The sequence below is a fragment of the Stutzerimonas stutzeri genome, from assembly GCF_024448695.1.
Classification (GTDB): Bacteria; Pseudomonadota; Gammaproteobacteria; order Pseudomonadales; family Pseudomonadaceae; genus Stutzerimonas; species Stutzerimonas stutzeri_T.
The window spans coordinates 1-43,698 of record NZ_JAMOHY010000026.1 but is presented as its reverse complement, the minus strand read 5'-3'; the positions used below and the strand labels follow the sequence as shown (position 1 = coordinate 43,698).

General features: G+C 59.1%; 33 protein-coding genes and 1 pseudogene. 6 read left to right on the top strand and 28 right to left on the bottom strand.

The annotated features are described in order from the left end of the window. Positions 1-184: 184 nt before the first annotated feature. From NAV32_RS15185 to tssA, 28 genes and pseudogenes are all read right to left on the bottom strand, one after another. The gene (locus NAV32_RS15185) at positions 185-730 is read right to left on the bottom strand and encodes a hypothetical protein (protein ID WP_256053632.1); all 546 of its coding nucleotides are present in this window, start codon (positions 728-730) and stop codon (positions 185-187) included. 132 nt (positions 731-862) lie between these two features. Next, positions 863-1,417 carry an XAC2610-related protein gene (locus NAV32_RS15180; protein ID WP_256053631.1) on the bottom strand — a complete coding sequence of 185 codons (555 nt, stop codon included), beginning with the start codon at positions 1,415-1,417 and terminating at the stop codon, positions 863-865. Further along, on the bottom strand, positions 1,414-3,807 hold the full coding sequence (locus NAV32_RS15175; RefSeq protein WP_256053630.1) for a M23 family metallopeptidase: 2,394 nt from the start codon (positions 3,805-3,807) through the stop codon (positions 1,414-1,416). The genes NAV32_RS15180 and NAV32_RS15175 overlap by 4 nt, the downstream gene beginning before the upstream one ends. 37 nt (positions 3,808-3,844) lie before the next feature. Next, a complete protein-coding gene (tssI, locus tag NAV32_RS15170) occupies positions 3,845-5,893 on the bottom strand; it encodes a type VI secretion system tip protein TssI/VgrG (RefSeq protein ID WP_256053629.1) in 2,049 nt (682 codons plus the stop codon). Between the two features lie 57 nt (positions 5,894-5,950). After that, the gene (locus tag NAV32_RS15165; protein WP_256053628.1) at positions 5,951-6,946 is read right to left on the bottom strand and encodes a serine/threonine-protein kinase; all 996 of its coding nucleotides are present in this window, start codon (positions 6,944-6,946) and stop codon (positions 5,951-5,953) included. Positions 6,947-6,956: 10 nt separating this feature from the next. Further along, positions 6,957-7,685 (bottom strand): PP2C family protein-serine/threonine phosphatase, encoded by a 729-nt coding sequence (locus NAV32_RS15160; RefSeq protein ID WP_256053627.1) that lies wholly within the window; start codon positions 7,683-7,685, stop codon positions 6,957-6,959. Beyond that, complete coding sequence (gene tssM / locus NAV32_RS15155; protein ID WP_256053626.1) at positions 7,685-11,224, bottom strand: type VI secretion system membrane subunit TssM; 3,540 nt, start codon at positions 11,222-11,224, stop codon at positions 7,685-7,687. Before tssM ends, NAV32_RS15160 begins: the two co-directional genes overlap by 1 nt. Continuing rightward, positions 11,221-12,102: a type IVB secretion system protein IcmH/DotU gene (gene icmH, locus NAV32_RS15150; protein WP_256053625.1), complete on the bottom strand. Its 882-nt coding sequence runs from the start codon at positions 12,100-12,102 to the stop codon at positions 11,221-11,223. Before icmH ends, tssM begins: the two co-directional genes overlap by 4 nt. 2 nt (positions 12,103-12,104) lie before the next feature. Beyond that, positions 12,105-13,436 (bottom strand): type VI secretion system baseplate subunit TssK, encoded by a 1,332-nt coding sequence (tssK, locus tag NAV32_RS15145; protein WP_160086100.1) that lies wholly within the window; start codon positions 13,434-13,436, stop codon positions 12,105-12,107. 3 nt (positions 13,437-13,439) lie between these two features. Next, entirely contained in the window at positions 13,440-13,922 is a 483-nt protein-coding gene (tssJ, locus tag NAV32_RS15140; RefSeq protein ID WP_256053624.1) for a type VI secretion system lipoprotein TssJ, read from the bottom strand. A 5-nt stretch (positions 13,923-13,927) separates the two neighbouring features. Then, complete coding sequence (tagH, locus tag NAV32_RS15135) at positions 13,928-15,124, bottom strand: type VI secretion system-associated FHA domain protein TagH (protein WP_256053623.1); 1,197 nt, start codon at positions 15,122-15,124, stop codon at positions 13,928-13,930. Positions 15,125-15,143: 19 nt separating this feature from the next. Beyond that, positions 15,144-15,278, bottom strand: a complete 135-nt coding sequence (locus NAV32_RS15130) for a type VI secretion protein (protein ID WP_167144038.1) — start codon at positions 15,276-15,278, stop codon at positions 15,144-15,146. 77 nt (positions 15,279-15,355) lie between these two features. After that, positions 15,356-17,521 (bottom strand): lipase family protein, encoded by a 2,166-nt coding sequence (locus tag NAV32_RS15125; RefSeq protein ID WP_256053622.1) that lies wholly within the window; start codon positions 17,519-17,521, stop codon positions 15,356-15,358. Positions 17,522-17,527: 6 nt separating this feature from the next. Beyond that, a complete protein-coding gene (locus NAV32_RS15120) occupies positions 17,528-18,265 on the bottom strand; it encodes a hypothetical protein (protein ID WP_256053621.1) in 738 nt (245 codons plus the stop codon). A 316-nt stretch (positions 18,266-18,581) separates the two neighbouring features. After that, positions 18,582-19,511, bottom strand: coding sequence for a DUF4123 domain-containing protein (locus tag NAV32_RS15115; RefSeq protein ID WP_256053620.1), 930 nt, complete (start codon positions 19,509-19,511; stop codon positions 18,582-18,584). Further along, positions 19,508-19,927 carry a hypothetical protein gene (locus NAV32_RS15110; RefSeq protein ID WP_256053619.1) on the bottom strand — a complete coding sequence of 140 codons (420 nt, stop codon included), beginning with the start codon at positions 19,925-19,927 and terminating at the stop codon, positions 19,508-19,510. Before NAV32_RS15110 ends, NAV32_RS15115 begins: the two co-directional genes overlap by 4 nt. A gap of 563 nt (positions 19,928-20,490) precedes the next feature. Continuing rightward, positions 20,491-22,437, bottom strand: a pseudogene (locus tag NAV32_RS15105) (type VI secretion system tip protein VgrG); the annotation flags it as partial. A 17-nt stretch (positions 22,438-22,454) separates the two neighbouring features. Next, the gene (locus NAV32_RS15100; RefSeq protein WP_256053633.1) at positions 22,455-23,966 is read right to left on the bottom strand and encodes a sigma-54 interaction domain-containing protein; all 1,512 of its coding nucleotides are present in this window, start codon (positions 23,964-23,966) and stop codon (positions 22,455-22,457) included. Between the two features lie 10 nt (positions 23,967-23,976). Continuing rightward, positions 23,977-26,586, bottom strand: coding sequence for a type VI secretion system ATPase TssH (gene tssH, locus NAV32_RS15095; RefSeq protein ID WP_272890302.1), 2,610 nt, complete (start codon positions 26,584-26,586; stop codon positions 23,977-23,979). A 12-nt stretch (positions 26,587-26,598) separates the two neighbouring features. After that, a complete protein-coding gene (tssG, locus tag NAV32_RS15090; protein WP_256053617.1) occupies positions 26,599-27,606 on the bottom strand; it encodes a type VI secretion system baseplate subunit TssG in 1,008 nt (335 codons plus the stop codon). Then, entirely contained in the window at positions 27,570-29,360 is a 1,791-nt protein-coding gene (gene tssF / locus NAV32_RS15085; RefSeq protein WP_256053616.1) for a type VI secretion system baseplate subunit TssF, read from the bottom strand. The genes tssG and tssF overlap by 37 nt, the downstream gene beginning before the upstream one ends. A 3-nt stretch (positions 29,361-29,363) precedes the next feature. Then, the gene (locus NAV32_RS15080; RefSeq protein ID WP_256053615.1) at positions 29,364-29,750 is read right to left on the bottom strand and encodes a hypothetical protein; all 387 of its coding nucleotides are present in this window, start codon (positions 29,748-29,750) and stop codon (positions 29,364-29,366) included. Next, positions 29,747-30,430, bottom strand: a complete 684-nt coding sequence (locus NAV32_RS15075; RefSeq protein ID WP_256053614.1) for a hypothetical protein — start codon at positions 30,428-30,430, stop codon at positions 29,747-29,749. Before NAV32_RS15075 ends, NAV32_RS15080 begins: the two co-directional genes overlap by 4 nt. 1 nt (position 30,431) lies before the next feature. Then, positions 30,432-30,956: a PAAR domain-containing protein gene (locus tag NAV32_RS15070; protein WP_256053613.1), complete on the bottom strand. Its 525-nt coding sequence runs from the start codon at positions 30,954-30,956 to the stop codon at positions 30,432-30,434. 9 nt (positions 30,957-30,965) lie between these two features. Next, complete coding sequence (gene tssE, locus NAV32_RS15065) at positions 30,966-31,373, bottom strand: type VI secretion system baseplate subunit TssE (RefSeq protein ID WP_256053612.1); 408 nt, start codon at positions 31,371-31,373, stop codon at positions 30,966-30,968. 8 nt (positions 31,374-31,381) lie between these two features. Then, the gene (tssC, locus tag NAV32_RS15060; protein ID WP_256053610.1) at positions 31,382-32,857 is read right to left on the bottom strand and encodes a type VI secretion system contractile sheath large subunit; all 1,476 of its coding nucleotides are present in this window, start codon (positions 32,855-32,857) and stop codon (positions 31,382-31,384) included. 24 nt (positions 32,858-32,881) lie between these two features. After that, on the bottom strand, positions 32,882-33,388 hold the full coding sequence (gene tssB / locus NAV32_RS15055) for a type VI secretion system contractile sheath small subunit (RefSeq protein WP_090335926.1): 507 nt from the start codon (positions 33,386-33,388) through the stop codon (positions 32,882-32,884). Positions 33,389-33,471: 83 nt separating this feature from the next. Continuing rightward, positions 33,472-35,034 carry a type VI secretion system protein TssA gene (tssA, locus tag NAV32_RS15050; protein ID WP_256053609.1) on the bottom strand — a complete coding sequence of 521 codons (1,563 nt, stop codon included), beginning with the start codon at positions 35,032-35,034 and terminating at the stop codon, positions 33,472-33,474. An 801-nt stretch (positions 35,035-35,835) separates the two neighbouring features. Between tssA and NAV32_RS15045 the strand changes: the two genes are divergently transcribed. From NAV32_RS15045 to NAV32_RS15020, 6 genes are all read left to right on the top strand, one after another. Further along, the gene (locus tag NAV32_RS15045) at positions 35,836-36,354 is read left to right on the top strand and encodes an Hcp family type VI secretion system effector (protein WP_256053608.1); all 519 of its coding nucleotides are present in this window, start codon (positions 35,836-35,838) and stop codon (positions 36,352-36,354) included. Positions 36,355-36,600: 246 nt separating this feature from the next. Further along, positions 36,601-38,652, top strand: coding sequence for a type VI secretion system tip protein TssI/VgrG (tssI, locus tag NAV32_RS15040; RefSeq protein WP_256053607.1), 2,052 nt, complete (start codon positions 36,601-36,603; stop codon positions 38,650-38,652). Continuing rightward, positions 38,649-39,224 (top strand): DUF4123 domain-containing protein, encoded by a 576-nt coding sequence (locus tag NAV32_RS15035; protein WP_256053606.1) that lies wholly within the window; start codon positions 38,649-38,651, stop codon positions 39,222-39,224. The genes tssI (NAV32_RS15040) and NAV32_RS15035 overlap by 4 nt, the downstream gene beginning before the upstream one ends. After that, positions 39,221-41,902, top strand: coding sequence for a toxin VasX (locus NAV32_RS15030; protein WP_256053605.1), 2,682 nt, complete (start codon positions 39,221-39,223; stop codon positions 41,900-41,902). The genes NAV32_RS15035 and NAV32_RS15030 overlap by 4 nt, the downstream gene beginning before the upstream one ends. Next, a complete protein-coding gene (locus NAV32_RS15025; protein ID WP_256053604.1) occupies positions 41,893-42,852 on the top strand; it encodes a hypothetical protein in 960 nt (319 codons plus the stop codon). The genes NAV32_RS15030 and NAV32_RS15025 overlap by 10 nt, the downstream gene beginning before the upstream one ends. A 31-nt stretch (positions 42,853-42,883) precedes the next feature. Next, the gene (locus NAV32_RS15020; protein ID WP_256053603.1) at positions 42,884-43,111 is read left to right on the top strand and encodes a hypothetical protein; all 228 of its coding nucleotides are present in this window, start codon (positions 42,884-42,886) and stop codon (positions 43,109-43,111) included. The last annotated feature ends 587 nt before the right edge of the window (positions 43,112-43,698 follow it).

Here is a 43,698-nt window from a genome sequence, read left to right as displayed (position 1 = left end):
GGCGGCGTGTCGTAGGGCAGCAGGATCATGCCCGTTACGCGGCGCTCGATGCCGTCATTCCAGAGGGAAATCAGTAAATAAATCAGCCCTCATTTTTGTCCATTCAAAATTTTCACTTTTATTCGTTGCGGAAAAATTCAGAACAATTAGATAGATCCTTCAAGATCTTTTTCCCATTGTAAATTTAGACGCACAAAGGGTCATCAAACGTTCCTGTAAGGTGTTGGCATACACTGCCATTCTGCTCTTTGTAAACACAGACGGTGTCCGAAATAATAAATTCTCTGCTGGGGCTTTTGATTTTTATAGATGGTTCATGTAATACATACACAGTCTCATATATGGACCCGCCTAGCTGAGTAATGCTTTGGTATGTGCCCGTACTGATGGCAGTTGCATCAACAGGGATCGATCCAATATATATTGCTTCCGATTTTTTTGATGGTGCGATAAATAAATCGCGCTGAGCATTAAGCCCTAGCTCCTCATCTGTCGGCCATGAAGTAATCATCCACTTTTCATTAGGAAGAGCAACCAGATCATACGTGAAATTTGAATCACACACCCGCCTAGGATTCTTGATCTTAAACTCCAAGTCGTTCGTGGAAAGGGACACTTCTCTTCCATCAATATTGGCCGCTTCTTGGCATGCCAGGTTGGCTTCCTGGCTGCTAGCTAAAGAGTTAATGCTAAAAAAATATAAGAAGTATATTAAATATCTGTTAGGCATCTGTTTGATCCCCTATGTATTTGGGGAAAGGGGAAAAGGGGACAGATTTATTTGTCCAGTATGCAGCCTTAAAAAATAAATCCGTCCCTTTTTTGCGTCCATTTTTTGTTTTTTTGGTCCCCTAGTAGTGTGCTATTTACCTTCAGTTAACGGCTCTACGATCTTTTGTACTATCTTACCCTTATCATAAGACTCGAAGTAACTATAAGCATCTCCTGTAGCGGGGTCACAATATGTGCCTTTTGTAGAGATAAGTTCCAACGAGTTGTCGCTGATTTTGTACTGTTCACTCCATCGGTCACAGGCGCTAGAGGAAAAACACTCGCCCGAAATTAATTTTTTATCAGCATCTATTTTGATGCATGGAATATCGCTTAGGGGTTGATTTTTTTTGTAAATCCCATCTGACTTGTCAAATATAAAGACTGACGACATTTTAACTTGTCCTGTTGGTCGGTGCTCAACTAAAATATCAAGCTCTCCGTCAAAGTTAACATCCACGCAACTGACCTTGTCTTCTTCGGTAGAGCCTTCATCCGGCACTTCTTCTGTTCGATCTCTTGAGATGCACAATATGTCATTATTGCACTTGTGCACCTCAACCTGCTGGCCGCCAGAGATACATTGCGTTGCGAGAGCGCTCTGAGCTGAAAATAATAGTACTGTAAAAATGAAATAATTTTTCACGGTAGTTGTCTATCCACAATAGAGGGAAATAAAGACATGCCACCATTTTCAGGAAAGTGGTGTTCAGATAAAGTCAGCAAGCAGCTAGAGAATACTACACGTCGTGGTGTTAGTCCGTTGACTACCCCCGTGCCGGTGGGGTTCCCAGTGTTAACTCCGCGGGTAACAGGTTCCAACTGCGGGCAAACATAGTAATTAATATCACTCAATGCTGCCAGGCACTGTCTTTGTGGGTAGCTGTAGTTAGTGCAGATATTTTCCAGTTCTTGGACTTGTAGAGTGGGAAATGTGTCTGCGTATCTGCTAAGGCAAAGTGAGTTATTTACCGGGCGAGCGGTGCTTACCCAATAGAATCCAGCGCTCTCGGCGGCATGAGTTAAGTCAGTTTCAAGTACTTCACGAAATGTTGGTATTTCTGAGCCGGTCCTAAATTTTGTATATCGCTTATAATTTTCTTCCCAAGTTAACTGCATCATGCCTCTGCCATACCAAGGGGCATATGATAGTGTGGATCCGCCGCCTTCAGCAGTCCTAGATAAATAAGTTGTTTCCTGAATTGAGTTTGCAAGGAAATAACTCATTCGATCTTTGCTAGATGATACAAGGAATTTCCTCAACATCTTATTCAGGTGGATACTAAATCTATTTGCCCTAGTAAGAGCCGTGTTCCAAGTAATAGTGGATTGCGGGTAAACGGTCTGCCCCTGACTGCGCGTTTGCTCAATTACCTTTCTTGGAATGCATTGGGCCAGCTCACGTGCGCTTAACCACCCACATTTTCTAAACAAACTAATTATCTCTCTGGGGGGGAAATGCCAATGCTTTGCTGCAATACCCTCCAGTGCCGCATCTTCCCAAAATGCCAATTCTTCGTGATGCTTACGGAGTCGGTTGTAGCTTTCCTCAGATAACGCCCCACCGGGCGCCACCTTTTTCAGCCAGCCATAGCGAGTATCGAAATCGCTCTTGGTCCATTCACTCGGGAACTTACAGATAAAACGCTTGAGTTGATTTTGCGCGACAGGGTCTCGTAAGGCCGCTTCGTTTTGCGCGCGCTCTTGTTCGTAGCGCTCCGAGAGTTTGAGCTTCTCTTCTTCCGATAGGCTGGCATAGGCAGGTGACAGTGCAATGCTCACTGCATCCACCTGATCGGACACCACCTTGCCGTCATCCAAGCGCAACAGGCTGCGAATGAAGGGCGACTGGTAATGGCTATCGGAGTCGGTGTCGTCGTCGATCAATTGCCAGCCTTGCCAATGGGGGAAGTCCGCGTCACTAAACTTGGCGACCGTTGCGGCATTGAGGTTTACCCACCCTGTTCTGGGGGAGGCGCCTGCCTGGGCGGGGAGTGCTATTTGCCGCCAGTGGGCTGCATCTGCTGGTTGCAGGGTGTCTGGCCCTAGAACCCTGCCGAAGCGAAGCAGTTCATAACCGGCGCTGGGGCGCTGAGGGTAGAGGTTGGTTGCAGTTCGATACAGGTTGTATTCGTAATCGGCTACCTCTTGATGCGCGCCAATCTCTTCGCCACCGATCATAAATGAGGTCAAGGTGCATTGGCCGCGCTCATAGCGCATACGCACGAAGATGCCTTCCTGCAGTTGATTGGCAACTGCCCACTCGTAGCCTTGAACTGGAGGCGTGGGCTCTGTTGCTACTCCATTTTCGGAGGAACCACCTTCCTGCACAGGTGGTAATCCAGTGGGGAAGGCCGGACAGCGATAGACGACCGGTGCATTATTTTCAGCTTGTCGCAGGTTAGCGGGTGGGGCTTCATAGACCAGTACTTCCGGAGGAACAAAGAAGTACATGTCACCCCAACAGCTATCAGTCCTACCATTGCCGGCTTGATGGTTGAGTGTTCTCTCGCTACGGCCAATCAGATGTGAGATTTGGCTCTGATCAGCAACAATTTCGAAGTGAATACGGTCGTTCTGACCATAGATTCGCCCAGCTTCTCCTATCGCGTCCTTGCGGTAGACCGCCATACCCTTGGTTGGGTTTGTCAGGGTGATCTTCGATAGGTGCATATAGACGGAGTAGAAGACCACCGTGGAGAGGGGGCCCTCACCAATCTCCGTCTCATGTTTGAGGACGATGCAGCCATTGTCAGTCCATTGATCGCGGTAACGCAGGCCATGATCCGCCGGGGTGCTGGCTTCTTCTGTGGGCTGGCGGAAATAGGCCAAGGTGGCATCCGCAATTGCCCTTACAGGGAGAGAGGAAGTTCCTTCGCGGGGAGCGGTAAGGTGCATGCCGCCATGCCAATTCAAGTCAAAGCTAAGAGGAAATGCGCCGTCTCCTGGGATGCCGCCGAGCATGGCGCGGTTGATAAACGCATCGTCATTTTCCCCGGCTATTGTGCGGGGAATGAAAGGTGGGCTGATCAGCATTGCGAGTACCTAATCCTTAGTGTTTATCGTCCTGACGTTAAAGAGAGAACGGATAGTCCTTGGAAATAACGGGGTTGGGTTTAGTTGATGTATTCAGCAACGCCTCATCCAACAAACTCCCCGCTTTGTCGCGATCCGCCGCCCCTGGCAGTACCGGTGGTTTGACCTTGATCCCTGAGCCCTTGCCTGGTGCGCCGCCGGCGTTGATTTTGGCCAGTGGGCCGCTGAGGGTGATGCCGCCGGGGTCGAGTTTGATAAAGCTGTCGCCGGCTTTGAGGGTCAGTTCGGTGCCGGCTTCGATGACCATTTTTTGCCCGGCTTTGAGGTGGATTTCGCGGCCGGCTTTGGTCAGTTGGGCGGTGCCGAGTTTGATGTGCTGGTTCTGCCCGACGGTGAGGTGGTCGTCGGGCCTGACCTCGACCTTGCGCTCGGTTTTTACCGTCAGGTTTTCTTCGGCTTTTAGCTCGGTGTAGCTATTGGCTTCAACGGTGTCGTGGCGTTCGTGGCCGACGCGGATCTTCTGGTCGTGCTCGATGTTTTCGTCCCAGTCGCGCTGGGCGTGCAGGTAGATCTGCTCGGCGCCTTTTTTGTCTTCGATGCGCAGCTCGTTGTAACCGCCACCGCCCGGTGTGCTGAGGGTTTTGAATACGGTGCGAGTCTTGTTCGCCGGCAGGTCGTAAGGCACAACGTGTTCGGCGTGGTACAGGCAGCCGGTTACCAGCGGCTGATCGGGATCGCCTTCGAGGAAGGTCACCAGCACTTCCATGCCGATGCGCGGGATGGCGATGCCGCCGTAGCCATCACCGGCCCAGCTGGAGGCCACGCGCAGCCAGCAGCTGGTTTTGTCGTCGGCCTGGCCTTCGCGGTCCCAGAAGAATTGCACCTTGATCCGGCCGTATTCGTCGCAGTGGATTTCTTCACCCGCGGGGCCGGTAACCACGGCGGTTTGGCTACCGAGCACCTTGGGTTTTGGATGGGTCAATGGCGGGCGGAAAGGCACGTCCCAGGGGGTGGCGGTGAAGTGGTTGCGGTAGCCCTGGGTGAAACCATCGCTGGCGGCGGTATGGCTGGTGACTGACTCTTCCAGCACCTGGGGCTGTTTGCCTTGGTGGATGACCTCGTGCAGCAGCCAGAGGTCGTTGTAGTCCTGGCGCGGGTGGTCGGAGAGTTCGAGAAAGTGCCCGCTGAGCAGTTTCGGCTGGTCACCACGGCCTTCGGCCAGGCGGTAATCGGCGCGGTGGCGTTCGAGGTGGCGTTGGCTGAGGTGTTTGCCGCGCGCACGGTCGACAAAGCGGCCGGGGTAGTCGTAATCCTCAAGGTCCGGCAGCGGCTTGGCCTCGGGGGCGCGATCTTCCTTGAAGGCGGCCTCCATCAGCAGGCGCGGTTGCTCGAAGTCGTAATCGCGGCGGGTGATGCGGCTGGTACGGGTTTCCAGGCGCACGGCAAAGCGCTTGATCACCGGCTCATCGGCGGTCATGCCGTTGTCCTGCAGGTAGGCGGTGGGCTGGCCGAGTTTGCCGAAGGCGCTCTGGTCATCACCGAAGACCAGCACGTGGCCCTGCTCGCTATGCTGGAAGTGGTAGTGAATCCCTTCCTCCTCGCACAGGCGCTGGACGAAGTGCAGATCGCTCTCGTCGTACTGCACGCAGTAGTCGCGCTTGGGGTAAACCGTGGGGCCAAGCTGGAACTGGTAACCACCAAGGGCGATGCCGTGCTCCTGCAGCACCTGGGCAACGATCTGCGGCACCGTCAGGTGCTGGAAAATCCGCTGGTTGGTGCGCAGGGCCAGGTAGCTCAGCTGCGGCACGATGCTCAGTTTGTAGCGGGTCAGGCGCTTGCCGGATTCGGCCTGGGCGACCTGATAAATCAGGCCGTGAATGCCCAGGCCGTCTGGGGTAAAAGCGAGAAAGGCGCGTTGATGCAGCAGGCTCTGCAGATCCAGCTCGGCGTTCTCGCTGATCAGTTCCACCTCGAAACGATAGGGCTGACTGATGGCTTCGCGGCCGCTGAACTCGAGCACTTGCAGGTCGTGCTCAAGGCCTTCGATGCTCAGGCTGAAGTGGGTTTCATTGGCCGGGTTGAACATAGTCATTTCCTTGTTAAAAAATCATCCATTGATGCTGCTGATCCGCGCGTGCTGCGTTCAACTGCGCCGCAACCAGCGTCGCCAACCGCTGGGCACGGGCTGACGAAATACCTCAAGCAACTGTGCGCAGCTGATGTGGCGCTGCGCTTCATCGAATGCCAGCGCGGTGCGCAGGGCGGGCCAGCAATGCGCCGGTAACTGCTCGGGGCGTTGCAGCTGTTTATCCAGCTCCATGGCCTTGGCCTGTTTGGCGCTCTGCCGGCTGAACGGGTGGCGCCCGCTGGCCAGCTCATACAGCACACAGGCCAGGGCATAGACATCGGCAGCGGCGGTCAGCGGCGCACCGTCGAGCAATTCCAGGGCGGCGTAGCGCGGCGTCCAGGCGCTAAAACGGTTGCGGCACAGGCGCGGCAGGCCGGGGAGCAGCCCTTCCACGGACTGGCCGAGACCATAATCGAACAGGCGCAAGCCGTCTTCGGCGAGCATCACATTGCTAGGTTTCAGGTCGCCATGCAGTACGCTGAGGCTGTGTGAATAGCTCAGAGCATCGAGCAGGGCGATGGCGATGTCCTGTAGCTTGCTCCAAGGCAGGCCCTCGGGACGTTCACTGAGCAGCTGATCAAGCGTCAGGCCCTTGAGTAGCTCCAGGGTGAGGAAGGCGCGCTGGCTCTGCACATCTACCTCGAAGCCGAACAGGCGCACCACATGCGGATGATTAAGCCGCGCGGTGAGGGCGAACTCGCTGTACAGCAGCGCGTTGGCGTCCGGGTATTCGGCGAAGTCATCGCTGAGGGTTTTCAGGGCCACATAGGGCTCAGGATCACCGAACTGTTCGCGCAACAGATCATGGGCGCGATACACCGCGCCCATGCCACCGACGCCGAGCAGGCGCTCGATCTTGTAGCGGCCGCCGAGCACCTCCGGCAGTTCGCTGAGTACTTCGCGCGGGGCTTGCGCCGCTGGTTTGGCAGCCGTCGCGGCCAGGGCGAAGTAGGTCAGGTCGCTGGCCGGGCTGCTGGCTAGCGGCAGATCGTCGAGCAGCTGTTCACTCATCCGTGAGTCCTCATCGGCGGATTACCACCGCACTCAGGTTGTCCCGCGCCGGGCCGTCGAGCGCCTGCTGGAATAAACGATTCAGGGTCAGCTGTGGCGATGGCAGGTTTAGCGCCGCGCCGAGGTCGTCGACGGACACGCCTTGGTACAGGCCATCGCTGCACAGCAGAAAGGCATCGCCAGGCAGCACATCCAGTTCGAGAATTTCCAGCTTCAGCTCGTCACTGGCACCGATGGCACGGGTCAAGGCGTGCGCTGCCGGATGCCGAGCGGCCTCACTGGGGCTCAATTGCTGTTCATCGATCAGTTGCTGCAGCAGCGAGTGATCGCGGCTGAGCTGATACAGCCGACTGCCGCGCCACAGGTAGCAGCGGCTGTCGCCTGCCCACACGCAGGCGGCGCGGTCACCTTCGATCAGCAATGCCACTACCGTGCTGCCGATCACCGGGTCGGGATGGGCGGCGGTGACCGTCAGCTCCTGGCCCAGGCGACGGTTGAGCGCGTGCAGGCGCTTGCGCAGCTCATCCAGACGCTGCGGCAAATCACCCCCGCTCGGCTCGGCCAACTGCTCGACAATCAAGCGGCTGGCCAGGGCACCGTTCTGGTGCCCGCCCATGCCGTCGGCAACTACCCACATGCCCTGTTCCGGCAGGGCCAGAAAGGCATCCTCGTTGCGCGCCCGCACCTTGCCGGTGTCGGTACGCGCAGCGCTGCGCCAGAGGTTGGCAACCGCCTGCATCAGAGCGTGGCCGGCAGTTTGAAGCTGCGCAGCTGGTCCAGGTCAAACGGGTTCGGCGAGCGCTGGCTGTGCAACAGGTAGTTGGCGCGCAGGCCGCCGAGGTCGGCCTTGAGCATCAGCACGTCGCGGCCGCTGTGGTAGTCCACGCTCATCAGGTCGAGCAGGCGGAACAGCGACCAGGGGCCGGTGTTCTTCTCGATACCGACTTTGCGCCCGCCGAGTTCTTCCACCACCAGGCTGGTGCGCCCTTCATTGGCTTCGGCCGGCCAGCTGAAAGCGGTCTGCACGATTGGCCCGTGGCGGTATTCCATCTGTTGGTTGCCGAAGCGGAAGTCGGCGCGGCCCAGGCTGGAATCCAGCGAGTAGGGTTCGAGCTTGAACAGCACTTTCGGCTCGTTGGGGTTCTCGGCGAAGAAGCTGCGGCGGATGGTCTGGGTGTGGCTCATCTGCAGCAAAAACTCGCGTGACAACGGCAGGCCACGGCCATCGACACGGCGCAGTTGGTACTGGCCGGCGGTGCCACTGACGAACGGCTTGAGGTAGTTGTCGAAGAAGCGCTCGGCAATTCCCTGTGCCTTGAAGAACTCGCGGAAATCGGCAATCGCCACGTCGCTTTCGCTGTGGGCGCTGAACGGATAACGCTGCTTTAACGAGCCGTCATAGGCGGCATACAGCTCGCTCTTATAGCGCTGGTTGAGGTAGTGGTAGGCGTCGTTGAGCACCAGCATCCAGCTGTCTTCGGCGAGCAGGCCGAGCCAGTTGCCGACCGGTTGCGGCAGGCGCGCGGCATTGCTGCGCACCTGGTTGATCGCATCACGCTGGCCGGCCATGCGCGCCTTGGCCAGTTCGAACGCAGCCTGCTCCGGTGCACTGGCATGCGCCAGGCTGGCCAGTTGCAGTTGCAGAGCATCCAGCGCCTGCAGAGTGCTGGCCAGTTCCGGGCCGGCACCGCCGTTTTCATCAAGCAGGCGGTGCAGCGGTTCGAAGCGGCGCTCCAGGGTTTTCCGCGCGGTGTCCGGCAGGTTTTTCACCAGTGCCGCTTGCGCCTGTTCGGCGGCAGCACCGGCGAGCTTGGCGACTTTACCCAGCTTGCCCTTGGCGCCTTCCAACGCTTCGGCGGCGGCGCCGGCATCATCGGCGGCTTCGGCCAGGCCTTTGAAGCGGGTGTTGTCGCGCACTTCCACCAGCAGTTGCAGCAACGGTGAATTGGCGGCGGTCAGGCCGGCCAGTTGCAGGGCACCCTGGCCGGTGCTGCCGATCGGGTCCAGCGACAGTTGCGCCAGGGCTTCGCCCCAGTAATTAGCGTAATCGCGGAAGTACAGCTGCTCCATTTCCACCAGCAGCCGGCTAAGGTCGCCCGCGCTAAGGGTGTCGCCTTCGCCAAGTACCCAATTGTCGCGCAGCAGTTCGCGCACCAGGTCAGCGCCTTTAGCGGTGAAAGTTTTCTGGTAGCCAACCTGGGTGTAGAAGCCCGGAATGGCGTAGTCGCTGCCGGCGAACAGAGCGGCCTGCGGGCCGAGTTTCTGGCTCAGGCGGTAGTCCGGCAGGCTGCGCGCTTCTTCGCGGAGCATGCGGTAAACCACATTGGCCAGCGATTCGCTGCGCAGGATCTGCCGGGCCTGGGCGACCAGGGGTTGATTCAGCGAGTAGGGCGCGAACGACTCGGACAGCAGGCGCTCGAAGTGCCCGTTCAGGCCGCGTTGACCTGTGCTATTGCCGGCGTAGCGCAGCGACCAGTCTGCCGCCAGCCACTCCTGCAGGAAGGCTTTGTCACGGCGTTCTTCCAGATTAAGCATGAGGTAGGCGCGCAGGCTGTTGAGCAGGCGATCACGGTCATTCAGGTTGGCGCGCACTTGCGCTTCCAACTGGCGGCCTACGCGGCTTAGCAGCAGGTTTTCCAGTTCGCCGCGGTAGGCCTGTTGCAGCGTTGGGTCGACTTTTTCACCTTGATACAGACCGCCGCGTTGCAGATAGGACACGTCACCTTTTGGCGGGAATACCTGGGTCGCGGCATAGCTGTGATCCAGCGCCTTGAGGGTGCGCAGGGCGTCATCCTGAACGCTCAGGCTACCGTGCTGCTGAGTCAGTTGCTGGGCCAGGTCGCGCAGTTGTTCCAGGCGGCCATGGTTACCAGAGAAACCGCCCGCCCAGACCAGGCCGAATACGCCGAGCACCACCAGCGCTGTGGCGTACATGGCACGTTGGCCCCAGTCGATACGCCGCACTTCCTTCTGGTCGAGGCCGGCAAGGTCGGCTTCGGGGAAGATCACTCGGCTGAGCAGGTGATTGATAAAGCGTGCACGACCGGTGCGGAAGGTCGGCAGGGCGCTGCTGGACAGGCCCAGGTTGCGGCCGATGCTGCTGGTACTCGGGTCGAGCTGGTCGTTCAGTTCCGGCGCGCTGGTCAGGTAGAAGCCGCGCAGCTGGCTAGCGCGCTGGTAGCGGTTGCCGCTAAAGGCCAGCTCGCTGAACAGGCACAGACGCTCGCCAAGCAGGCCCAACTGGTGAGGGAAATCGAGGATGCGGCCACGGCGCTGGGTGTCGCGCTCTTGGTGCATGCGTAGGATCACCTGGCTGTTGAGGCGGCGCAGCAGCTCTTCGAACTCCTGGCGAATCACCTGCACGTCGGTGGCGTTCTGCTCTTTGCGGAAGCTAGCCCCCAGCACTTGATCGCTTTCTTCGCGTGACAGCTGGTCGAAGAATTCATCGAAGCCGAGCACTTTGTCGGCTTTGCTCAGGACCAGGTACACCGGTACATCGGCACCCAGGCGCTGGTGAATATCCTGCAGACGCTGACGAGTCTGACGGGCGAGGTTTTCCAGTTCGACCTCGCTGCCGCCTTGCAGCTGCTCGACCGGAATATTGACCAGCACGCCGTTTAGCGGACGTGCACGGCGCTTGCGCAGCAGGCCCAGCAGGGTGTCCCAGGCGCGGCTGTCGATGGCCGGGTCAGGTTGGGTCAGGTAGCGCCCGGCGGTGTCGATCAGCACCGCGTGGTCGGCGAAATACCAGTCGGCATAGCGGGTGCCGAAAACGTCCTTGGTCAGGCGTTGCTGATCCGCGCGGTTGAGCGGGAAATCCAGTCCGGAGAAATCCAGCAGGCTGGTCTTGCCGCTGCCCTGTGGGCCGAGCAGCAGGTACCAGGGCAGCTCGTTGCGCCATTTCTCGCTGCGACCACGGTACAGGCTGGAACGTTTGAGGGTATGCAAGGCCAGCTTGAAACGGTTGCGCAGCTCACTCTGCTCTTCGTTGATCAGGCCTTCGCGGCGCAGGCGCTCTTGGGCGTCGGCATCGTCTTCCTCGGCCTTCTTGCGGGCGGTGGCCTTCCAGCTGGCGAACACCATGGCCAGGCCCCAGATCAGGAACAGCAGGCTGATGCTCAGCAGGCGGCTGGTGGCCGATTCCCAGAACTTGTAATCGTTGACCGCCAGCAGCGGGCCGACAAACCACATCAGCAGTGCCAGAACCAATACCAGACACAGGCTCCAGACCCAGGTCTTGCGGAAAAATGCGGCTAACTTGCCGAAAAAACTCTTCATTTCAGATCATCCATGCTTACACCCGCAGACGGGTCGAGTTGCTCGAACGGCTGCAAAATAGTTTCGCGCTGCTCGCCCAGTACCCAGGCGAAACCGCCATACATCACCACCAGGCACACCAGGGTGAACAGCGCCACCAGCCACCACGGCACGATGCGCACCAGGCGCCTGCGGGTGTCTTTCAGACCCTGCCAGTGCGGCGAAACCTCACGTGGTACGTCACCGCGCATCTGGCGGATCTGCCGATACAGGCTGTCGCGTACCGCTTCCAGTTCAAGCATGCCGCGCGGCAGCACGCGGTACTTGCCCTCGAAGCCGAGGGACAGGCACAGGTACATCAGCTCGAGCATCGGCAGGTGCTTGACCGGGTTGCGCGACAGGCGCTCGAGCAGCTGGAAGAATTTCTCGCCGCCGAAGGTCTCGTTGTGGAACGAGGACAGCAGGCTCATTTGCGACCATTCGCTCTCGTTGCCCCACGGCGTGGTCACCACGGCCTCATCGACCACGGTGCAGAGCACGTAACGGGCGGCCATCACCTGGCTGCTTTCCGCACCTTCATGCAGGGCGCGGTGCTCGAACAGCTTGATGGCGCTGGCCAGGCGCTGGTTGAGCGCGTGCATGTCTTCGCTGTCGAAGCTGTGTTTGAGGCGCACCACTTCCGAGAGCAGGGTGGCGGCGGCTGCGACCAGCGGGTTGAGGCTGATATTGAAGCTCTCAGCCGGGCGCAGACGTGCGGCGTAGATCATCCGCTCTTCCAGCTGCTCGAATTTCGGCGGCGCGGCGAAGTCAGTCAGCGGGCTGTGCGCGGGGGCATCACCTTTGCGGTTGAGGATGACCGTTTTGTCGTCCTGGCCGTATTCCATTTCCTTGGTGGTCATCATCAATTCCTGATCGCCCAGAATTTCATCTCAAGCCCGGAGAACTCGCCGGACACGTGGAAAGCGAAGCCGCCGGAGCGTTCCAGCTGCGCCAGTTCTTCGGAGCCCAGTTCCAGGGCGAAGTAGGTTTTCCCCGAGTGGAAGGGGATCTGCCGTGGGGCCACCGGCATGGGTTTGACCTTGATCCCCGGCAGGTGCAGGTTGACCAACTGGCGAATCTGCTCCACCGGGCCGACCTTGAGGTGCGCCGGCAGGCGCTGGCGCAGCTCTTCCGAGTCGCACTGGGCGCTGGCGGCGAGGACGAAGGTGGAGGTGGCGAGCAGCTTGTGGTCGTGCAGCGGCGACACCTGAATGCCGTATTGACGCTGTTGCAGGAGCATTTCGATGGCGTGCTGTTCCAGCACCATCGACAGCACCTGGCGGATCGCATCCATCAGCTTGCGGAAGCTCACGCCCTGGTCGCTGTGCAGATAGCGGCCTTCCAGGCGTGGGCGCTTGATCTCGCTGGAGAAGGTCGCCAGCTCGCCGAGCAGGCCGAGCAACTCGCGGTAGATCTGTTCCGGGTGTACTTGCTCGATGCCCAGGTAATGGCGCAGCACCGGTTCGAAGCGGTTGATCAGTTGCAGCATCATAAAATCGCCGACTTCCGCTCCGCCGACCTTGCCGGTGGCGCGAATACGTTCGGCCAGAATGTCGCCCCGGTGGGCGAGCATGCTGATCACTTCCTTGAGGCAGCTCAGCAGGTAGCCGGAAGCCTGGAAGTTGACGTAGGTCGGAATAAATTCCGGATCGATGCTGATCACCCCGTCCGGGGTGGTGTCGAGCACGTCGCACAGCTGCAATTTGACGTAGGCCTGGTCGCTCTGTTGCTCGCCGAGCAGCAGGCGGAAATCCGGCCGGCCACAGCTGACCTGGCTGGAGGCGCTGTCGCCAGCGTTGGAGTCGGTTACTTCCTCATCGAAAGCGGTAAAGCGCGCCAGCACGTCCTGCTGCTCCGGGCGGCGGCTCTCGATATGGTTGCCGGTGACCAGTGGCAGGGCCAGGTAGACCGGGGTGTTGCCGGTGTTCGGCGGCACGTCGAGGGCCAGCGGCTCGCGTTCGGCACCGATATCGAACAGGGTGCCATCGGGCAGAATGCCGCTGGCCTTGCTCACCACCAGCTTGCCCATATTGAGGAACTGGCGGTCGATCTCCAGCTCGAAAAAGCCCCAGGCGTAACTGTCGAGCTTCTGCGTGCGGGTTTTCAGTTGGTAGTCGTAGTAACGGTCGTTCTGCTGGAAGTGCTGCGGGCGCAGCAGCATGCCTTCCTGCCAGACCACTTTATGCATGGCCATGGCTTATTTCCCTTCCTTGTTGATGTCGTCCTGGGCCTTGATGCCCAGGGCATCAAGGGTCAGCACGCTGTAGTTACGCTCGCGCTCCTGCAGCGGGATGACCACGCGCCAGTTGCTTTCCGGCAGATCGCGGTAGGCCGCCAGTACGCCGACATAGCGGCTGCCCGGCTGTAGCGAAAGCTTCATTTCGCGTTGCTCGCCCGGGCGCAGTTCCAGCTCTTCGAGCACCACCATATCCGGCGACAGGGCTTCTTTCGGGCGCTGGTAGAGCGAGAAGAAATCGGCGGTTTCAAAGGCGACCGGGTGCTTCAGCTCGATCAGGCGCAGGACGATCGGCGAAGGGCGGCCATTTAGGTCCGGGTTGAGCTCATCGCTACCGTTGAGGGTCAGGTCGAGCTTGGTCATATCCGAATAGGGCGAAAGCGCCGCGCAGCCAGTCAGGCTGAGCAGGGCGGCCAACAGGGCCAGGCAGGTGAAACGGTGCATGGAGATCATCCTTGAACGTCGTTGTTGAGGGTGGCGATCAGGCGAACCTGTTCTTCGTAGGTGTTGGCGAAGTCGCGAGCGAACAGGCGGTCGCTCCAGTCGTCGTTCTGCTCGAGAGCGCTGTGCAGGCGACGGTAGGCACGCCAGCGGCTGCCGGCGGTAGCGATCAGCGGCTTGCGGCCTTCACGCTCGAACCGCAGGCTCAGCTGCTCCGGAGACAGCTGCTCGAACATGCCCTTGACCGCTGCACGGCTGGCGGCGAGCAGCGCCACCTGGTGCGCTTGCAGATCACGGAAGCTGCGGCTGATGGTCTGCTCGGCGCTCAGTTGCCCGGCCTTGCCACCACGCAGCAGAGCGCTCAGCGCTTCACTGCTGTCGGCGGTGTGCTTGAGCGGGTTGTTACCGGCGCTTTGCACGGTGGTCAGGGCCAGGCGCAGCTCGTTCTTCAGCTCGCTGCGGGTACGCAGGCTTTGCTGCAGGCTGCCGATGCTCTGCTTGAGCAGCTTGGCGCTGTGGATGGCCAGGGCTTCGCGGGCATCGTCATCGAGGTCATCGATTTTGACCCCGAGGGCTTCGCCGAACTTTTCCCAGAAGGTTGGCGGCAGGCGTACCGGTTCCGGTGCACGCTTGGGCTGCGGCTCTGGCGTTGGCATCACCAGCGCAGGCACCAGTAAGTTTTCTTCATCGATCTGCGCGTAATCGCGCTGCTGAGCCTGCACGTTATGCGGGCGCAGAATCGCCGTCAGGTCATCGACCTCGGCATACACGCGCTCCTGCTGATCAAGGGCGGTCATCGGGTCGAGATCGAGAAAGGCGTCGTCCGGGATGATGCTGCCGGCCGGCTGCGCACGGCCGATATCGCCGGCAAACAGCGCCGGGTCCTGAATCAGCCGCGCGCGAATCTCGAAGTCACCGAAGCAATACACGCTGCCATGCTCGATACGCTGGGCCTCGCCCTTGCGCAGGCTGGCGCCGCTGTCTTTCAGTTGAATGCCATTGCTGCTGGTATCGGTCAGGTAGAAGGAGCCATTGCGATAGCTCACCTCGGCATGCCGGCTGGACAGCACACGCTTGCGATCCGGAATCACCCAGTCGCATTCCTCCGCCCGCCCAATAATGCCGCCGGCTTGCTTGAAGGTTTTGGTGGTCAATAGACCTGGCACGAACTGCTGTGCACTGACCACATCGAAGACCAGTTCCATGGTTGTTAACTCCTTGCGGTCAGTTGCCGCGTTTCACTGCTTGCGGTTCGCCCAGGGGGCGATATTCGTCATCGTTGAACTTGTAATTGCCGCTGCAGGCGGTGAGGCATAGAGCCAGGGCGAGCAGGGCGGCAGTAGCTGTGTAGCGGTGCATAAGACGGTCCTTATCTAGTTGAAGCGGGACGATTTTCGAGGTTTCGGGGCTGGCTGTCGTTGATGTCATCGACGCTGTTACGCATAGGCACGCCCTTCTGATGACGGAATCTTGGCCAGCTTTTCAGCTTGCGTATTTTCGTTTATCGCACGCCATTCGCTGACCAGCTCTGCAAGATCGGCGCGTTGGGATAGATCGCCGAAAACGTCTTCACGAGTCAGTGGTCGATGCGCCTGATTGAGCAAACGATTGCGTGCGCGTATCAGCGCCTCGCGCTGCTCGTTGCTGAGTTGGCGTGCCAGAGTTATGCCTTCTTGATAGAGCTGGCGTAACTCCAGATCCGACTTGTTGTAAAAGCGCGTGTCATGCCGCAGACGTGTTTCACGGCGGAATTCGACAAAGCTGTGTGGCTGCCAATTGGCCAGCTGCTGTTCGACCTGCAGCACCTGGGTCTGAATGTCTTGCATCTCTTCTGAGGTGAATAACGCGCCATTACGCTGCTCAACACTGGCATTCCAGCGCAGCAGGGTGGTCAGCATTGAGCGGCTATAACCGCCATCGCTGGAGTGTTCAGCCGCAGAGAGCGCCTGACCAATCAGCGATTTGCGCTTGGGCATATCGTTTTCAAGGTCCACTGCGCCGGCATAGCTTGCACAGGCCTGCTCGTCGATCAGTGCGCAGCCTGGCTGCCAGAGAATCGCGGTTTCACTGCCGGCATTCGGTTTGCGCGGCATAAAATGGCGTTGTTCGCCGTGATGCTCGTAAGGATCGCCACGCAGGTTCAGCAGCCCGCCCAGCAACAATGCGATGCCCACAAGTGGTGAGCTGAACAGCGCAACTGTGCCGGGTAAGGCGAGCTTCCACTCGGCATCCATCCAAGTGAACGGCACACCTGGTATCGGATCGTTATGGTTGACCAGGCGGTGGTGAGTCAGGGCTGCGGCGCTTTGAACAAAGGCCCGGTCGCCTGCGCGGGGAGAGCCGAAGGTGTACAAAATGACGTTAGGTGCAGATGGTAAGCGCCTCAGCCATTCAGCTAGCAACAGAGCAATGGCACCACCCAGGCTATGGCCGCAGACGATCAGGGTTTGTTCGCCTGTATAGAAAGCTTCTAGGTAGCGCTGAGCAAAGGTCTTTGCAGCCAGGAATGCATCATGAAATCCGCGATGTGCCTGACCGTTGCCTGCTGCATAGGGCACCTGTCGGGCATCCAGATCGCGAAGAATATCGGCTGTTTCCTGGGTGCCGCGTAGTGTAATCAAGACCAGCTTGTCGCTATGGGTGATAAATGCCTGGGTCTCCGAGTCTTCGTGATAGAGAAAGTGCACGTCTTCGGGTTTTTTCCAGCCTTTTTCGGCCTCTGCGCTATAACGCTCTGGATCATGCGGCATAATTTCCAGTCGCCTAGAGTAGGGCACCTCTTCGCAGAGCAGATGGTACTGGGCGTCATTGAAACGGCTGGGTTTGACCTGGCGCGCCAACTGCTCGCGCAGCACATGGCCGATGGTGCCAGCCTGCGCATATGGGGGAGGGGATGAGGTATAGGACTTACCAAATACCTTAGGTTTGTCGAAGGGTGCATAGACAAGCGCACTCATCACCGCCAAGTGGTAAGCATTCAATGCGCAGAAGTCTTTGCTGCTTGAGAGCAACGGGCTATAAGCCCGCAGCGCCTTCACTTCCAACACATGGTGCAGATTGGGTTTCAGGGCCGCACCTGGCTGATCTTTTGCTAGCCCTGCGTTCTGCTTAAGTGGAGCCGATGGACGTGGAGCCCAGTCGTTATCAGTGTCCGGCAGGTGCTTGGTGGCTTCGGCAAAGTCACTGACTTCAACCCGAAGAAAGCGGGCATTTTCTCGTGCTGCCCGTTCTTCTGCCAGATAAGTTCTGCCATCAGAATGGCGAGGTCCGGTTGGGGATTGTTCGGCGGCTACTTGTAGTGCCGTTAGTGGCAGCTTGAAGGCTTTACGATCAGCAAAATGCTCGTACCATTTCTCTCCTCCGCCGTAGCCGGCAATGAAGGACAATACGGGCGGGCCGCAGTAGAAATCCTCGATTTTTGCGTATCCATCGCTATCCAAAAAACCTTCATATTTTTGCCCTTGGCTATCATGTAGTAGATAGGCTAAACCGGCATATGGCTGGCCTTCACCATGCTCATTCACCAGACGAAAGCTGACCCAATCGCGGCGAAACGGGCATTCTAGCGTTGTATCCCTATTGGACTTAGTCGAGTCATTCATCCCTGATTACTCCGTGCAGCTAGGGTAAACGGTGCATTCGCGACCGTTCATTTTGAAAGTCTTGAAAATAGGAGGCGTCTGGCAGCGCTCAGAAGCTTCAGTTTCTTGACAGGGCTTCCAGCCTGCAGGTATTTCTATCCAGCGTCTGTCGTAAGAGGGGGTTTCTTTCGGATTTACCCGGAACTCCAATTTGACGGTTTTACCTGGTAGCTCTTCGCGTACTAAATGCGCCCCTGCACCCTTGCAGTTCAGCAGTTTCGATAGTTCTAGGTAGAGCTTGCTGACCTGGAACCACCATGTACATTCAGCCTGCTTGGTGAGCGTGCCGTTGGACTGAAAAACTGGTGCACCCTGTGGGAGTTTGTCAACTATCACCAAGTTACCGTTGTCATAGGTCTGCTGCCAGTCTTTGTCACCATAGCGGCCATGGATAAACAACCCGACCCTGGCCAAATGCATTTCACATAGTCCATCGCGATAGCTGACCGGGATGTTGAAACGGTAATGCTGCGGATCACTCTGGAAGCCGCTTTCGAACGACTTGGCTTGGCTGCGACCGTCACAACCATTGGCCACGTCATAGTGGGCCTGGGCCTTGAGTGAGAAGTCGGCCGGCAGTTCGCCTTCCAAGGTAAAGCTCTCACCACCCAGCGGGTTGAGTGAACTGCATGCGCTAAGCGAGAGGCCAAGTAAGCAAGGCCCTAAAAGTGCGCGGAAATGCTGTGCCTTAATGGGGCGTCTCATTACTACTCACTCCGTGCAGTCGGGCAAACATAAGTTCTAGTTAAAAGCGTCATAAGGAACTAACAATGTGTCGATCGAAATATCGATTGGCAAAGATACTAATGTGATTACGGGACATACCCCATAATCCAGCAGGCTACAGTTGCGCCGTTAGCTTCTTTGTTCGTGTTATTCAGGCCTAACAACATAAGATTGCCTTGTGTTCCTTTGTAATAATTACTTTCTATGGCAGTGCTTTCGGATCTTCCGATTAAAGTTCCGCAAGCCGTCAGGCAAAGTAAAGTTGCCACTAAGAATCCAGTTCTTATTACAGTGCTCACACTAACTCCCCTTCTAAGCTTTGATATGGATTGGTGCTTGGCTGCACAGCATTTCCGTTGCGTAAAACTTTGCAGGCCGCCAACTCACGGCTACTGCGCGCGAAGTGGGCATCCGCTGTTTCATGCTCTACGGGAGCCCAGGCAGGGTGCGCAGCGAGGGCCGGATCGAGTTGGTAACGCAGCAGAAACTGAATGCGTTCCAACGACTGCCACCGCCAGCTTTTGGCTTGGGCAAGTTGCGTGTCGAGCCAATTGCTCAAGAGTTGTGTTTCTGCCAACTGAGCGGTTGCGACGCAGTGGTTTTGCCACAACCACTGCTCCAGGTTATGGCGCTGGATTGCCTGGGTGACGGCCTCTGGTTCGGCAAGCTCCTGCCAAGGTTTTTTGAAGGGCGCCGGGTACAAGTCAGGGCGCGGGTTATGGATGCTTTGCCAGGCTTGGCCGTCCCAACATAGAGCGCTGTTTAATGGCCCTAGCAGCAAGGGGCGTTGCGTCTCGCTGAGTTCGGCAAGATGGCGGGCGATTACGCGGTTGTCCTGAAAGCGGTAAAGCGCACGTTGCTCTTGCTCATCAATCAATATGCGTTCACGCCAGTGCTGGCTGAGGGCGGGCAGATCAATATGCACTGCGCTGGCCAGCCAGCCCCAGTCGCTCTCAGGTGTATCGAGCAGCGTTTGTACAAATGCTGCATCAGGATTGTGCAACCGAACGAGCCAGGGGCCGGAATCCGCCATATCGGCGAATTCGGTGCCTTGGTAGAGGTTGACGTAGTCCTGCATCAGGTCCGCGCCGAACAGAGCCTTGATCGGGTCTGGTTCGGCGAGGCGGTCGACGATCAGCAGCAGTTCGCGTTGTTGGGCAAGCTGCTCGGCGATCCAGTCGGAGGCAGTGATTGCCGGAGTAAGGGCTTGCTCTGCCTGCATCATGCAAGCCTCCACAGTGACCAGGTTTTCAGCGCTTCGGAGGCAAGAACCAGGACAACCAGAATGATCTGATGATCTGACCAGTAGCCTCCTGCTACGAGAATCAGCGAAACAGATGGGTATACGAGCAGGAGGCGGAACGGAATCTGCGCAAAGCCGAGATAGCGAGCCCATCGGTAACCGCACAGGAACAACGCGGCGCTTACGATGATGGAAAACTGCAGGAGCCATGATAGGGCTGCCACTGCCATATTGGCGGCACCCAGTTCAGCGCCAAGCGTAAGGGTGTTGGACAGGTCGCTGATATACGGGATACGTCCGCTTTTCCAGCTTGTCAGGCTGTACCAGACGACATAGAAGGCATCCAGAAGCCCCCATATCAGCAGCGTTTTATTTGCCCGCGTCAGTACGTTGATCACTTTTCGGAATCCTTGTTTTCATAAACGGTATTGGCGGTGACAGGCTGCCAGTGCCACGACTTTCCTGACACTTGCCAGGCGTCCTGTCCTTCCAGATAGGTCTGCTTGATCCTGCGCTCCTCGCCGTAGCGACGAATAAGCGAGCTGGCAGCAAGGTGCTGCTCGTTGTCTTCTAGCGGTTGCCAGGCCTGGATCATGGTGCGGATCGTGTTCTGGTAATCCTTGCCGTCCGAACCGAAGACGCGGCCTTCATCGCCCATCGATCCAGCTCGGTTCATAAACATCTTTAAAGTGTTGCTCATGCCGTCGTAGTCAACTTCCTGCGTGACCCACTTACCAGGGCCGCTTGTGGCAGATGCAGCAGTGTTGGATGCGGTGGCAGGTTGTGCCGCAGAGCTTATTGGTGCCAATGCAGTGGTGGGTGATGCTGCTAATGCTTTCGGTTGTACCGCGCAGATTCCGTCCCGGCAGGCCTCGCAAATCGGGCAGCGACTTGCACCAATCTGACGTGCTTTGCGGGCCATCTGCAGTTGGACGTTGGCCAAGGCGAGCTGAGGCTTTTCCCCGGCTTTATCCTGATCCGCCGCGCCCGGAATAGTGAGCGGCAGAATCGCGATCCCCGTGCCTTTGCCCGGTGCACCACCCGAGTTCATTTTGATGGTTGCACCGCTGAGCGTGACGCCGCCCGGATCAAGCTTGAGGAAGCTACCGCCGCCGCTGGCGGTGAGTTCCATGCCGGCGTCGATCACCACTTTGTTGCCGGCGTAGTAGTGGATTTCGTTGCCGGCTTCGACGAACTGGCCGACGCCGACTTTTACGTGCTGGGTCGTACCAACCGTGAGGTGGTCGTTGCTGCGGGTTTCCACTTTGCGGTCGGCGTGGGTGGTGCGGTGTTCTTCGGCGAGGAACTGGCTGTAGCTGTTGGCTTCGACGGTGTCGTGGCGCTGGTTGCCGATGCGAATTTTCTGGTCGTTCTCGATGTTTTCGTCCCAGTCGCGCTGGGCATGCAGATAGATCTGTTCAACGCCTTTCTTGTCTTCGATGCGCAGCTCGTTGTAGCCACCGCCGCCGGGGCTGCTCAGAGTCTTGAACAGGCTGCGGGTCTTGTTGGCCGGCAGGGCGTAGGGCACCACGTGTTCGGCGTGGTACAGGCAGCCGGTAACCAGTGGCTGATCGGGGTCGCCTTCGAGGAAGGTCACCAGCACTTCCATGCCGACGCGGGGGATGGCGATGGCGCCGTAGCCATCGCCGGCCCAGCTGGAGCTCACGCGCAGCCAGCAACTGGTTTGGTCGTCACCTTGGGCTTCTCGGTCCCAGTGGAACTGGACTTTGACGCGGCCGTATTGGTCGCAGTGAATTTCTTCACCCGCCGGCCCGGTGACCACGGCGGTCTGGCTGCCCAGTACCTTGGGTTTTGGATGCTTCAGCGCAGGGCGATGCAGCACATCCCAGGGCGTGGCGCTAAAACGGTTGCGATAACCCTGCTGGAAGCCGTCGTTAGCTGCGGTATCGCTGGTGACGGATTCCTCCAGTACTTGCGGCTGTTTGCCTTCGTGGCGGATTTCCGTCAGCAGCCAGAGCTGGTTCCAGTCTCCCCGCGGGTGTTCGCTGAGGTTGAGGAAATGACCGCTGACCAGCAGCGGCTGGTCGCTTTCGCCAGTGGCCAACTCAAAGTCACTGCGGTGGCGTTCCAGGTTGCGTTTGGCCAGGTGTTTGCCGCGCTCGCGTTCGACAAAACTACCGGGGTAGTCGTAGTCCTCAAGGTCGGGCTGGAACTCGCTGTTGAAGGCCGCTTCCATCAGCAGTTTGGGTTTTTCGAAGTTGTAGTCGCGGCGGGTGACGCGGTTGCTGCGGGTTTCCAGGCGCAGGGCAAAGCGCTTGATCACCGGATCGTCGGCGACCAGACCGGAATCCTGCTGGTACGCAGTCGGCGCCAGTTTCGGGAACACCGTCTGGTCATCGCCAAACACCAGCATATGGCCTTGTTCGCTGTGCTGGAAGTGGTAGTGAATACCTTCTTCCTCGCACAGGCGCTGGATAAAGTGCAGGTCGGATTCGTCGTACTGCACGCAGTATTCGCGTTCTGGGTAGACGCTGGGACCGAACTGGAATGTATAGGCATTGCTCTGGATGCCGTGTTCTTCGAGCACCTGGCTGATGATCTTTTCTACGCTCAGGTGCTGGAAGATCCGCTGGTTGATGCGGTGCGCCAGGTAGGCCAGCTGCGGGCGCAGGGTCACGTGATAGCGGGTCAGGCGCTGGCCGGAGTTGCCCTGGGCGATACGGTAGATCAGGCCGTGAATGCCGGTGCCGCTGGGGCTAAGGGCGAGGAAGGCCGGCTGGTGCAGCAGGCTTTCCAGATCGAGATCGGGGCGCTCGCTGATCAGCTCCAGCTCGAATACGAACGGCTGGCTGATGGCTTCACGGCCGGTAAATTCGAGCACCTGCAGATCGTGGCTGGCACCTTCGATGCTCAGGCTGAAATGGGTCTGATTGGCGGCGTTGAACATGCTCTTCTCCTTAAGCCTTACACGTCAGCCGGGCTGATATTCAGCCGCTGCATGCGGTACAGCAGGGTGCGGCGCGGCAGGCCGAGTTCGCAGGCGGCGCTGGTCTGGTTGCCACGGTTCTTGCGCAGGCAGTCGAGCAGCAGGCTGCGTTCGACGCGCTCCATGCGTTCGCGCAGGTTCATCCCGGGGTCATCGTTGTTGCCGGCCTGGCGCAGGTCGAAATGTTCCGGCAGCAGCTCGCCGCCTTCGCACAGCAGTACGGCGCGTTCGACCAGGCCTTTGAGCTCGCGCACATTGCCGGGGAAGGGGTAGCGGGCTAGGTGATCGAGGGTGCTGTCGGCCCAGCGGCATGGGTTGCGCTGCAGAAAGCTGCTGGCCTTGTCGGCGAAGTAGCGCGCCAGGGTGAGAATGTCCTGATCGCGTTCACGCAGGGCCGGCAGCTCGATGGGGAACTGCGCCAGGCGATAGAACAGGTCTTCGCGGAAACGGCCTTCTTCCACCAGGTTGCGCAGGTTGTGGTGGGTGGCGGCGACGATGCGTACATCGACCTTGTGTGTGGCAGTGGAGCCCAGCGGGCGTACTTCGCCTTCCTGCAATACGCGCAGCAGTTTGGCTTGCAGGCTCAGCGGCATATCACCGATTTCATCGAGGAACAGGGTGCCGCCATTGGCCGCATCAAACAGGCCCTGATGATCGCGGTCGGCGCCGCTGAAGGCGCCTTTGCGGTAGCCGAACAGTTCGCTTTCCAGCAGATTTTCCGGCAGCGAGGCGCAGTTCTGCACGACAAAGGCTTTGCTGCGGCGGAAACCACAATCGTGGATGGCGCGGGCCACCAGCTCCTTGCCGGTGCCGGTTTCGCCCGCCAGCAAAACGCTGACCGGGTTGTGCAGCACTTTGCTGATCAGCTGGTAGACGCTGCGCATCGCCGGGCTGTCGCCAATCAGGCCATAGCCGCTGGCGCAGGGCGTGCTGACCACGGCAACCGGCTGCTCGCTGCGCGGCGAACGCAGGCGCTGCAGCAGGTGCAGTTGGGCGACAACAAAGCTGCCCAGATGGCCAAGTGAGTCGGCAAAACCCTGTAGCTCCCGCGAGCGCTGGCTGGCAATCAGCAGCAGGCCGGTGACGCCTTTCTGTTCATCCAGCAGCGGCTGACACAGCAGGCTGCGCCAGGGTTTTTGTGCCTCGGGGAGGAAGCCGGTCTGGTGCAAGCTGCTGTCCAGTTCATTGAGGCTGAGCGTCTGGTTCTGGCACAGGCAGTATTGCAGCAGCTGTTCGCCGTCGTAGTCGCTGGACAGGCTGGCGTCCGCGCGTGGCTGCAGCAGGCCGTCCTGCCATTCGGCAGACAGGGTCAGGCGCGTGTGGGTGTCGTCGAGCAGGTACAGCTGGCTCAGTTCGCTGCCGGACAGCTGCGCGGCACTTTCCACCAGGCCGCCGAGCAGGGCGTCGCAGTTGGCCGCGCGGGCCAGCGTGGCGAAGCGTTGCAACAGCGCTTCGGCATAGCGCAGTGGCTGCGGCACCTGGCTGAACATCAGCGACACGTTAAGCGAACTCACAGACCACCGTCCCTTCGCCGTCCAGGGTGGCGTGTACGCGTTGCAGGCTTTCGCCGCTGGCCATGGCGTCGAGCAGACGGTCGACCACCAGCGGTTGCAGGTGCTGGTCGATCAGGTGATCGATCAGGCGGGCGCCGCTGTCGCTGTGGCTGCAACGCTCGGCGAGGTTTTCCAGCAGCGCCGGGCAATGGCTGAACTGCAGCTGACGGCGCTGCAGGCGCTCGCTAAAACGCGCGAGTTTGAGGCCGACCAGCTCGTTGAGCACCTCGCCATTGATCGGGTAGTACGGCACCACGCGCATGCGGCCGAGCAGCGCCGGCTTGAAGTGCTGAGTCAGGGTTGGGCGAATCGCCTGTTCCAGATCTTCTGCATCCGGGCGCTGGCCGCCCTGACAGAGGCTGGCGATACGCTCGCTGGCGAGGTTGCTGGTCATCAGAATCAGGCAGTTGCGGAAGTTGATCTCGCGGCCTTCGCCGTCGTTGGCCACGCCCTTGTCGAAGATCTGATAGAAGACGTTCATAGCGTCCGGATCGGCTTTTTCCACTTCATCGAGCAGCACCACCGAATAGGGCTTCTGCCGCACGGCTTCGGTGAGCATGCCGCCTTCGCCATAGCCGACGTAGCCGGGCGGCGCGCCGATCAGGCGGGAAACGGTGTGCTTCTCCTGAAATTCAGACATGTTGATGGTGGTGAGGAAGCGCTCGCCGCCGTACAGCAGATCCGCCAGGGCCAGCGCGGTTTCGGTTTTACCGACGCCGCTGGGGCCGACCAGCAGGAATACGCCGACCGGCGCATCGGCGCGATTGAGGCCGGCGGCGGTGGCGCGCATCGAGCGGTCCAGTGCCGCGATGGCTTGCTCCTGGCCGCGTACGCGCTGGCGCAGGTCGCTGGCGAAGGTCAGCACCTTGCTGTTGTGTTCGCGGGCCAGCTGGCTCAGCGGCACGCCGGTCCAGTGGCTGATCACTTCCGCTACCAGACGCGGGCAGACTTCGAAACTGACCAGGCGCTCATTCACCTGAGCGCTGGCCAGCTCGGCTTGCACGGCGCGTAGTTCGCCTTCCAGTTGCTCCAGCTGCACGGCCTGACTGTCACTGTCTTCAGCTTCGGCTTCGCTAGGATTCTGACGCAGGCTGGCGCATTGCTTGCGCAATTCCAGCAAACGTTCGGCCAGTTCGCGCTGCACTGCCCAACGGGTTTCGATCTGCTCCAGTTCGGTGCGGGCCTGGCTCAGGCGTGCTTCGAGCTGTTCGAGAATGTCGCTGTCGATGTTCAGGCCGGCTTCCATATCGCGGCCCATGGCCTCGCTCTGCCGCTCACCTTCGGCGATTTCGCCGCGCAGACGCTCCAGCGCTTCTGGGGCTGCGGCCAGGCTGATGCGTACACGGGCGCAGGCGGTGTCGAGTACATCGACGGCTTTGTCCGGCAGCTGGCGGCCAGCCAGGTAGCGCGCGGACAGTTCGGCGGCAGCGACCACCGCGTCGTCACGCAGGTAGATGCCGTGGCTCTTTTCATACACCGGTGCCAGGCCACGCAGGATGGTCACGGCTTCATCGACCGTTGGCTCATGCAGCTGCACCAGCTGGAAGCGCCGGGCCAGGGCTGGGTCCTTCTCGAAGTACTTCTTGTATTCGCTCCAGGTGGTGGCGGCGATGGTGCGCAGCTCGCCACGCGCCAGGGCGGGCTTGAGCAGGTTGGCGGCGTCGCCGCTGCCGGCCTGACCACCGGCACCGATCAGGGTGTGGGCTTCATCGATAAACAGGATGATCGGCTTGGGCGAGCCTTTGACTTCATCGATCACGCCCTGCAGGCGGCGCTCGAACTCACCTTTAACGCTGGCACCGGCTTGCAGCAGGCCGAGGTCCAGGCACAGCAGTTCGACACCTTTGAGTGCATCCGGCACTTCGCCGGCAGCGATACGCAGGGCCAGTCCTTCGACGATGGCGGTTTTACCAACACCGGCTTCACCGACCACGATCGGGTTGCTTTTACGCCGGCGCGCGAGGATGTCGATCATCTGGCGGATTGCGCCGTCACGACACAGCACCGGGTCAAGCTTGCCGTCGCGTGCTTGCTGGGTGAAGTTGTGGGTGAAGCGCGACAGGTTCGACTCGCCGCCGGGCGCGGGCTTGCCTGCCGCCGTTTGCGGTTGCTGGGCCATGGCAAATTCACGCAGGCGCTCGGCATTCAGCTTGGCCAGCAAGGGTTGGTAGTGGCTGCCGGCATAGCGCATCGGGTTGCGCAGCAGGGCGAGGATCAGCGCGGCTTCATCGACCTGGCTCTGGCCGAGTTCCAGGCTGGCGACCAGCAGGGCGTCCTGCAGCCATTGCACCAGTTCAGTGGCAAATACCGGGTTGCGCGATTCGCTGTGTTCGCCGCGCGGTTGCAGCGCCCGGGACAGCTCGCCAGCATCTACTTCGGCATCCTGCAGGGCGCGGCTGAGCAAGCCTTCGGGGCGCTCCAGCAGGCCGAGCAGCAAGTCTTCGACGAGAATTTTGCTGCCGCCGCGCACGACACAGCGTTCGGCAGCAGTTTCCAGGTCATGTTTGCTGGCGGCGTCGAGGGCTTGAACCAGTTGCTGTAAATCGACGTTGATCATCTTCATCAATCCTTAATGAGCTTTGCTGCCGAGGGTGACCACGCCGTCGGCGTGGTCACGCCCCAGCCAAGTGGTCCAGCCCAGCAGGCAGGGGTTGTCCGCGCCGAGGCGCAATTCGCGTATTTCGTCCTGGCGCAGTTCCAGGCGGATGTCATAATCCAGCGGGTCGCGCAGGGTGAAGCGCACCAGCGCGCAGAGCGGTTGGTAGCCGCTGCCGATGGGCAGAAATTCGTGGAAGCGAGCCCAGTTCAGTTGCTGTACGTGAATGCGAAACTTGCCGCCGCGATCGCGTACGAACTCGCCGAGCACCAGGCTTTCACCCAGTTGGCTGTTGGCCAAGCCCAGGCGGTTGCGCTGCTCACCGAGAATCTCTACTTGGCGCTCCAGGCATTGCTCGATATGCAGGTCGGCATGCTTGAAGTAGTAGCGCAGCACCGATTCGATCAGTGCTGCCGAGTGCGCGCGCAGGCTAAGCAGGCCAAGGTAGGGCAGCAGGCGTTTCCAGTTCAGCTCTTTGGCCTGGCGAATGGTTTCGCCGCCTAAGCCGATCAGGGCAAACAGCTGTGCCGAAAACGGGTCGACCGCGCCGCTCTGAAAGCGCGTGTGGTAACGGTATTTCTGCCAGGTGGGCAGCAGCAGACGTTGCAGGCGGTTGTTGAACAGGTCGAGGAAATCCCGGGTCGGGTTGCCATCTTCGCTATCGCCCAGCGCCTGTTCGCCATAAAAGGCCGGCAGCGGTGAGCCGGCACCAAACAGGCTGACCAGGTTGATGCGCATGCGCGCACGCAGTTCGCCGTGCTCTTCAAAAAACTGCACGCGATCAATGTCACTGCCGGGAAAGCCCATGCTCGGGTTGGCCTGCAGCTCCAGGCGCTGATACAGCGCCTCCTCATCCAGCTCAGGATGAGCAGCCTGCAAGCGTTCCAGCACCAGCTGCACACCCTGAAACAGGCTGTACTCGCGGATGCCTCGGCTAAGCCGATTTAGAGCAGGGGCTGTAGCCCCATACGCGGCGTCCATTGGTACACCTCTCCCTGGGTGCTCTGTACGCGCAACTCGTGGTACGAGTTCAAGCTGGCATACAGGGCGAAAAATTCATTGAGTACCGAGGCAAAGAGGAACAGGTCACCTTCACCGACATAGCCTTCGGGGTTGATCGTCAATTGGGTGCGCACGCCACGTACCGGCAAGCCACGATGCAGGCGGTCGACGTGCTGGTGGCTGATGCTTTTCAGTCCATCAAGCAGGCGCTTGCTAACCTTCTCCGCGTGCTGGTCGTAATAACGCGGCAGGTCATAAGTTTCGAGAATGACTTTGAGTGCTTCAACGTTGGCTAGCGACAGGTAGTTCAGCGACATATTGCTGATCAGCTTCCAGAGGAAGTCGCGGTGCAGTGGCGGTGCATAGCTCGGCGTTACTGCACTGATATTGCGGAAGGTGAGGAATTCCGGGGTGTCCTCACTGGGCATGCAGATATCCCCCAAGCCCAGCTGACGCGGCAGGTTCTGGTTGGTGCAGGTCAGCTCAATCGACAGGGTTTCATGCTGGTCGAGGTTACGCAGGCCGAAGCTCAGGTAGGTTTCCAGGCCATCACCCAGTAGTGACGGTTGCTGACGCACGCTGTAATGCGGACGCGCCAGGGGCACGTCGAAACTGGCGTCATGCTCGAAGGATTCGAACGGCACGTACTCTTCATAACCCTTGCCGCCGGGCTTCCAGCCAGTGACGCGATCTACCGAGAACACGCCGCAATGCTCGGAGTCGAGCTCCGAGGGCAGTAGCAGGTATTGATCCTGCTTGCCGTCCAGACGAATCGGGATGGCGTCGTGCTCAAACAGGTTAACCACAGGCGTGCAGTACAGCCGGACGTTATCCAAGGTTGGGCGAATGCGCTGTACGCCGGCCTTGTGGATATCAAAACGCAGCTCCAAGCCGCGCGCCTGCTTGAGTACGTCTTCGGGCAGGCGCTTGAGCGCGTCCAGGCCAAGCAGGTCGACGAACAGGAACTTGTCCTGGAAGGCGAAGTATTCCTGCAGGTAGCGGTACCCGCGGAAGGTGCTCAGCGGGTAGGGGATCAGTGCCTGATCTTCGGCAAAACCCACCGGCTGCATACTGCTGGCCGGCAGTTGCAACGGCAGCAATGGGCGCTCATCGGCCCCCGGCAACGGCTTGCCGGCCGCATTCAGCAGCACCAGCTGCACACCGCCGAGATGGCGCAACAGGCTCAGGTACAGCAGCTGGCTGATATAACGCTCACCGGATAGATGCAGACGCAACTGCTTGAGGTCGAGATCGCCCAGATGACCATCGGCGCTCATCGCCAGGCGCAGGCTGAGCAGCGCACCATCACCCTTGACCGAGTAATCCAGGCCATTCAGCGCCAGTGGCAGCACCTCGGTAGCAAAGGCGGTGCGGAAGCGGCAGGTCACGCCCTGGATCGGTTTGGACTCCACCGGCGTATGCCGTGGCACCAGCAAGGCGCCGCCCGGACGCTTGAGCGGGTCGAACTGCAACATGCTGAACGCCGGTAGCGGGCGCATATAGTTCGGCCACAGCAGATGCATCAGCGAGTGAGTCAGCTCCGGCAGCTCGTCATCAAGCTTTTGCCGTAGGCGCCCAGTCAGAAAGGCGAAACCCTCCAGCAGCCGCTCGACATCCGGGTCGCGCCCGCTCTGCCCAAGAAACGGCGCCAACGCCGGGGTGCGCTCGGCAAAGCGCTTGCCGAGTTGGCGCAGGGCGGTGAGTTCGCTCTGGTAGTAGTGGTTAAAAGACACGAGTCATTCCTTGATGGAGTCTTTATCAGCGTCGTGGCGATCTGGAGACAGCCGAAGCACCTCTTCACTTTTCAGGTAAACGACATCTCCGCCGTCATAACCCCAGAAGTCGCTGTTTTTGAGTGGGAGGTCTTGGTACGAAACCCACCCTGCGGTCCAGACATCACCGTTTTCGTAACGTATTTCCACGAAATACCGAGGTGGCTCGGCGCGGGTTATTTCAAAGAAGGTGCCGCCATCGACTCCGCCGCTCCAATGAGCGTTCGGGTGATCGCGTAGTGGTTCAGGAGGTGCCGCCACGGGCTCCAGCTGCAGAAAAGCGGCAACTAACAAAACAACGATGAAAATCAGCGCCGTTGAAACTAGGGCTATCCACTTGAGTGCTTTCAATCGGATATCTCCAAAGTTTCGGTGGTGTAGTCGTAATCCAAATCGGTTTCGCTAAGTTGGAACTGCTCCATGTAGACACTGGACACGACCACTCGCGTGCGAAAAGGACGGCCTAGACCGATGTGATCCAACAGGTCGGCGACGAAAGTCATGCAGTTGTGGTTACCGAGGTCATATTCCTTGCGCGCGGGGTTGGCGTTCTCTGCCTCTTTGGCCTCCAGCCAAGCAAGCGCCTGATCGAACACCTGCCCTCTGAGCACTACTCCGGAAATACGTCCGTGCTGCCCATGCTCACTTGAAATGGCCCGTAGGGTTCTGTTGAGAGAGGATTCGACGATAAATCCGGTTTTGAGGCGAATGTCTGGAATACGGCCGCGACGCGTACGTCCAGCCGGACCAGGCCCTGGATAGCGGCCATACTCATAGTATTTCGAGAGTCCCGACTTACCGTTGATGACCAGCACGCCAGCATGTCCAAGATAGGGTGCACTCTGTGCTGGTATCTCGAATTTTCTGCCGAAAAGCGTTACTTCGTAGCCATCGATATGAATCTTGTAATCAGGGAAGACTATAGGTATTACGAAGTCCTCTTCACCGCTCAGATAAACCTGTGCCGGTGATTGATCCAAGACGGGGGTGGTCGTAACTGTACCTGCGGGAATCTGCTGAGCTTGTGGCATGTCATTCCCCTCGCAGCAGCCAGCTCGGCTTTACGGACAGCGCGATGGTTTGCGGTGTGTCCTTCTTACCGAGGGTGTGGGTCAAGCCATTTGCATCAGTTGTACCGTGCACTTCGCTGCCATCCTCCAGGGTCGCGGTGTAAGCCATATTTTTCATCGGTGCACCGCTTGCTTGGTCAAGCAATTGCACGCAGATATCGAATCCCTTCAAGAGTAGTGGTAGGGGCGCCGTAAACCCCGCCCCACCCCCACTAGCCCCAATCAACACCGTCCCCGAACCCGCAGTTACCGGATTGCCATGGCTACCCACGGTGCCGAGCACGGTGGCTGGCTTGTTGTTGATCAGCACGGTGGGGATGACCGCGCTGGCCAGTGAGCTGCCGCAGTCGGTGGGGTCGCCCATGCGCGCAGCGGGCAGGCTGTCGAACAGCACGTCGGGGGAGCCGGCGACAATCGGATTGGTGCCGTGGCCTGGAATCGGGCAGGCAGTAGGGTCGCTGACGCGGGCTGCGGGTTTACCGGACATGGGCTCTCCTTAATTGACCTTGACCTGTCCGCTGCCGTCCAGGCGCGCGGAGAAACTGACTTGGCGTTTAAAACCGTCCACTTCCAGCAGGCCTTCGATGGCAAAGGCCAGGCTCAGCGGATTGTTGTCGCGGGGCAGTGAAATCACCCGCACTGCGCTTAAACGCGGTTCGTACGCTTCGATAAAGCGTTCGATAGCGATACGTGCCTGCTGCAGCGAATCGTGCAGCGACAGGCGCATATCGTTGAGATCGGGCAACCCGTAGTCGGGCAGCGTTTGCACGCTGCCCGCCCGGGTGCTGAGCATTTTCGCCAGGTGGGTAGCCACCGACGCCATGGCGGCAACCTCGCGGCTCCAGCCAGCACGCTGGCTGGCTTCACCGCCGAGGCGTTCGAATAGGCTTCCGTACCCGGCCATAAGGATGCTTATTCCTTGTCCAGCCTGCCGACGAGCGACAGGGTGAAATCAGCACCCATGTACTTGAAGTGCGGACGCACGTTGAGGCTGACGCGGTACCAGCCCGGCTCACCATCTACATCACTGACGATCACCTGAGCGGCGCGCAGCGGACGACGGCTGCGTACTTCGGAGCTTGGGTTTTCCTGGTCGGCAACGAACTGACGGATCCACTTGTTGAGTTCCAGTTCGAGGTCGGTGCGTTCTTTCCACGCGCCGATCTGCTCGCGCTGCAGCACTTTCAGGTAGTGGGCCAGACGGTTGATGATGAACATGTACGGCAGCTGGGTGCCGAGCTTGTAGTTCAGTTCAGCCGTTTTGCCTTCTTCGCTGATGCCGAAGAATTTCGGCTTCTGCGTCGAGTTGGCGGAGAAGAACGCGGCGTTGTCGCTGCCTTTGCGCATGGTCAGGGCGATAAAGCCTTCTTCGGCCAGCTCGTATTCACGACGGTCGGAGACCAGTACTTCGGTCGGGATCTTGGTTTCGATCTCGCCCATGCTTTCGAAGTGGTGCAGCGGCAGGTCTTCTACCGCGCCACCGCTCTGCGGGCCGATGATGTTCGGGCACCAGCGAAACTTGGCGAAGCTGTCGGTCAGCTTGGAGGCGAAGGTGTAGGCGGTGTTGCCCCACAGGTAATGCTCGTGGCTGTTGGCGACGTTTTCTTTGTAGACGAAGGTCTTCACCGGGTTGTCTTCCGGGTCGTACGGGTTGCGCAGCAGGAAGCGCGGTACGGTCAGGCCGACGTAGCGGGCATCTTCCTGCTCGCGGAAGCTCTGCCATTTGGCGAACTGCGGGCCTTCGAAGTGATCCTTCAGGTCTTTCAGATCTGGCAGGCCGGTGTAGCTTTCCAGGCCGAAGAACTTCGGACCGGCAGCGGCGATAAACGGCGCGTGGGACATGCTGGCGACACTGGCAACGTATTGCAGGGTCTTGACGTCAGGCGCGCTCGGGTCGAAGAAGTAGTTGGCGATCAGGGCGCCAACTGGCTGGCCACCGAACTGGCCATATTCAGCGGTGTAGATGTGCTTGTACAGGCCGGACTGCATGATTTCCGGGCTGTCTTCGAAGTCATCCAGCAGATCCTGCTTGGAGGCGTTGATGATCTCCAGCTTGATGTTTTCGCGGAAGTTGGTGCGATCCACCAGCAGCTTGAGGCCGCGCCAGGAGGATTCCAGCGCCTGGAACTCGGCGTTGTGGAGGATTTCGTCCATCTGCCGGCTGAGCTTGGCGTCGATCTCCGCGATCATGCGGTCGACCATGGCCTTTTTTACTGGCTCATTTTCGTTTTGCGGCTTCAGCAACTCTTCGATAAAGGCCGATACACCGCGCTTGGCGATGTCATAGGCTTCGTCGCCCGGAGTCAGTTTGGTCTCGGCAATGATGCGGTCGAGGATGCCGAGGTCGGCGGCGCTGCGACCGCTCTCTACTGCTGCACTAGTGCTCATGAATTAGCTTCCTTGTTAATTGAATCAGGAGTCCAGCTTGCCTTGGGCAGCCAGGCCGAGTTCACCGAGTACGCGGTCACGCGAGTCGTCGTCAGCCAATACGCTTTCGATCGCTTTGCGGAAGGCCGGGGCATTACCCAGTGGGCCTTTCAGGGCGACCAGGGCGTCGCGCAGTTCCATCAGCTTTTTCAGTTCAGGCACTTGCTCGACCAGGTTGGCCGGGTTGAAGTCCTTCATCGAGTTGATGTTCAGCTGCACGGCCATTTCGTCGTCGGTCGGCTCGTCCTGCAGACGGTTAGGCACGGCGAAAGTCAGGTTGAGTTCCTGCTTGGCCAATACTTCGTCGAAGCTGTTCTTGTCGATGCTGATCGGCTTGCGGTCTTCGATCTTGCGATCGTCGGCGCGCTGGGTGAAATCACCCAGAACCATCAGTTTCAGTGGCAGTTCGATCTCTTCCTGGGCGCCGCCGGTAGCGGGTTTGAAAGTGACGTTAATGCGTTCCTTGGGGGCTACCGAGCCTTCTTTGGCCATGGGTGTTCTCCTTTGCGTTAATGGCCCGGGGGCCTTGGTGGCGTGTTCAGGGCAGGTCGAGGCGTCACCTGACCTGAACACGCCTAGTCCAGCACCACCTCAATATCGAGGTGGCATAACCTGCGGTATATCTCGTCCTTGTGTTCGCGCACCGCATGGTTCTGCGGCAGCAGTTCGCAACAGCTGTGCAGCATGCGCAGTACGTCGAGGGCGAGATCGGGTTCCCAGTCGCCGAGGCCGGTGGCCTGCAGCGTCTGATCCAGTGATTCGAGTTGGGTCTTGGCCAGTTCGTATTTCTTCGCGCTGTAGCACAGGCGCGCCAGGGTCAGTTGCCAGAAGAAGCGTTCGCGGCCGCCGCGCGCCTTGGCCAGGCCGAGCTTGAGCTGTTGCACGGCGGATTTGAGGCCGTCCTTGCGCAGTTTGGGCAGTACCTGTTGCAGGGCCTCTTCCCAGGCTGGGGTGGCGCCCTGCTCGCTGGATGTGGATTTCTTCTCGGGTTTCGGGGCCTGCAGGTGCGGCATGACATGGGAGCTGAGCCAGGCGCGGGTCTGCGCATCGGCAAAGGGGCTGCCATCGTGATAGCGCAGCTCTTCCAGGCCGCTCATGCGCTGCATAAACAGTGCAAGCTGGATTTCCACTTCACGCATGGCCTGCTCGGCATCCAGCTCATGCAGGCACTGCCAGACCAGATGCTGGCCGTCGAGCCAGAACGGGGCGCGGGCGATACTGGCCTCCAGGTCGACCAGCAGGTCGGCGTACTGACCGTTCTGATAGCGCTCCTGGTAACTGGCCAGCTTGTCGGCTGGCAGGCCACGCAGCGCGGTGATCTGTTCGGCATTGCGCTCAGGCAGGCTGTCGATGGGCAGCCAGAGCAGGGTGCGGGCCAGGCGCAGGGCGCGCAGATCGCTGGCTTTCTGCTTGAGCCAGTAGGCGCAGAGTGGTCGGGCCTGGTCTTGCAGGTTACGCAGGCTCTTGTGCGCTTCCTTTTCGCTTTCGACCGGGGCGCCAGGGGTGAGTATTTGGCTAGCCACCTGCTTGACCTGGGCGAGTGCGGCGCTCACAGAGCCGGGTTCAGGTTGGCTCTGGCTAGCACGCTTGACCAGTTCATCGAGGCGGCGACACAGCGGCAATAGCAGTGGCGCGTCTTCACCCAGATGTTCGGCCAGGCAGGCTTCGAGGGTGCGCAGTTGTTCGGCCAGGCTACGGAACAACGCCAGCTGTTCGCCAATTGGTACATGCTCGGCCAGCGCCTGTTCCATTCGTGGAATCAGCCAGCTGATAGCGGCGCCGCGGGTGCGCGCTTTACGCGGGTGCAGCTCAATCCAGTGGTTGAGGCACAAGTAGTGCAACAGGCCCAAGCCGGCTTGCAGGCCGACGAAAGATTCGCGCTGATACAGGCCCCAGATCAACCAGACGGCAACGCGCAAATCCTTGGAGTGGGCGCTGAGTAGGGTTTCACTGTTTTCGCGGACTTTCTGCCAGTCGATGGCGGTGCTTTCATACAGGGCGTTGGCCTTACCCAGCTCGTTTTCCAGTGCTTCGTATTCACTGGAATAGCGCACATCGCTGCCAGCAAAACTCCCTTCATTAACGGGACTCTTGGCAAGCTCTAGGTAATGGGCGGTGAGCTTGTTCGAATAGGTCATTCCATGACTCTTTCTAGTGTTTGAAAGTTTTAGTGCGTGAGCTCGTAGAGGTAGGTTTGATAGAAAAAGCTACAACTGATTACGCGAATAGGTTGCGTTCAGCTCTGGTGCGGCGGGCATCCTAGCCTTGGGCCGAATATCGGGCAAGCGCGCAAGTGTGAAGCATGTAGCATCAACAAATAATTGATGATTAATCCTTTTGCTATGACTGATTGTTGCGGAGTGCTGGCGCGGAGTTAAATAAGGCTTGCGGCGCTGAAAGTAATTCTTACATACAAAGAAATAATTATTAGCAACCGTAGCGCGTCAAGAAAATCGCTATCTGCTGGCAGGATAATGTGATCCGCATCCGGGTTTAACTGCCGTGAATGTGTGTGTTCAGGGCGGTGGGCCTTGGGTTTCTGGAGAGGCTAGGAATGACCAGAAATAGCGATGTATGCCTTCACATAACCAAACTGGCTCGTGCTCGATCAGAACAGGTGAATACAGAGAGATTGTTTGTAAGCCGTGCACTTAAAAAGAGTGCGCAACTTCTTGCACAGTCAATCTGGATAACCCTGTGGATACCTTCTCCTGAGCGCGATGCTCATTGGGCTGGAGTCCGCTGCGCAATTTCTTGCGCAGTGCCGTGCAACAAGTTGCGCACTTTTCTGAGACATACTTCGCTTTATGGCTTTATTACTATTTCTGGTCACGCTATCTATATGATTTAAGTGACGTTTATGAAACTGGCACGCTTCTCGCTCTAAGTGTGGTTCCCGGATCATTCTTGATCCATGACTCAAGGCAAGGAGAGCACTCATGCCAACACCCGCATATCTATCCCTCGAAGGCACCAAACAAGGTCTGATCACCGCTGGCACCTTCACCGAGGACTCGGTCGGCAACATCTTCCAGGAAGGTCATGAAGACCAGATTCTGGTCCAGGCATTCAACCACCAAGTGATCATCCCGCGTGACCCGCAGTCCGGTCAGCCGACTGGCCAGCGTGTGCACAAGCCGCTGATGATCACCAAGGTCTTCGACAAGTCCTCGCCGCTGATCTTCAACTCCCTGACCTCCGGTGAGCGTCTGAACAAGTGCCGCCTGGAGTGGTACCGCACTTCCTCCACCGGTACCCAGGAGCACTACTTCACCATCGAACTGGAAGATGCCGTGATCGTCGACGTGCAGTCGCGCATGCCTAACTGCCAGGACCCGAACATGTCGCACTTCACCCACCTGGAAGACGTGTACTTCACCTACCGCAAAATCGTCTGGACCCACGAAGTCTCCGGGACTTCCGGCTCCGACGACTGGCGTACACCGATCGCCAGCTAAGCGGTGATTTATCGGTAATGCGCACCTCGCGCCAGGCATCGTCCTGGCCGAGGTGTTTCAACGACAAGGGACAAAAGATAAATATGTAGGGTGCGGGCCAAGTCTTATCCACGCCCTGACGTGCATGCCTTCGGCGTCTGATTTTCTACGCGTCACGCCATAAAAACTCGAGTGCATCCAGCCAACCGGGCAGCGTATTCGTAAAATGGCGGGCCTGTTCATGGAATGAAACAAGAGGAACAACGAATGTTCGCCAAGGCCAACCAGACCCATTTCAGCCTGACCATCGAAGGCGTCAGCCACGACTTGCAGGTACTCGAATTCAGCGGCCGTGAGGCGATCAGTCAGCCCTTCGAGTTTGATCTGGAGCTGGTCAGCGAGCGTCCCGACCTCGACCTGGAAAGCCTGCTGCATCAAGCGGCCTTTCTGACGTTCAACCCGGCCGGCAATGGCATTCATGGGCAGATCTACCGCATCGCCCAGAGCGAATCGGGCAAGCGCCTGACCCGCTACCACGTCACCTTGCGCCCACAGTTGGCGTACCTGGCGCACCGCACTAACCAGCGGATCTTTCAGCACCTTTCGGTTGCAAAAATCATCAGCCAGGTGCTCGAAGAACACGGCATCCAAGGCAACGCCTACCAATTCCAACTCGGCTCGATCTACCCCGAGCGCGAGTACTGTGTGCAGTACGACGAATCTGACCTGCACTTCGTCCAGCGTTTGTGCGAGGAAGAAGGCATTCACTACCACTTCCAGCACAGCGAGCAGGGCCATGTGCTGGTGTTTGGCGATGACCAGACGCCGTTCCCCAAACTGGCCCCCAGCGCCTACCAGCAAGACAGTGGCCTGGTCGCCGACGACCCGGTGATCAAACACTTCGGCGTGCGCGTGGAAACCCGCACCAGCCGGGTGACTCGGCGCGACTATGACTTTGAAAAGCCCAAGCTGCTGCTCGAGGCCGACGCCAAGAGTGCCTTCACCCCGGACCTTGAGAATTACGACTACCCCGGCCGCTTCGTCGATCGTGAGCGCGGCAAGCACCTCAGCCAGCGCGCCCTGGAACGTCACCGCCACGACTTCGAGCTGGCCCAGGGCGACAGCGACCAGCCGCTGCTGCTCAGCGGCCACTTCCTCGCCCTGACCGAGCACCCGGGTGCCGCCTGGAACGACCTCTGGCTGCTCACCGAACTCAGCCACGAGGGCAAACAGCCGCAAGTGCTGGAAGAGTCGGTGACCAGCGACACCCAGGCCAGCGACGGCTTTACCCAGGGCTATCGCAATACCTTCAGCGCCACGCCCTGGACCGTGCCCTACCGCCCCCAGCTCAAGCACCCCAAGCCGCGCATCCGCGGCAGCCAGAGCGCCGTGGTCACCGGGCCTGAGGGTGAAGAAATCCACTGCGATCAATACGGCCGAGTCAAAGTGCAGTTCCACTGGGACCGCGAAGCCCAGGGCAACGACACCAGCAGCTGCTGGCTGCGCGTCAGCTCCAGCTGGGCCGGCGACCGCTACGGCGGCATCGCCATCCCGCGGGTCGGCATGGAAGTGCTGGTGACCTTTCTGGAAGGCGACCCCGACCAACCCCTGGTCACCGGCTGCCTGTACCACGCCGCCCACGTCGTGCCCTACGACCTGCCAGCGAACAAGACCCGCAGCGTCTTCAAAACCCTCAGCAGCCCCGGCGGTGGCGGCTACAACGAGCTGCGCATCGAAGACAAAAAGGGCGACGAGCAGATCTACATCCATGCCCAGCGCGACTGGGACGAAAACATCGAGCACGACCAGAAGATCCGCGTCGGCAACGAGCGCCACGACACCGTCGAGGCCAACAGCTACAGCGAATTCAAAGCCGAAGAACACCGCACCACCCACGCCGACCGCAAGAGCGAAGTCAAAGCCAACGACCACCTCACCGTCGGCAACAACCAGCACATCAAAATCGGCACCGGCCAATACATCCACGCCGGCCAGGAAATCCACCTCTCCAGCGGCCTCAAAGTCGTCCTCGACGCCGGCAGCGAACTGACCCTCCAAGCCGCCGGCAGCTTTATCAAACTCGACGCCGGCGGCATCACGATGGTAGGTCCGGTGATCAAGTTCAACTCCGGTGGCGCGCCGGGTAAAGGCTCGGGGGCAGCGCCGGTGTTGCCGGGCAAGGTCAAGCAGGCGGATGCGGATAAGGCGGGTGTACCGCTGGAAGCCTTGCTTAAGCAAAACCTGCTATTTCGCAGTACTCGAGCGGGCGTATGCGAACTATGCGAGGCGGCCAAAGCACAGCAGGAGACCAAGGTATGAGCGCACCCACGATCACAGGCAATGGCGCCATTCTGCTAGACGGTGCGCGGTATGAAAACGCAACGGCCTGGCTCTATCAGAACTTTCCCAGCCATCAGCCCTGGCCTTTACTGCTCAACACTCCCTATGAGGCAATCGCTGAAGCAGGGCCTATCCTGCTGGATGCCCCCATGGGTAGCCCAGCCTATGAAGCCTGGAAGCACGGCAGTGGAATTAAGGACAGCGTTTGGCTGGAAAGCGATGCCTCAGTGGAAGAACTACACCGCATTCTGCAGCGCCGTCTGCGCATCTTTACCCCAGAACACCGCGAGCTCTGGTTGCGTTTTGCTGACGCCCGCCCTTTGTACCAAGCGTGGCAAAGCAAGGCGCAATGGCCAGAGGGTTTCTGGCATCGCATCGCACGTATCTGGCTCCATTACGAGGGCACAACTTTCTGTGCCTGGAACAATGAATACCCAGAAAAAGACGGCGCCCCGACCAGTCAGGGTATCGAGGCCCAAGTGACACTTGACTGGTCGCTGCTGGAAGCACTTGCCAAACAGGACGACACGGCACAGGAGGCTGCTCTATGACCGCTCAAATCACCGCACCAGCCAGCTTGACGGTAGCCGCCTGCCCACTGCTTAGCGCCGTCCTGCCGTTGCGCTATGCGCTCGGACCAACACTGGCGGTGGATACCGCCGCCTATGATTTGCCCGCACTGCGGGGCAACTTCCCCGCCATCGGTGATTACTTCGAGCCCCTGCAAGGCCGTCCGCTTAACTACACTGCTCGCCTTTTGCGTGATGGCTGGTTATACGTTTGGCAGAGCACCCTGCAGCAATTAGTCGAGTACCGCGTCAGCCAGGCAACCTTCTCCCAGACAGCCCGTGGCGGGAAGGTCATTGACGGACGTAGCTTGCCCTACCTGCTTCTCCCTGCCGGGACACCCGCGATGTTGGTCTGGTCGCCGCAGCAATGGGCCGATGCGTCATTCGCGGCAGCCAAAAACAAAGCAGAGGTGCGCCAGCGCGTGATGCGTACCATCACTCCTGGCGCCGCACCCTTCAGCGGCCAGGCTCGCACCGTCCATGAGCGTATCGGCGACTACATGGACGCCAACTGGTATGGCTGGAGCTGCGAGCCATCAACATCCCAACGCCCAGCCTGGCCACAACTGCTGGAAGATATGCAACGCTGCGAACAACAGTCCTATATCTTGATCGACGATCCCTGGGGCGTACTACTGGATCTGGCTGAATTGCTCCGCGCGCGCCAACAAGCGTTCAACGTCACCCGGGAAGTCCGTGGCGAAGATTGGGCCATGGCCGGTGTGCTCAGGTCTCTGGCCGAAAGCGATTCGCAAATTGGCGGGCAGCTACGCAGCATGACCAATTACCGCAAATTGCAAACCGCTTGGCAGGAGCAAACTCAGGAAGAAGATACATACAGTGCAGATGTGCGTCGTCTCAGTGAACTCTGGTCGGCCTGGTTCAACACCCTGGCACAACGTGGCCCCGCCAGCCTTGACACTGCCTGCGGTCACTTCGACATTACCCAACCGGACCCACGAGCAGAACTGGAGCTGCACTTCGCCGCGGCCTGCCTTGGCCCAGCGACAACAGGCCCTGGCGCGCAGGCCATCGCCAACGCCTTAATGCTTCAGCAACAAGCAGGTAAACCCTGGTTGGTCTGGTCACTATTGGGGCTGGGTAAACGCCTGGGTATTGGCGAGATCAACACCATTGTCGGGCTGGCCGATGGCGCCAGAGATAATGGTGCCAGTGCCCTGTCCGAAGCACGCAAGGTGGCGGAACTGCTTAACCAAGCAGCCGAAAAACTGGCCCGCCATATTCAGGGATCAGCACTGGAAGGGCTGTTCACCGCCCTAGCCCCAATTGCTGGGGTGGGCCTGCAACAAGCCAATGATGGCACCAAGGCTGCCGGACGCCTCTACCTGGCTGCCGCGCTGGCACGCAGCCAGCAGCGTCTGGCTATCGAGGCCGTCAGTCAGCGCCAAGTCGGGGAGTGGATGAGCGACCTGATGGGCACACGCCCCCAACTGCCCGCCAAACTCAGACCCACACAACTGAGCGTTGCGGTCAGTGATGCCTTGCCGTTCTTCCGACTGCTACCGGCCAAAGACCTACCCGCGTTGACCGGGCACTTGGCAGCCGACGTCAATCTCAGGGGAATGCTCGACCTTAGTAAAGGGGCGATGGAAAAGGCTCCGGTCAAGTGTTTGGTGGCTCTAGTCGCAGGAATGAATTTTGTTTGGGGTGGGGCACAGCTGACTGAAAAGCAGTCAGGTAAAAGCTGGCTGAGTTTTACAGGAGGAGCTTTTGGTGTTGCCTCTGCTACATCCGCAATAGCACAAAAAGTTGCCGAAGTAGACTGGGAAGCAACCACCAAGGTTGCAGGTTCCCGTTCTCTTTCGTCACAAGCCGCTCTGACCAAAGCCTTGGGCATTGGCGCAAGCACCGCTTTATTGCAATCGGTTACTTCAGGCTTTGATGTAATGGTCTTCAGTATTGAGGCATTGGAGTCCTACCAAGCTGGCGATATCGATACCGCGAGTATCAATGCCGGACTTACCCTGGCCTCCGCCGCCAACCTGCGGTTGTACGTGCAGAGTTTTCGCGCGATACGCGCCGCCCGAGCGGCGGTGATCGCTGGCGAGGCGGCGGCCATAGGACGAGGGATTAGCGTAGTCCCGCACCTGGCTACCCGTGCACTGGGCTGGACCCTGCTGATTGTCGGTGGGGTCATCGCCCGGCAAGACACGCAAGACACGCCTCTGGAAACCTGGGTCAAACGCACCCGCTTTGGCATCCGCCCTGCGGACTGGGCCGATAGTTACGAGAAATCGATGACCGAGCTTTATAAAATCGTCTTCCCCATCAGCTTCCAGGCTTATCGTCTCAACGAGCTGAACCCCTATCGCGGCATGCAGACAATCACCTATGTACTGCTGCGCCTACCGGGCAGGGATACCCTGACCGACGAGATGATCCACTTCAAGGGGCACGAAACCTGGGGCACCTTTCTGGGCTTCGGCGGCACGCGAAAAGCCGTTGAATGGACGGGCAAAGATTTTGATCATCACGGCGGCACTCGAGTCAGAACCGAACCTGGCGTTGCTGTCTACCGCCGCGTTTACCATGAAAAAAACGGCGACGAACTCGATGCCATTCATGGCGAAATAAGCTATTCGCCCATCGAGGGCCTGACCCTGCCACCTATTGAAATCAAGGAACTCGCATGGCTGTAAGCGACCTGATCCAGCAAGCCCGCGCCCGCTTCGGACAAGCGCCCAGTGTGCTGTTGCGCGCCGACCAGTCCACGGGAGAAAAGCCTTGGGAGATGTTCGTTACCGACGAACATACCGAACACTATCTGGCCTTAAAGGCAGGAGGCGATACTGATAGGGGAATGCTTACTGGAGTAATGGGCGGTGTTGGAGGATTAGCCACAGTTCTCATGAGTGCCATTCTGATCCTGACTGGGAAAATAGATGGCGTTTGGATGGGACTGGCATTGGCTGTCATTTTCTTCATCGTCCCTTTTCTCTGGGAAACCCGCCGCCCTCTCCCCCTGCCAATCCTCTTCAACCGCCGTACCCGCGAGGTCTATTTCGATCACAACGGTGAGCTCTACCACAGCCCATGGGACGGTATTCAATCGCTGGCCGGTGAGTACGTGATGGTCGGCCCCCATACCGGCGGTATGCGTAACGCTTCGTTGGAAGTTCTGGTGCGCCGTTTGGGGGAGCCAGATAAGGCGCTGCTCGTAAGTCTCGGCCTGCCCATGGGCAAGACACTGCAAATGCAAAAAGGCTTCTGGGAATGGCTGCGTGCCTATATGGACAACGGTCCCTGGTTCGATGAAAACGGCCAACGCAGCGATTCGGATGCCTATATCAAGGAAATGCTCAAGGCCAGCAATATCAAAGGTACTGACTGGCACTCACTGACGCTGGCCAAGATAGCCAAGAAGAAAGCAGCCAACGGCGGCAAGAACTATCTAGAGTGGACCGATGCTTTCATGCTGGTTTGGGAAGTGCTGTCTTACCCGACGAACTGGCTGCACGAGTACACCTATAGAATCGCCAAACGCCGCTCGCGCAACCGCTGGCCTCAGATCGTCAGCGAGCGCCTGCAGCCCGATGGCCCAACTACAAGATTGATCGATCTGGAGCGTGAGCGGGGGCTGGACGTATAAATATGCCTCGGCCTGAACGGAAGCAACTCGCATGGCTGTAAGCGACCTGATCCAGCAAGCCCGCGCCCGTTTCGGGCAGGCGCCCAGCGTGGTGCTGCGTGCCGACCAGCCCACTGGAGAAAAACCTTGGGAGATGTTCGTTACCGATGAATATACCGAACACTACCTGGCACTGAAGGCGGGAGGGGATACGGATAGAGGGCTGGCCACTGGGGTGTTAGGTGGTGGAGGGGTAATGCTGTTAATTGTCGTGGTGTAGTAGCCTAATTTCCCCAGACACCTCGATAGGTGGAAAATCCACTGACAGGGGAATTATCTATGAGCCGTAAACGCAGAGAGTTCGACGCCAGCTTCAAGCTGCAAGTCGTGAAAATGGTCAAGGAACAGGGCTTGACAGTTCCGTAAGTCTGCCGGGACATGGATCTTGGCGAGACCGCCGTGCGTCGCTGGGTGCAGCAGTACGAGGCGGAGTCATCTGGCCAGACCGGGATCGGGAAACAGCAAGACCGCCCCACACCCACTCTCAGGCACGAACGGCAAACGGAGTGCGCAGGCGTCAGCCGACCAGAGGGAGGGCACGATGGACGCCCGCAGGGTCGAGATGGCCTGCCGGCTCGATACACGACAGCGCGGCCCGGTGAAGCCGGGAGACGCTTATCGCTGCTTAACAAGAACAGGTGTCGCGTCAAAACCGTCGCCCTGCGAACGCAGCAGCTGTTCAGGGGCCTAGCTTGCGCCATCTGTGGCCGTAGCAAGCGGAGTCAAGTCTCATCCATCGTGATCGACCCGGTGGCGAGGAGAAATTTCGCATCAGTCGTACGGCGGCCATGCAAGCACTGCCGCTTT

What these genes read in the sequence shown, in the direction of transcription:
- NAV32_RS15185 (WP_256053632.1), bottom strand. Translation starts at nt 730, where the DNA reads ATGCCTAACAGATATTTAATATACTTCTTATATTTTTTTAGCATTAAC.
- NAV32_RS15175 (WP_256053630.1), bottom strand. Translation starts at nt 3,807, where the DNA reads ATGCTGATCAGCCCACCTTTCATTCCCCGCACAATAGCCGGGGAAAAT.
- tssI (WP_256053629.1), bottom strand. Translation starts at nt 5,893, where the DNA reads ATGTTCAACCCGGCCAATGAAACCCACTTCAGCCTGAGCATCGAAGGC.
- NAV32_RS15165 (WP_256053628.1), bottom strand. Translation starts at nt 6,946, where the DNA reads ATGAGTGAACAGCTGCTCGACGATCTGCCGCTAGCCAGCAGCCCGGCC.
- NAV32_RS15160 (WP_256053627.1), bottom strand. Translation starts at nt 7,685, where the DNA reads ATGCAGGCGGTTGCCAACCTCTGGCGCAGCGCTGCGCGTACCGACACC.
- tssM (WP_256053626.1), bottom strand. Translation starts at nt 11,224, where the DNA reads ATGAAGAGTTTTTTCGGCAAGTTAGCCGCATTTTTCCGCAAGACCTGG.
- icmH (WP_256053625.1), bottom strand. Translation starts at nt 12,102, where the DNA reads ATGACCACCAAGGAAATGGAATACGGCCAGGACGACAAAACGGTCATC.
- tssK (WP_160086100.1), bottom strand. Translation starts at nt 13,436, where the DNA reads ATGGCCATGCATAAAGTGGTCTGGCAGGAAGGCATGCTGCTGCGCCCG.
- tssJ (WP_256053624.1), bottom strand. Translation starts at nt 13,922, where the DNA reads ATGCACCGTTTCACCTGCCTGGCCCTGTTGGCCGCCCTGCTCAGCCTG.
- tagH (WP_256053623.1), bottom strand. Translation starts at nt 15,124, where the DNA reads ATGGAACTGGTCTTCGATGTGGTCAGTGCACAGCAGTTCGTGCCAGGT.
- NAV32_RS15130 (WP_167144038.1), bottom strand. Translation starts at nt 15,278, where the DNA reads ATGCACCGCTACACAGCTACTGCCGCCCTGCTCGCCCTGGCTCTATGC.
- NAV32_RS15125 (WP_256053622.1), bottom strand. Translation starts at nt 17,521, where the DNA reads ATGAATGACTCGACTAAGTCCAATAGGGATACAACGCTAGAATGCCCG.
- NAV32_RS15120 (WP_256053621.1), bottom strand. Translation starts at nt 18,265, where the DNA reads ATGAGACGCCCCATTAAGGCACAGCATTTCCGCGCACTTTTAGGGCCT.
- NAV32_RS15115 (WP_256053620.1), bottom strand. Translation starts at nt 19,511, where the DNA reads ATGATGCAGGCAGAGCAAGCCCTTACTCCGGCAATCACTGCCTCCGAC.
- NAV32_RS15100 (WP_256053633.1), bottom strand. Translation starts at nt 23,966, where the DNA reads ATGTTCAGCCAGGTGCCGCAGCCACTGCGCTATGCCGAAGCGCTGTTG.
- tssH (WP_272890302.1), bottom strand. Translation starts at nt 26,586, where the DNA reads ATGATCAACGTCGATTTACAGCAACTGGTTCAAGCCCTCGACGCCGCC.
- tssG (WP_256053617.1), bottom strand. Translation starts at nt 27,606, where the DNA reads ATGGACGCCGCGTATGGGGCTACAGCCCCTGCTCTAAATCGGCTTAGC.
- NAV32_RS15075 (WP_256053614.1), bottom strand. Translation starts at nt 30,430, where the DNA reads ATGCCACAAGCTCAGCAGATTCCCGCAGGTACAGTTACGACCACCCCC.
- NAV32_RS15070 (WP_256053613.1), bottom strand. Translation starts at nt 30,956, where the DNA reads ATGTCCGGTAAACCCGCAGCCCGCGTCAGCGACCCTACTGCCTGCCCG.
- tssE (WP_256053612.1), bottom strand. Translation starts at nt 31,373, where the DNA reads ATGGCCGGGTACGGAAGCCTATTCGAACGCCTCGGCGGTGAAGCCAGC.
- tssC (WP_256053610.1), bottom strand. Translation starts at nt 32,857, where the DNA reads ATGAGCACTAGTGCAGCAGTAGAGAGCGGTCGCAGCGCCGCCGACCTC.
- tssB (WP_090335926.1), bottom strand. Translation starts at nt 33,388, where the DNA reads ATGGCCAAAGAAGGCTCGGTAGCCCCCAAGGAACGCATTAACGTCACT.
- tssA (WP_256053609.1), bottom strand. Translation starts at nt 35,034, where the DNA reads ATGACCTATTCGAACAAGCTCACCGCCCATTACCTAGAGCTTGCCAAG.
- NAV32_RS15045 (WP_256053608.1), top strand. Translation starts at nt 35,836, where the DNA reads ATGCCAACACCCGCATATCTATCCCTCGAAGGCACCAAACAAGGTCTG.
- tssI (WP_256053607.1), top strand. Translation starts at nt 36,601, where the DNA reads ATGTTCGCCAAGGCCAACCAGACCCATTTCAGCCTGACCATCGAAGGC.
- NAV32_RS15035 (WP_256053606.1), top strand. Translation starts at nt 38,649, where the DNA reads ATGAGCGCACCCACGATCACAGGCAATGGCGCCATTCTGCTAGACGGT.
- NAV32_RS15030 (WP_256053605.1), top strand. Translation starts at nt 39,221, where the DNA reads ATGACCGCTCAAATCACCGCACCAGCCAGCTTGACGGTAGCCGCCTGC.
- NAV32_RS15025 (WP_256053604.1), top strand. Translation starts at nt 41,893, where the DNA reads ATGGCTGTAAGCGACCTGATCCAGCAAGCCCGCGCCCGCTTCGGACAA.
- NAV32_RS15020 (WP_256053603.1), top strand. Translation starts at nt 42,884, where the DNA reads ATGGCTGTAAGCGACCTGATCCAGCAAGCCCGCGCCCGTTTCGGGCAG.